The organism is Methylobacterium sp. WL19 (genome assembly GCF_008040005.1).
Classification (GTDB): Bacteria; Pseudomonadota; Alphaproteobacteria; order Rhizobiales; family Beijerinckiaceae; genus Methylobacterium; species Methylobacterium bullatum.
Genome location: NZ_VRVC01000032.1, coordinates 1 through 40,754, shown reverse-complemented (window position 1 = coordinate 40,754; position 40,754 = coordinate 1). Strand labels below are relative to the sequence as shown.

Sequence of the window (40,754 nt, the reverse complement as noted above, 5' to 3'; positions counted from 1 at the left end):
CGCCGGGGCCGGCATAGAGCCGGGCGGGCTGGCGCCCCTCCGGGTCGACGATGCGCAGGCGATCCCCGGCCTCGACCTCGAAGAAGGCACAGGCCCCTCCCCTCGCCGAGAACGAGAGCGTGCGCGGCGACCTTGCCCCCCACGCGCCCTCGGGCTGCATCCAGATCTGGTTCATTCGTCTATCCAGGGTGAACGGGTCGCAACGGATGCGGGCCGACGCGCCCCGCTCGGGGCCGTCATCGCCATCGGAGGCCGCTCCCCGGTGAGGCCGGGGAACGGCGTGATTCCAACACGGTTACGCGCGAAGAGCCTGCTTGATCGGATTTTGCAGCGGATGCTCATGCCAAAGTAAATCGGCTGCCAAAGTCGATCATCCAGGCCGACCTCCTCATCCTGAGGTGCCCGCGTCAGCGGGCCTCGAAGGAGGCCTCCAGTTGTCGCGCGATCCCTGGAACCCTCCTTCGAGGCCGCTACGCGGCACCTCAGGATGAGGTCAAGTCTTGGATAAACACCTCAAACAGGCTCCAATACAGCTCCGCGCTCATTCCGCGGCTTGGGGCAGACCCATGAAGGCCTGGAGCGAATCGTCCATCGCCTTCATCCATGTGGTGTGATGGGCCGGCGACAGAGTTCCGGTGATGGTCGAGCGGTAGGACCGGTCGCGATAGGTGAGGATGCCTTCCATCTTGTGGTGCTCCCACTCCTTGAACAGTTCGGCGACCTTGTCCACGTCGAGATGCGGATAGTCGGTCGCCGCCAGGAGTTCGCGGACGTATTCCGTCTGGAAGTCGATCGCCTCGAACGGGTTGGTGAGCGTGTCCTGATAGGCCAGCCATTTGGCGATGTCGGCTTCCTGCTCCTCCGGACCCGGCAGCGCCAGCTTGCCCATCATGTAGTCGCGGGCATACCAGGCCTGGGCGTCGAACATGTTGAAGGTATAATACTGGTCCTGCATCCCGAGATAGATCAGGTTCGGGTTGGACTGCCAGAAGATGCCCTTGTAGATCCCCGCCGGGTAGAGGCAGTTGTGGGATTTCAGCCGCAGGTCGTCCGGCAGGAACGGATAGGTGTGCTTGTAGCCCGTACAGAAGATGATCGCGTCGACCTCGGTGTCGCTGCCGTCCTTGAAATAGGCCGTGTTGCCGACGAGCTTCTCCAGAAGCGGCCTCTCCTCGAACCCCGCCGGCCAGTCGAAGCCCATGGGCTTGGTGCGGTAGCTGAAGGTGATCGACGTGGCGCCGTACTTGATGCACTGCGTGCCGATATCCTCCGCCGAGTAGCTCGCACCGATCATCAGCAGGCGCTTGCCGGCGAACTCGTCGGCGACGCGGAAATCGTGCGCGTGCATCACGCGGCCGGGGAAGAATTCGAGCCCCTCGAAGCTCGGAACGTTGGGCACCGAGAAGTGGCCGTTGGCCACCACGACGTAGTCGAAGTCCTCGACCTGATGCTCGTCCTTGATCAGGTCCTTCGCCGTCACGGTGAACCGGCCGGTCTCCTCCGAATAGCTCACCCAGCGGACGGGGGTGCAGAAACGGATGTACTTGCGTACGTCGCTGCGCGCGACGCGGCCGGCGATGTAATCATGCAGCACGGCGCGCGGCGGATAGGACGGGATCGGCCGGCCGAAATGCTCCTCGAAGGAGTAATCCGCGAATTCGAGGCACTCCTTCGGGCCGTTCGACCAGAGGTAGCGATACATGCTGCTGTGGACCGGCTCGCCGTTCTCGTCGAGGCCGGTGCGCCAGGAGTAGTTCCACTGACCGCCCCAATCGGATTGCTTCTCGAAACAGACGAGCTCGGGGATCTCCTCGCCCGCGCGCCGCGCCGCCTCGAAGGCGCGCAGCTGGGCGAGGCCGCTCGGACCCGCGCCGATGATCGCAACCCGCTTCTTCATGATCAGATCCCCGTTCTATGTCTCGTGAGCCGGGCGGTCCGGGTCTCCCGATGGCGGGTTCCCGATCGGTGCCGGACGCCCGCCAAAGACCATTCTCCCCCGAGGATAGATCCGGCGAGGGCGAAACCTCGGCGGAGCATTCCTGCTGAGAAAATTTATACGCCGCTGAGAAATGACGGTGCAATAGTGACTGTTGGCACTACTGTCGTCGCTCAGTTGTGCATTGCAAACGAAAAGGGGGGTTACTGTTAAGCGAGAACCATGCCAGGTATCCCGGTCGAACCGGGCGGCACGTCCCGGGCGTCCGGCGCGGGCCTATCCCTTTCCCGGCGGGGCTACGGTATTCACACATCTCGCGGGCCGCTCGGGTCCGAGGCCGGGCGCCGCGACGACGCGCCTGCTTCATGGGGAATGGCACCGTTTCAGGATGAAGGACGAACCGACCCGGAGCGGACCCGATCCGCTGGCCACCGCCGAATGGTACAGCCGGTTGGGCGACGTCGCCGCATCCATCGGGACCGAGCACTTTCACCGGAACCTGCTGTCCCTGTTCGCCCTCTGCGTGAAAAGCGATTCGGGATGGATCATCCGGTACTCGCGGGTGGCCCCGCCCGACGTGCTCTACACGACCGGGGTTCCGAGCGAGATCGTGGAGTTCTACAACAAGAAGTGCCTTCGCATCGATCCGTTCTCCCTCTACTGGAAGAACGGCGGTAAGCCGGGCATCCTGACCCTGTCGGAGATCGGGAACAGCAGCCCGGAATCGATCCTCTACGGCAAGATATTCAGGCCGGCCGCGAACATTTCCGACGAGCTCGGCATGTTCTTCTCGACGGTGGGGCATTGCTGCTTCGGGTTGTTCCTCGAACGCGAGCGAGGCGTGTTCTCGCAGGAGGACATCCGGCGGGCCAAGCTGGTCTTTCCCGCCCTGGAGGGATGCCACCGGAGCCATCTCGGCCATCTGTTCAGCAACCTGCGCTACACCGACGGGACGCAGGCGGAGGGGCTCCTCAACCGGCCGACCCTGATCCGCGACCGGCACGACGTGGAGGTGTTCGCCAACGAATCCTGGAAGCGGGCCGTCCAGTCGGATGCCTCGATCCTGCCGATGCTCGAGACCCTGGCGCCGTCGGACGCCATCCGCACGGTCCATGCGCGCGATCACGTGATCACATCGGAGGTCTTCGACCGGGACTTCGCCCTGGCGCCGGGCGGCCGGATCTTCATGCTCGGGCCGAAGCCCGCGCCGCAGGACGAATCGGTGGGCTACCCGGCGGCGGCGGAGGTGCTGGTGGCGTTGACCCCGCGTGAGCGGGACATCCTGACCTTGACGATGAAAGGCCAGGCCACGGGCCAGATCGCGCAGAGCCTGGGGATCGGCAAGGGCACCGTCAAGAACTGCAAGATCCGCATCTACCGGAAGGCGGAGGTCACCTCCGAGCGCGATCTCATCAAGAAGTTCAGCCCGTTCTTCCCCTCGGCCTGAGGGGGAACGACGTTCACATGGTTCGCCGGCTGCGCCGCCCTGCCCTCCTTCCCCTCGTGGCTGCGCCCTTCACGGAAACGATTCGGGTGTCTTGAGTTTTGCAGCCTTTGGCGGTGTGCCGGCGGCGGGGTCGACGGTGAGGACGTCGCCGCCATCGGCATCGGCGTCCTCCTCGTCGCCGTTGCGTGATGCGCGATGGAGGATGTCGTCCCTCGGCATCCGGCTGGCGAGCGCGTCGATGGCGAGGCGCGACCGCAGCGGCAGATACCGTGCCGCGGGCCAGACGGCGTAGCAATCCATGGTCGCGTAGGGGCGGTTCGCCCAGAGCTGGACGAGTTCGCCCGCCTGCAGGCTGTCGCGGATCAGCCAATGCTGGAGCCAGCAGAGGCCGAGCCCGGCCTTGGCGGCGGCCAGGATGACTTCGACGTCGTCGAACCGAAGCCTGGCATGGGGGGAAACGGGGACGAGGACCCCGCCGGCATCCGGCAGGCGCCAGACATAGCCGCGGTCGCCGCGCGCATAGACCAGCGTGTCGTGCCCGGCCAGATCGGCAATGTCGTCCGGCCGTCCGCGCGCGGCGAGGTAGGACGGGGCAGCGCACAGCACCATGCGTTCCGTCACCAGCCGCCGGGCACGCAGGGAGCTGTTGTTGCCGAGCGCGCCGAAGCGCAATCCGAGATCGAAGCCTCCGGCGATCAGATCGACGACCCGGTCGCTGAAGTTCAACTCGAGTTCCAGCTTCGGATGCGCCTTGGCGTAGTCGAGCAGGATCGGCGCCGCGCAGCGCCGACCGAGGAGAACGGGCATCGAAATCCTCAAGCACCCCGCGACTTCCCGGCGGCCCGATTCGAGGAGCGCCTCGCCGGTGCGCATTTCTTCGACGGCCCGCAGGCAATGTTCGTAGAATTGCTGCCCGGCTTCCGTCAGGCTCTGCGTTCGCGTGGTCCGTTGGAACAGCCGCACGCCGAGCCGCTCTTCGAGGCGCGCCACGGCCTTGCCGACGGCGGAGCGTGACAGGGCCAGCCGGTCGGCCGCCCGCGCGAACCCTCCGGCCTCCACCGCCTCCACGAAGATCTGCACGCCATCGAACTTGTCTCGCATCGGTCGCCCGGTCCCGCACGGCCTGCTACGTGGATTGTAGCGCTACAGGCAACAAAGAAGCGAATAACTGGGTCTAAAGCCGAATGGCAATCTACGCTAGAGGAGTGGCGGGCGTACAGCGCGGCCCGGACAGGAACGGCTCCGCCCCATGGGCAGCCGACGCGGTTCCTGACCGAAGGCACGGCTGGGACGACAATCGGAAGGGTTGAGTGATGAGCGGTAAAGTCGTTGTCGTGACCGGCGCGAGCAGTGGTTTCGGGAAGCTCACGGTCCTAGAGCTCGCGAGGCGGGGTCATACCGTCATCGCGACCATGCGTGACGTCGAGGGCCGGAATAGCGCGGTCCGGAGCGAATTGATCGACGCCGCGAAGGCGGACGGGAATCCGCTGCAGGTTCTCGAAATGGATGTGGCCAGCGACGAGTCGGTCGAGGCCGCCATCGGTCACGTCATTGCCCAGCACGGCAGGATCGACGTTCTGGTCAACAACGCCGGCCTGATGCCGATCGGTGTGACGGAAGCCTATACGATCGCCGATGTCGAACGGCTGTTCGCGGTCAATGTCTTCGGGGCCATTCGCACCAATCGGGCCGTCCTGCCGCATATGCGCGCTGCCGGCAGCGGACTTCTCGTGCAGATCACGTCGTTGATGGGGCGATTCGTCATTCCCTTCTTCGGTGTCTATGCGGCGAGCAAGTTCGCGCTCGAGGCACTGGCGGAGACCTATCGCTACGAGCTCGGCGGCTTCGGGATCGATTCGGTCATCGTCGAGCCGGGCCAGTTCCCGAGCAACCTCATCTCGTCGAGCCCCGAACCGTCCGATGCGGGGGTCCTGGCCTCTTATGGCGAGGTCGCGGCGATCCCGGGTCAGATCAAGGCCCATGCCGAACAGCCCTACGATCCCGCCCATCCGCCGCGCCCGCAACGGGTCGCCGATGCGATCGCAGGGCTGGTCGAGGCAACGGAGCGGCGTCCCCTGCGCACGGTCGTGATGCCCGAGGGCATGGATTTCGGCGTCGCGCGCATCAACGAGGCGGTCGCTCCCATTCAGAACGACGTGCTCAGGGCCATGGGCATGGCGCACATGATCTAAAAGCCTGTTTAAGTCGTCTTTCCAAGGATTCACCTCATCCTGAGGTGCCGCGTAGCGGCCTCGAAGGAGCCCGTTAGAGCGCTCTCCGCCGAAGTGGATGCCGGTTCGGCGAAAAAGAGCGCGGCAGTCAAAGGCCCAGAGCTGTGTCCCGACCCAACGTGGTCGGGCACAGCTCTAGGGATCGCGCGATCACTGGAGGGCTCCATCGAGACCATTTGCTCGAGCAAAGGGTCCCTCAGGATGAGGGGGTCTTATTCGAGGCGGGCCTGGTCCGGCTGGATGCCGAGGGACAGGGGCGCCCCGTCGTCCAGGGCGGCCAGGCGCGACACCGCCATGCCGTGGAACCGGGTCAGGCCCTTGTACTCGACGAGTTCGGGCGGGAGGCTCGCCAGGACGCGGTGGAGGCGCTTGCGCCACTTCTCCACCCGCTCGATGTCCTGCAGGCTGATCAGGTAGCAGCGGATGCCGAACAGGATCGCGTTGGAGCGCGGCAGGCGGAACAGGGTCTGCAGTTCCACGCGCAGGTGGAGCTTGCCCGCGATGTTCTCCGGGGTCACGGTGGTGCGGTCCGGCCCCCAATCGGGATAGTTCTCGGGCGACGTGTCGAGGCGCGGGTTGATCGTCATCGTCCAGTTCAGCCGGCGGACGGGATGCCCGTACTGCAGCCGCAGCAGATATTGCAGCGCCCGGTCGAACACCCCGATCTCGTGCGCCAGCGGCACCGGCCCGTGCCACTCGTGGAAGCTCATGCCGATATCGAATTCCAGCGACCAATCCGCCTGCGTGGTGACCATGCCGCCATCGACGTAGAGGTTGTCGTCCCGCTGATCCTGCAGGGTGAAGTCCCCCTGAGCCTGCCGGGTGATGTACTCGAACGGCTCGCAGGGCAGGGTGGACGCGTCGCCGAAGACGAAGCGCTGGTCGAGGCCCAGGGGGCGGTTGATCCAGTGCCAGGCGGTGCCGTCCCGCGTCAGGCTGAAATGCTCGGGGTAATCCGCCGACAGGCTCTCCATCAGGAGTTCGAGCGTGTCCCATTGCGCCGGCATCATGTGCGCCAGCACCTGGCATCGCTTCGGGTCGTGATCGAGGACGATCGCGCGCTCGCGGCATTCGGCGACGTAATGTTCGTCCACGTCGAACGCGTGTTCGAAGGCCGGCGACGTGCCCGCCTTCACATGCGGCTCGATGTTGACCGAGTACATATATTTGTCTTCGCCGAACGGAAACGGGAAGCGGAGCACTGCCGCGTCGCTGTTCCGGTAGGAGAAGTCGTCCCGGAACGTCTCGTCGGTCTTGAACTGAATACCCATCTCAGCTTCCCTTTACCAAGCGGCGCCGATCCCGGCCGACGGCCGGCATCGATGCGTTCGGCGGATGCCCGCCGCCGCGCGGTCGTCCGGTCTTAAAAATCGAGCACCAGGGTCTCGGATCTGGCCCGCGAGACGCAGGTCGCGATGAGGCGGCCCTCCGCTTTCTCGGCATCGGACAGGACGTGATCCCGGTGATCGGGGATGCCCTCCACGAGGGGCAGGAGGCAGACGCCGCAGGCGCCCCCCCGGCAGAGGCACGGAGCCTCGATGCCTTCGCCCTCCAGCGCTTCGAGCAGGGTCTGCGAGGCCCCGACCGCGATCGACCGGCCGGACCGCGCCAGGGTGACGGTGAACGGCTCGCCGCCCTTGTCCCCGCCGAAACTCTCGCGGTGGATCGCGTGCGGCGTCCAGCCGAGGCCGCGCGCCGTCTCCTCGACCGCGTCCATCAGGCCCTGAGGCCCACAGGTATAGACATGGGTTCCCAGCGGCTGATCGGCGAGGAGGGCGGCGAGATCCGGCCGCTCTCCCCGTCCGACGCCATGGACGTGGATGCCGGCCGCGTCCGAGCCGAGCAGGCCCCGGAAGGTCTCGACCTCGTCGGGGGCGCAGAACTGATGCAGTTCGTAGGCGGCGCCGCGCGACGCCAGGACCGGCCGGTAGGACAGGAACGGCGTCAGCCCGATGCCGCCGGCGATCAGGATGTGCTTGCGGGCGAGCGACGCGATCGGGAACAGGCTGGCCGGCGCGCTCAGCTCGACGGCGTCACCGATCTCGAGCCTGTCGTGCAGGAAGTGGGAGCCGCCGCGCGAGTCCGGAACCCGGCGGACGACGATCGCGTAGTGATCGCGCTGATCGGGCGGCGTCACCAGCGAATAGGCGTTCTGCCAGACCCGGTCCGGCCCCCGCAGGGTGACGAGGACATGCGCCCCCGGCGGCGATGTGGGAAACGCCCCGCCCTTCTCGGGAACGAAGCGGAACCGCTTCAGCGTCGGGCTCAGGCGTTCGATCTCGGCGACGCGCGCCGACAGCTTGCCGTCGAGGATCATGAATAGGCCTGCTCTGCCGGAGGGACTTCGCCGGCGACCTCGGCATCGATCTTGACCCCCATGAAGGCCGACAGGCGCCGCGAGAAATGATCCCGCACGAACAGGTTGGCGCCGCAGCCGTCGCATCGGACGATGGTGGTCGTCACGCCGTGATTGAAGGTCCGGCAATGGACGCAGGCCACGCGCCGCGCTCGTGTGCCGGAATGGCACTGGAAGATCTCCTGCTTGGTCATCCCCGCGCGCTGCGCCGTGTTGAAGACGTCCCACAGGAAATCCTCGGTCCCGCTCACGTAGAGCCGCAGACCCATGCGCTCCTGCGCGAGGCGATGGTCGAGGCGATCAATGAGGTGCCTCGGCGAACGGAACCCTCGTTCGTGAACGGTCTCGGAGGGTGGGATCCGGCCCTCCTGGTCGGGGCCTGCGACGAACCAGACCTCCACCTCCCTGTCGGGCGGGGCCTCGAAGCGGTAGGCGGGCGAATCCGACACCAACAGGTGGCGCAACCCGGACAGATCCATCGCCAGCGATTGATAGACCGGTCGGCTCTTGATGGACTGATCTGACATCGACCTCGACTCGACAATGGGCGGGGCGGCGGCCGGAGCGGACCGCGCCGAACCAGAGGACGAATTCAGTCCCGTCGACAAAGCCGGCTCCGTCTTGCTTGCGCGGCGATCTGGTTCTTTAAGAGAATTTCATTTTCTCCAAGAGAACAACAATGTCAATCGCCGTTTTCGACCGAAGTCCCGGCCAAGGAGTTTCGGCCAATGGGTCGGATGCCGGTTCGATGGGCGGCGGACACGTGTTTCGGCACCCGCTGCCGTCATGGTCCGCACTCCCGTGCGGGATGCGCAGGGTCGCAGGGCGCGCGCGCGAAAGCGAGAGGCCATGTCGACCATCCGCTCGAATCGAGAAGGCCCATCGCGGTCCGATCTCTCGTCATGCCCGTGATCGGCAAACATCCATGCCCATTTACTGGTCACATCTGCCCGAAAATCAATTCTCATGGAAAATTTCGATGCAATTCCACTGTTCGCTCGAGGGGGAGCCGCAATAGCGCTTGACAGCGGCTCAACCGAAGAGAAATGATTATTCCTGTAGAGAATTTCAGGAGTTCGACCGGCAGTCTTCCACTGACGTGATGTGTCGGGCTCTCATGAAACGTGCGCACCGACGGTCGCGGCGCCCCGGCTATTTGGAAAGACTTCGTGTGACCCTCTCCGCAAGGACGGGAAATATCCATGTCGCTGACGATACATCGACACGCACATCCCTAGCTTAGAATTCCTCACGAAACGTCCGGTCGGTATCGATCCTCGCTCCGGGCACGCCGGTGCGGCGGAAGTTTCGTGAGGGACACTCGAAACGTCCTTCGGAACACCCTTCTGCGGCGCCGATCCATTTGGCGGAGCGGCGCCCCGAGCCAGACGACACTCCGGATGCGCCTCGACCCCGCCGAGACCGTGCGGACACGCATCGCCCCGGGATCACACCTTCGGCGAGGGCACGGGTCGATCCGGACCGAACCCTCGATACGACCAATGGAGAGCTGAATCATGAGCACCGGACTGGCATCCTCGGCAAAGCCCGTGGCGGGCTTCACGTCCCCCGCCACCGGGACGGCCGAAGACGGGAAGCTGCATCGCAGCATCAACTGGACGGGCGCGTTCTGGGTCGCGAGCGGTGTGCCCGCCCTCGTCCTGTTCTCGGTGGGCGGCATTGCCGGCAATACGGGCAAGCTCGCCTTCCTGATCTGGACGCTCTCCATGATCATGGGCTTCATCCAGTCCTTCACCTATGCGGAGATCGCCGGCCTGTTCCCGAACAAGTCGGGGGGCGCGTCGGTCTACGGGGCCGCGGCCTGGGTCCGCTACACCAAGCTGGTGGCGCCCCTCTCGGTCTGGTGCAACTGGTTCGCCTGGTCGCCGGTCCTGTCGCTGGGCTGTTCCATCGCGGCCTCCTACATCATCAACGCGGTGGCGCCGCAGCCCACGGCCACGTCGCCGGCCGTGGTGCAATGGCTCGCCACCAACGGTGCCGCCCTGCAGATGGCCGATGCCGACAAGGTGACGGCGGCCATCGCGGCCGTGGCGCCCGGCATCCGCACCTGGACCCTGTTCACCACCACCCTCGGCCCGGTCTCGCTCTCCCTCAACCTGGCCTTCTTCATCGGCGCCGCCCTCATGCTCGCGGTCTTCGCCGTGCAGCACCGCGGTATTCTCGGAACGGCGAACGTCCAGAAGTATATCGGTCTCCTCGTCATCATCCCGATGTTCATCGTCGGCGTGGTTCCGCTGCTGATCCACGGCGTGAACTGGGAGAACTTCTCTCCCCTCGTCCCCCTCGCGGCGCCGGCCGCTCCCGCGCCGGGTGCCTGGAACATCACGGGCTGGACGCTGGTCCTCGGCAGCATGTTCATCGCGGCCTGGTCGACCTACGGGTTCGAGACGGCGATCTGCTACACCAGCGAGTTCCGTGATCCCGCCAAGGATACGTTCAAGGCGATCTTCTATTCGGGCCTGCTCTGCCTCCTGCTGTTCACCCTCGTGCCCTTCACCTTCCAGAGCATGCTCGGCGTCGAGGGAATGCTGGAGGCCTCCATCGTCGACGGGTCGGGTGTGGCGGCCGCACTGGCGCACATGGTCGGCGGCGGTCCCATCGTCGAGAATTTCCTCGTCATGCTGATGATCCTGGCCCTCGTGCTCTGCATCATGACGGCGATGGCGGGGTCCTCGCGCACCCTCTACCAGGGCTCGGCCGACGGCTGGCTGCCGCGCTACCTCAGCCATGTGAACGAGCATGGCGCACCGACACGGGCGATGTGGACCGATCTCGTCTTCAATCTCGCGATCCTGGCGATCGCCTGTGCCGATGCGACGAGCTTCTTCTTCATCCTGGCCGTGTCGAATTGCGGCTACATCATCTTCAACTTCCTCAACCTCAACTCGGCCTGGATCCACCGCATCGACTCGGCGCATATCCCGCGCCCCTACCGCGCACCGACCTTCGTCCTGGTGCTCGGCGGCGTCTTCGCCTTCGTGAACGTGATCTTCATGGGCGCGGGCGCGAAGGTCTGGAACCCGATCGCCCTCTGGGCCGGCCTGATCACCGCCGCCCTGATCATCCCGGTCTTCTGCTACCGCCACTATGTCCAGGACGGCGGCAAGTTCCCGGCCGAGATGTACGAGGACCTGCATGTCGGCCCCGACGGTGCGGTGAGCCGCCGCCGGGCGGGAATCCTGCCCTACCTGACGCTGGCCGCCGGCGTCGTGGTGCTCCTCCTCTCGAACTGGTTCTTCCAGCTGTGATCGAACCGGGCTGCCGGGCCCCTGGGCTCCGGCAGCCCGCGCGTGGGACGAGACAGGGTCCGCCCAATCAAAAAACGGAACGCTAGAGCTGCGCCCGACCACGTTGGGTCGGGGCACATCTCTAGGCCTTTGTTTTGCCGCGCTCTTTTTCGCCGAACCGGCATCCGCTTCGGCGGAGAGCGCTCTAAGGGACAGCCGCCATGAGCTACACAGACCTTCCCCGCCAGTCGGCCCTCAACGAACGCCACCTGGCCCTGGGCTCGACACTCGACGCCGAGTGGAACGGGATGCCCATCCCCCAATCCTACAGCACCGACCGCTACGAGGAGACCACCATCGTCCGCTCGCGGGCGGGCCTGTTCGACGTCTCCGGCCTTCGCATCGTCAACGTCTCCGGTCCGGACGCGGAGGCGATGCTGAACGCGATGCTCACCAGCGACGTCGGCAAGATCGCGCAGGGCCGATCGGCCATCAGCAACATCGTCGACGAGAACGGCTCCCTGATCGACGACGTGCTGGTCTACCGCGACGGGCCGCAGGCCTTCCGCGTCTCGCATGGCGGCGGCAGCCTCGAAGACGTTCTTCCTGAATTCACCGAAGGCCGCGCCGTGGAGGCGGCCCGCGACGACGACGTCCACATCCTGTCGCTGCAGGGACCGCTGGCGCTCGCTATCCTCGCGCCGCACACGCCCTTCGACCTGCCGACGCTGAAGTATTTCGAGCATGTGCGCACGACGCTGTTCGGCCGCGACGTATCCCTGGCGCGGGGCGGCTACTCGGCCGAGCGCGGCTACGAGGTGTTCTGCGCCGCCAAGGACGCCGTCGCCATCTGGGACGCGATCATGCAGGCCGGCGAGCCCTTCGGCATCGTGGCGGCCTCCTGGGACTGCCTCGACATCGTGCGCGTGGAGGGCGGCCTGCTGTTCTTCCCCTTCGACATGCCCAAACCCGACACCACGCCGTGGGAAATGGGCCTGGCCTGGACCGTCGACCTCGACAAGCCGGATTTCCGCGGCAAGGCCGCCCTGCTGGCGCGGAGGGGCACCGAGCGTTTCAGCCAGGTCGGCCTCGAGATCCTGCACCATGAGGCGGTGACGCCCGGCGCCAAGATCTTCAAGGACGGACTCGAGGTCGGCACCGTCAACAGCACCACCTACAGCCGGCACCTGATGAAGTCGCTGGGCCTCGCCCACCTGCCGCCGGAGCTCGCCGCCCTCGGCACGGAGGTCGAGGTCCGGACCGAGACCGGCCCGCTGGTCGCCAACGTGGTGCGGACGCCGTTCTACGACCCGATGCGCCTGCGCACCCATCCGGCCGACGAACGGACCGCCTGATACCGGGCGGCGTCCCCCTCCCCCCTGTGGCTACGGCCTGGACGGACGGGGAACCCGCGGTACCGGCGAAATCGGCGGTCCCGCTTCCAGAGGCTCGCGCTCACGCGGCACCCTTCCGCGGACGGAGACCGGCGCCGGTCACGCACGGGCTTCGGTGAGGTCGTCCCAGAGCCGGTCGGCCGCATCGTTGCGGCAGTCGAGGGAGCGGAACAGCCTGATGTCGATGGGGATGTCGAACCGGTCCGGACCGGCGCGCACGAGCCTGCCGCGCGCCTGATCTTCGGCCGCCAGCGTCTGCGGCAGCCAGGCGATGCCGTGTCCGTTCCGCGCCATCGTCATGAGCGCCGCCGCGAGGTGAGAGGTGAGCGCCGTCGCCGAATGGGCCGGCTCGCGATCCGGGAAGGCCGCGATGATGCGCCCGAGCCCCGAGGCCTGGCTGTATCTGAGATAGGGCAGAGGCGCCTCCGGCGTTCCCGGCAGCGACCATGTCGGCCCGCCGTCCGAGGTGGGGGCGCAGAGGGGAACCAGCAGGTCGTCGCCCAGGGACAGGCTCGGAAACCGCTCCGCTTCGAACCGCGTCCGTGCATCCGGGTGATGGTGGCACAGGAGGAAGTGGACCTCGCCGGCGAGCATGATGGCTTCGCAGGCCTCCATGCTGTCGGAGATCAGGTTGAGGGTGCCCAGCGTCTGATGGTGCATCAGGCCGCGGATCCAGTTCGGAAAGAACGTGAACGACAGGGCGTGGGTCGCCGCGATGGAGAGCGTCGCCGTGTCCCGGGCGCCCACCTCCCGCGCGTCGCGTCGTGCCCGCTCCAGGCTGCGCATCATGTCCTGGGCCGCCGGCTGGAAGGCGAGCCCGGCCGGCGTGAGCACCGCCCCCTGCGGACCACGGGCGAACAGGGGCGTGCCGACCCAATCCTCGAGGGCACGGATGCGCCGGCTGAAGGCCGGCTGCGTCACGCTCCGCGCCTCGGCCGCGCGCGAGAACGTCTTCTGCTCCGCCAGGGCGAGGAAGTCCTTCAGCCAGTCCAGATCCATCGATCAGCCAGTGTCCGTCAGCCCGTCCAGCCCGATGCCGACCGCGCATAGCGCGCACCGAACATGGCATTGGCCGAGCGACGGTGTCCAGGCGTAAGGACGGCATCAAGCCCCGCAAGAGGGATCACTAATCAAGCTGCCCGCTAAGTGGCAGATCAGGAGGAAACAGATCATGAAGTCATGGCTAAGCCGACTCTATGTTCAAGTCTTCATAGCAATCGTCATCGGCGGGCTCGTCGGGTATTTCCTGCCCGACGTCGCCGTCACGCTGCAGCCCCTGGCGGACGGCTTCATCAAGCTGATCAAGATGCTGCTCGCGCCGGTCATCTTCGGCACCATCGTGGTCGGCATCGCCAAGATGGGCAACTTGAAGGAGGTCGGCCGCATCGGTGTGCGCGCGCTGATCTACTTCGAGGTCGTCTCCACGCTGGCCCTCGTCATCGGCCTCGTCGTGGTCAACGTGATGCAGCCGGGCGTCGGCATGAACATCGACGCCACGCAGATCGACGGCAGCGCCATCGCCTCCTACGCCAAGCGGGCGGAAGCGCAGCCCGGCATCGTCGGCTTCTTCATGGACATCATCCCCTCGACGATGGTGGATGCCTTCGCCAAGGGCGCGATGCTGCAGATCATCCTGATCTCGCTGCTCTTCGGCGTCGCCCTGGTTCAGGCGGGCGAACGCGGCAAGCCGGTGGTCGTCGTCATCGACAGCCTGCTGGACGCGCTGTTCCGCATCGTCGCCATGGTGATGCGCCTGGCCCCCATCGGTGCGGGTGCCGGTGTCGCCTTCACCATCGGCAAGTACGGCTTCGGCACCGTCTGGTCCCTCGCCTACCTCATGCTCGGTGTCTACGTCACGTCGATCCTGTTCGTCGTGGTCGTGCTCGGCTCCGTCTGCGCCTGGACCGGGTTCTCCCTGGTCAAGGTCCTCGGCTTCTTCAAGGACGAGATCCTCATCACCTTCGGCACCTGCTCCACCGAGGCGGTGATGCCCCGGATGATGGCCAAGCTGGAGCGGGTGGGCTGCGAGAAGTCGGTGGTCGGCCTCGTGCTGCCCACGGGCTACACCTTCAACGCCGACGGCACCTGCATCTACCTGACCATGGCGGCGATCTTCGTCGCCCAGGCCACCAACACGCCGCTGGGCATCGGCGACCAGCTCGTCGTCCTGGGCGTGCTGCTCCTGACCTCGAAAGGGTCGGCGGGTGTCGCCGGGGCCGGGTTCGTCACCCTCGCCGCCACCCTGTCGAGCATCCACACCGTCCCGGTCGCCGGCCTCGTCCTTCTGCTGGGCGTCGATCGCTTCATGAACGAGGCACGGGCGGTCACGAACCTGATCGGCAACGCGGTCGCCACCATCGCGGTCGCCAAGTGGGAAGGCGCCTTCGACCTGAACAAGGCGGAAGAAGCCTACCGCGACCGGGCCGCCGTCGCCTCCGAGAACGTCGTTCCCGACACGGAAGCCGGGCATGCCCTGCCCCGCCCCGTGGCGGCCGCCCACTAGACCTTCCGACCGACCCCCTTCCATCCCGTTCCCCTCACGCGAAATTCTTCGCATCTCAAGGAGAGCCACCATGCGTATCGTCGACGTCTGCGAGGTCACCAAGCCGATCTTCTCGCCCATCCGCAACGCCTATATCGACTTCTCGAAGATGACCGCCAGCCTCGTGGCCGTGGTCACGGACGTGGAGCGCGACGGCCGCCGGGTGGTGGGCTACGGCTTCAATTCCAACGGCCGCTACGGCCAGGGCGGCCTGATCCGCGAGCGCTTCAAGAACCGCATCCTCGAGGCCGACCCCAAGAGCGTCCTCAACGAGGCCGGCGACAACCTCGACCCGCACAAGCTCTGGGCGGCGATGATGACCAACGAGAAGCCCGGCGGCCACGGCGAGCGCTCGGTGGCGGTGGGCACCCTCGACATGGCGATCTGGGACGCCACCGCCAAGATCGCCGGCAAGCCGCTGTTCCGGATGCTCGCCGAGCAGAAGGGCGTCGAGGCCAATCCGCGCGTCTTCGTCTACGCGGCCGGCGGCTATTACTATCCCGGCAAGGACGACACCCAGCTGCGCGCCGAGATGCGCGGCTACCTCGACCGGGGCTACAACGTCGTGAAGATGAAGATCGGCGGCGTGCCGATCGAGGAGGACCAGCGCCGCATCGAGGCCGTGCTGAAGGAGATCGGCTCCCAGGCGCAGCTCGCCGTCGACGTGAACGGCCGCTTCAACCTCGAACAGGGCATCGCCTACGCCAAGATGCTGCGCCAGTACCCGCTGTTCTGGTACGAGGAGATCGGCGATCCCCTCGACTACGCCCTGCAGGCCGCGATCTCCGAGTTCTATCCCGGCCCGATGGCGACCGGCGAGAACCTGTTCTCGCACCAGGATGCCCGCAACCTCCTGCGCTACGGCGGCATGCGGCCCGACCGCGATTACCTGCAGTTCGACTGCGCCCTGTCCTACGGCCTCGTCGAGTACCTCCGCACCCTCGACGTGCTGGAGCAGTTCGGCTGGTCGCCCAAGCGCTGCATCCCGCATGGCGGTCACCAGATGTCGCTCAACATCGCGGCCGGCCTGGGGCTGGGCGGCAACGAGAGCTACCCGGACCTGTTCCAGCCCTATGGCGGCTTCCCGGACGGGGTGAAGGTCGAGGACGGCCACATCGTCATGCCCGAACTGCCGGGCATCGGCTTCGAGGGCAAGTCGGACCTCATCAAGGTCATGCGCGAGCTCGCGGAGTAAGCGCCGATCGATCGCCGTGCGGGGTTCATCGAGCCCGGCACGGCCCCTCCCCCTGCCGCCTGGCCTCGGGCGACAGCCGTTCCTGCGAGCCGGTCAGCCGAGACGGGCCGGCCCCGGGGACGGCAAACCGGAATCGACGTGACGAGGAAATCCGTACGATGCGTCCGCTCAGCGATGACGAGCGAGCCGTTCTATCCGCTCTGACCGAAGACTTCGTCAGCGCCACGGTGGTCAAGGTCAGGTCCGGCCTTCCGCGCGGCCAGAGGAACGAGACAGTCCTCGCGGCCTGTATGGGATTGGCGCAACGCGGTCTTGCCGAGCGGGCCGGCTCCGGGTTGCGGTCCACCCTCCGTTGGCGGAAAGCACGAGGTGGCTTCGCCCCGGAGCGGGAGCGCCACCTCCACGGAACACGCAACTGCGAAGAGGCCCCATGACAGCGCATGCGAAGGCGGAGATCCTGCTGCTGAAGGCGATCCTTCCCGATACGATCCGAGCCCTCGACGAGCGCTTCGTCCTCCACCGCCTGGATCGGGCCATGGACCGGGACGCGTTCCTGGCGGAGGTCGGCCCGGCCATCCGCGGCGTGGTGGTGGGAGGACAGGCGCCGGCGGGAGCCGACCTGTTCGCGCGCCTTCCCGCCCTGGAGATCGTCGCCAATTTCGGTGTCGGCTACGACACGATCGACGTCGCGGACGCCAAGGGCCGGGGCGCCGTCGTCACCAACACCCCGGACGTGCTCACCGAGGAGGTCGCCGACCTCGCCCTCGGCCTGCTCCTCGCCACCGTCCGCCGCCTCCCCCAGGCCGACCGCTATCTCCGCGCGGGCGCCTGGCCGAAAGCCCCGTTTCCCCTCTCGCCCTCCCTGCGCGGGCGCCGCATCGGCATCCTCGGCCTCGGGCGGATCGGGCACGCCATCGCCACGCGCCTCGACGGGTTCGGCTGCGCCATCGCCTATCACGGCCGCCGCCGGCAACCCGCGGTGGCCTACGACTACCACCCGAGCGCGGTCGAGCTGGCGCGGGCCTGCGACGTCCTCGTGGTCGTGGCTCCGGGTGGCGGAGCCGGGCCCCTCGTCACCGCGGAGGTGCTGGGCGCCCTCGGTCCGGAGGGCATCCTCATCAACGTGGCCCGCGGCAGCCTCGTCGACGAGGACGCCCTGATCGCGGCCCTGCAGCGGGGCGCGATCCACTCGGCCGGCCTCGACGTGTTCGCCGACGAACCCCGGGTTCCCGACGCCCTCATCGCCTTGGACAACGTCGTCCTGCTGCCGCATGTGGGCTCGGCCACCCACCACACCCGCCGTGCCATGGGAAACCTCCTCGTGGACAACCTCGTTTCCTGGTTCGAGGGTCGGGGGCCGGTGACCCCCGTCGCCGAGACGCCCTGGCCGCCGAGCGCCGCCTGAACTCCCGAATCCAGCCGTCCCATCCGCGGAGAGCCGATCCCATGACATCACGCAGCTATCGCATCGCCGTCATTCCGGGCGACGGGATCGGCAAGGAGGTCGTGCCGGAGGGCGTGCGCGTCCTCGAAAAGGCCGCCAAGCGCCACGGCTTCAGCCTCGAGTTCGACTGGTTCGACTTCGCCAGCTGCGATTATTACGAGCGGCACAACCGGATGATGCCGGAAGACTGGAAGGCGCAGATCGGGGGCCACGACGCGATCTTCTTCGGCGCGGTCGGCATGCCGGACCGGGTGCCCGATCACGTCTCGCTCTGGGGCTCGCTGATCCTGTTCCGGCGGGAATTCGACCAATACGCCAACCTGCGCCCGGTGCGCCTGATGCCGGGGGTGAAGAGCCCGCTCGCCGACCGCAAGCCCGGCGACATCGATTTCTGGGTGGTCCGCGAGAACACGGAGGGCGAATACTCGAATGCGGGTGGGCGCATGTTCGCCGGCACCGACCGCGAATTCGCCCTGCAGGAGACGATCATGACGCGCCACGGCGTCGACCGCATCCTGAAATTCGCCTTCGAACTGGCCCAGAGCCGGCCGAAGAAGCACCTGACCTCGGCCACCAAGTCCAACGGCATCTCGATCACGATGCCCTATTGGGACGAGCGGGTGAAGGAGATGGCCAAGGCCTACCCGGACGTGGCCTGGGACCAGTACCATATCGACATCCTGACCGCCCATTTCGTGCTGAACCCGGACCGGTTCGACGTGGTCGTCGCCTCGAACCTGTTCGGTGACATCCTCTCCGATCTCGGCCCCGCCTGCACGGGCACGATCGGCATCGCACCCTCCGGCAACATCAACCCGGAGCGGCTCTTCCCCTCGGTGTTCGAGCCGGTGCACGGCTCGGCCCCCGACATCGCCGGCCAGGGCATCGCCAATCCCATCGGCCAGATCTGGTCCGGCTCGATGATGCTGGAGCATCTCGGTGAGCACGAGGCCGCCCGGGAGATCGTCACCGGGATCGAGCGCGTCCTCTCCGAGCGGACCCTGCGCACGCGCGATCTCGGCGGCAACGCCGATACCGAAGCCTGCGGCAGGGCGGTGGAAGAAGCCCTCGGATAAGGGCGTCTTTCCGGGAATACCGGGACGCGGCCGACCTGGCACTGTCGACTTGGCACCGCGATCCCGAGCACATGGATCTGGAGAGGGACGAGCGCGGGCTTCGACGGTTGGCGCATCGGTGCATGTTCGGGAAACAGCGATGCGGCTTTATACTTAGATAGCACAAGAAGGGCTCCGCACGCCCGCGCCCCCCGAGCACGAAGACAAGCTAAAGGGAACTCTATCTTAACAGCGTTCAGGCTAGGTCCGGCCGGCACACAGTCTGGCCGAGACCAGTTCGCAGTTAGGATGAGCTAGAGCGCGCCATGAAGCGTCGGGATTTCCTCATTGGGGCATCCGCCCTTGGCTTGGCCTCCTCGTCTTTCGCGAAGGCCGCCGTCTCACCGCTCCAGGCGCCGGCGGCTGCGCCCGCGGGCGCCCGGATCGCGCGGGTCGCCATACACCCGGCGATCGGCTTTTCCCGGGTCGGCAATTCCGACGCATGGTTTCCCGCGCCCGAGGTGCCGGGCCTCCTCGACGAGCCGGCGGGCGGCTTCAAGGATTCCGAAGGGCGCATCAAGAAGCAGGTTCAGCGGTTCCGCCTCTACGGCTACGACGAGGAGGGCCGCGTGGTGCGCGAACTCGACGCGTCGAAGGGCGTCCGCTGGAGCGTCCACGTGGCCAACACCAAGGCGGCCTGGTACGGCTTCATCAACGCGCTCGACCAGGGGCCGGCGGCGCCCGGCATCCCCGGCACCCAGCGCAATCCCCTGGTCCAGGCCGACCGGCGCGACGATCTCCTGGTGATCGACCCAGGCGTCATCCAGATCGGCGGCGTCTCCGCCAATGCGGCGGGCAAGGATCCGGCCTGCCGCATGCAGGGCCGGTTCTGGAACACCCTCGATGTCGATCTCGGCCACCTGCGCACCGACGAGAACGGCCGCCTGCTGGTCTTTGCCGCAAACGGCATCTCGCGCACGGCCCTGCCGCAGAACCCGGTGCGCGACTTCACCAACAACGACGGCTGGCACGACGATTGGTGCGACGGCTGGGTGCAGGCCAGGGTCGAGATCGACGGAGCCTCCGTGCCGTGCGACCCGGCCTGGATCGTCTGTTGCGGTCCGAAATTCGCGCCCCAACTCGAACCCATCGTCACCCTCTACGACGCCGCCCGCGAGGCGATGGTCGAGCTCGGCCATCTGAAGGCCCCCTCCGACACCGTCTCGTTCCGGCGCGACGTGCTGCCGATCCTGCGCCGGGCCGGCACCATGCAATGGGTGGCCACCTCCTCGTTCCTCGGCGCGGCCTGGAACCAGATCGGCGACCTCTCCAGTCCGGCGCTCATCGCCACGCTGGCGCGCCCGCATGAAGAAAGCCGCGCGACGCGGCAGAACGTTCTCCAGGCCTTCCGCCGTCCGGGCGGAGAGGACCAGCGAGCCGCCGCCATGCCGATCATGCTCGGCGACGGGGTGAATTATCCCGAGAGCCAGCGCACCTGGCTCACCCTCACGCCGACCCAGTACCGTCAGCTCGAACTCTGGGCGGACGGGAAGTTCGCCGACGATTACGACGACGCGGCGGCCGATTCCGTCACGCGCCTCGACGACCTGCCCCTCGCCCTCCGGCCGGAGGCCCTCACCCGTGCCGCGCTCGATGCCTGCTCGGGGGGAGCCTTCCACCCCGGTGTCGAGATCACGTGGCCGATCCGTCATGCCGCCCTCTATCGCGGCCGTGACGAGACGAAGCTGCCCTTCCGCATCAAGATGTCGGATCGACCGGGCCTGATCCAGGATCTCGGCCTGCAGCTCAATGCCACGAACGTGTTCGCGGGCAACCCCGCCAAGCCGCGCGACGGGGCTCCCATCGGCCCGCAGGCTCCGGGCGACCTGACCCGCTGGATGGGCGTGCCCTGGCAGGGCGACGCCTTCAGCTGTCAGGCGGTCCTGACGGCCTCGGGCTTCCCCACCCCGGTCTGGTGGCCCGCGCTGCTGCCGGTGGATGTCCTGCCGGAGCCATTCTACGAGCAGGTCATGCGCACCGATCTCAGCGACGAGGAGCGCCTGCGCTTCTACCATGCGCGGGTGCCGTGGGCGCGGGGCGCGGCCGGTATCGGCCTTCACGTGGAGGCCGGCTACACCGATGGCCTGCGCCGCATGATCGAGCTGTGGACCCGCATGGGTGTCCTCGTCCGCCGCCCCGGCCCCAAGGGCCTGACCGGCGTGCCGGAGACGATCTACGTGGAGACCCAGCGCGGCTCCATGGACATCGCAGCACCGTTCCCCCGCCGCTGAGCGCGACGCGCGTGGACCGTATCGTGGTCGTCGGGGCGGGAGTCGCCGGCCTGTCCGCCGCCCGGCGCCTGACCCTCGCCGGACATTCTCCCGTCCTCGTCGCACCGGATCGCGTCGTGCCCACCCGGGGGGAAACGCTCTCCGCCACGGCAGCGTCGTTTCTGGACGGGCTCGGCTGGTCCGCCCTGATCGACGGCGACACCGCCATGGCCAGCCAAGGGCGCTTCTCGATCTGGGGCGACAGCGCCTTGCGCAGGGCGGCCGGGCACGAGAACGGCGCCCATATCGACCGCTCCCTGCTCGAAGCACGGATGGCGGCGTCTCTGGCCGACAGCGGGGGCGAGCGCCTCGCGGACGCCGTGGTCGGCCTGGAGCATCTTCCCCGCGGCGTCCGCATCGGCTTGGCCGACGGGCGATGGCTGGATGCGGCGGCGGTGATCGATGCGAGCGGCCGGGCCGCGCTCTCCGGCGGACCGACCGCCGACCGGCGGCGCCTCGACCGGCTCGTCTGCGCCTACCAGGTGCACGACGTGCCCAACGATGCCGAGCTTGCCGCCGCGACCCTGGTCGAGGCGGTGGAGCCGGGCTGGTGGTACATGGCGCCGATGCCGGACCGGCGCATGATGATCGGCCTGTTCACCGATTCCGATCTCCTGCCCGCAGGGGCGGCGAAGGATGGGAGGCTCTGGGCGGATGCGGCCGGGCAAACCCTCGCCATCGCCGCCCGCCTGGACAGCCTCGGCCTCGACACCGCCTGTGCCTCGCTGTCTCCCCAAGTCGCGCCGGCCGCCTCGGTCGTGCCGACATGCCTGGTCGAGGGGCGCATCCTGCGCTGCGGCGATGCCGCCGCCTCCCTCGATCCGCTCGGGGCGAACGGTCTCGCGACGGCGCTCTGGAGCGGCATCCGGGCCGCGGACGCCGCGCTGGCCCTCGCCGCCGACGATCCGGCCCCGGCACGCGCCTACGAGGGCGCCTTTCTCGAAGGTATCGCGCATCACCTCTCCGCGCAGCGGAGCCTCTACACCGCCGAACGGCGCTTTGCCGACGCCCCCTTCTGGACCCGGCGGCATGCTTTCCCCTGACTCCGAGGACGATCCCATGAGACCCGGTTTTCCCTCCCTGCTCGCCGCGCTTCTCGCGGTGCTCGTCCCCGCCGCGGCTTGCGCCGACGAGACGAGCCGTGTCGAGATTCTCGCTCCGAACGCAGAGACGATCACCCCCAGCGGCACTTGGAGCATCGGCGCACGGGCGGGAGATTTCGTGTTCATCGGCGGGATGCGCGGGGTCGACCGGGCCACCGGCCAGCTCATCGAGGGCGAGGAGGCCCGCATCCGCCGCATGTTCGACAACATGCTCGCCGCCGCCGCCGTGGCCGGGGCCACGAAGTCCGATGCCGTTCGCCTGACCGTGTTCGTCACGGACGTCGCCCGGCTGCGGCCGATCGTCAACACAGTGCAGAAGGACATCTGGGGCGACGGTCCGTATCCACCACGCACCGTGCTCGAGGTTCCCCGCCTCGATCAGAATGACATCGCCGAGATCGACGGCACCTTCTACAGGCCCACGGTCAAATGAAAGATTGCGGTGGTTGCCGTAAGACGCGGTCGTCCATCTCGATCAAGCCCATGAAAAAGATCGCCGACCGGGCACCAAGCGCCACCTCGTCGTGAGTCGAGGTACGCGATAGGGAATTGCAGATGTCGCGCGACGTCATCGGTGCAACGTAAGGATCAAGGCGGGTGAGGACTGACGGGTTCGCGCGGCCGGGGGCGACGTGATTCGCTTTGGCAAGCCGGAGGTCTGCCATGTCGAAGGCCTTGGAACCGCGCGGGGAATTTGATGCCGAGGCTCTACGACGGTTGGCGCGCGCGAGCCGGGATGCGGGCCTGAGCCGCTGGCACATCGCCGGCGACCTCGTGGTCCCCGACACCGTCACCGTATCGCCGCTGCGGTCTCATGCGCCCGAACTCAAGCCGGTCGAGACTGTCTGGCAGTTCATGCGCGACGACCGGCTCGGCGACATGATCTTCGCCTCCCACGAGGACATTCCCGATCGATGCTGCGCGGCCTGGAACAAGCTCGTTTCCCAGCCTCGGCGCATCATGTTCCCTCGGACTGCGCAACTGGGCCTATCGGTTATGATCCGTGCCGATTGGTATGAGTGAAAGATGCGTCGCCGATGGCCAGAACCCATCACCTGCGGGACCATACGCTGGGTGTGCTGCCAGGTTGCCGGCAGGATTTTAGACGATAGAGCGAGAGGGAAAAGGAAACGCAGCTCGAAGCGCTTTTGAGTCAATCTGTGATGGGGGCAGCACGCATTCGCGCCGTTCAAGCCATGCCAAATCAGTAAAATTTTGTGGGATACGCAAAGCTAGATCGGCAAGCCCAACAGATAGTTTGTAATCCTGCATCTTGAATGAGTCGTGTGCGTTGCCGACCTCATCCTCAATTGACGCCGATTGGCTCGGGATGCCATAGGCATGCGCCACTATAAGTCCATGAAGAGAGGTGGTAACTATTTCTTTGCAGCTTGATATTTCTCTAATTACGCATTCAATATCATCGAACGAAACTGATAGCAGCGATATAATCTTTATGTTCTTTGACTCCGTGCTATTAATCGCTGCTCTGAACATCGATTCATGGGAAACATGGGGGATAATGCCAATGCTATGGGACTTGGCGACATCCGGACGATACAGTTCCGGCAAGAGGATCGCGGGGTCGCCGTAGATCTCAGGGCAGGAACCGCCCGCCGCGATGATTGCATCGCGTGAAAGCGGACCGCGTACTGCAGAGTAGACAGCTGTAGGACAAAGCGCATCCGTGCTCCGCGGCATTCCAGTGCCCCAGAGGCGCATACTTGGTCGAGCAAACTTTGCAATGCTGCCAATACACAGGCCTTCAGCATGTTTGCTCAATACCCAACGCGGCATCACGCCGAAGGCATGCCACAGTACGTAGGGAGTCAGGATGTCTCCAAAGTTGCCCGGATAGGGGCTGCGCATCCACCACATTCTCGGCCGGTATGCTTCGGCTAAATCGGCTTCTGCTGCGATTTCTTCATGCATGCGGAGGGAACGGAATGCCGAAACTAGTGGGGTCCATACCTCGGGCGACTCCAAAATGAGATCGTTCTCTAAACGTTTGGATTCCGCCCAATCGCCATTGCTTACATGGGTTATAAAACCTTTCGTGACTATTTTCAGTCTTTCTTTGTTTATCTCAATCTTAGACATAATCTCACCTTGTGTTTTCGCAACAGCATGTCGTAATGTAAGGCTGTTGCATTTGTTCGGTGAACATTAGCGGAGTATATTTTGCTTTTTCATAAACTGCTTCCATTCATCTAAGTTGATTGACCAAGAGTCAAACCCGATCTTTTGATTCTCATACCAAACCACGTGCTGATGACCCTTTATATGAGAGAGACGAATAAAGTTCAGACGTGGCTGATAAGTACCATCCCTAATAGGTAGAAGCTCCACAATCTTCGATCCGGGTTTCGCGAATACTGAATGCGATAGTCCTGCTCCATAAGGGCCTATGATCGTATGAGCATGACGCGCAATAGCTATTTGATGCCACAATGGTATTGATGATAATTCTTGAACGATAAATCCAAACTCATTAGCTTCTTTCTCGATTTCTGATTCATTGATAAGTCGACGCCTTGTCGCATCTCGCCTAGTAACGTAAACTTTATCAGGAAGTGCTGCTTTATGTCCCTCGGACTGCGCGACTGGGCCTATCGGTGATGATCCGTGCCGATTGGTATGAGCCGGACATTGCATGGCCGTGAGGAATAGTCGGTACGGTGATCGAGGATCGGCTTACCGGCAGACAGTGGGGTGGAACAAAATGGAAAATTGAATCGACATCGGCCGGTCCATGCGTCGACTCAATCAAACCGATATGCCCCTGCGACGGCTGGAGAAAATGCATTTAAATACATGCCGGGGTCTCGATAAAATATATTTGGTGTAATATCACGAAGTCATCGCAAATAAAAATGCAATTTAATACAGATCGCTTCCTCTTCGATATGCCAAGGCAAGCATCAGCGATGCTCAATGTCCGAAGTCGCAGTCGTTCGCTTCACTGTTTGTATTTTAGTGTTATTGCTTGACTGGTATTTGTTGCTGATATTAAAAAATTCGTAGCGCGCATAAAAGTTGTTTCAGTTTTGTTTAACGAAAGGCTGCCAACCAGAAGGGAATGCGAACGAGGCATCGTGGGGACAGCGACGTGCCGTTTTTTGATACTGATCTGCGTGCGCTCATGGCCGCGGTCGACACGTCAACAGCTCGGATCGAGTTTGCTCCTGACGGCACCGTGCTCACTGCCAACACTCTCTTTCTCGAGCTGATGGGCTATACCCTTTCCGACCCGAAGGGGCAGAACCACGCTCGATTCGTCTCTGCCGCGGAGCAAGGCAGTGAGGCTTATCGAGCGTTCTGGGAAGCGCTGCGTCATGGCGAGCCGCAGACGCGCGAGTTCAAGCGTTTCGCGAGGGATGGTCGCGAGGTCTGGATCCAGGCCACATACAATCCCGTCCTCGACCGTGCCGGACGGGTGATCCGAGTGGTCAAGTTCGCGACAGATGTGACGAAGCAGGTCTTGCGCAACATCGACAATGACGGACAGCTCGGAGCTCTGCAGCGCTCACAGGCCGTCATCGCGTTCGCACTCGATGGCACGATCCTGGATGCCAACGCCAACTTCCTTTCAGCCGTGGGCTACGCGCTCGACGAGGTCCAAGGTCGTCATCACAGCATGTTCGTGGAACCGGCCGAGCGCGAGGGTGAGGCCTATCGTGAGTTCTGGTCCGCTCTGGGCAAAGGCGAGTTCAGCTCAGGGGAGTTCAAGCGGATTGCCAAGGGCGGTCGCGAAGTCTGGATCCAGGCAACCTACAATCCGATCCGTGATCGGGATGGTGTTCCGATCAAGGTCGTGAAGTTCGCCACCGACATTACCGGGCAGAAACTGCAGGTCGCGGATGCCATGGCTCAGCTGGCGGCGGTCAATCGCTCACAGGCCGTCATCGAGTTCGCTCCCGACACGACGGTCCTCGATGCCAATGCGAATTTCCTGAAGTCGCTCGGCTACGGGATCGAGGAGATCAGGGGGCGACCGCACGCCATCTTCGTGGAGCCAGGCTACGCACAGACGGCGGACTACGCCGCGTTCTGGGACCGCCTGAGAGGCGGCAGTTTCTCATCGGGCATGTTCCAGCGCTTCGGCAAGGGCGACCGTGCCGTCTGGATCCAGGCCAGCTACAACCCGATCTTCGACCCGAGCGGCCGATTGATCAAGATCGTCAAGTACGCTTCCGACGTCACCGCCAACATGGAGGCGCGGTCGGTCGCGGTGGAGGCCGCCGAGCGCACTCTCGATAACGTTCAGGCGGTCACGGATGCGGCGGACGCCATGAATGCGTCGGCGCTCTCGATCTCTCGCAGCATGATTCAGTCCAAGACCGTCGTGGACGACATCCATGGTCGAGCCGGCGAGGCGGATGCCGCAACCGAGCGGCTGCGTTCGGCAGCGCATTCGATGAGCGGCGTTGCCACCCTGATCACGGACATTGCGCAACAGATCAATCTGCTGGCGTTGAACGCGACGATCGAGGCGGCACGGGCCGGCGAGGCAGGGCGCGGCTTTGCTGTGGTCGCGACCGAAGTGAAGAACCTGGCTGGTCAGGCCGCAGCGGCCACGAACCGGATCAGCAGCGAAATCACGGGCATGCAGGCTGTCTCGAGCGAGGTCGCGGCCACCCTGGCCTCGATCACTGCGGCGATCGGTACGATCAGTCAGCATGTCGATGGCGTTGCTGCTTCGATGGATCAGCAGGCGCATGCCACGGGTGAGATCCTGGCCAGCATGCAGCAGGCTGCCGACGGTGTGTCGAGCATCAGCACGGGCTTGGACAATTGGACCGTTGGGATGGAGGAACGGCGCGCCGATCGCCGAACGCGTATCCTGCTGCCTGCTCACATTCATGTCTCGGACGGCGGCCGCATCGCCTGCTCGATCCGCGACCTGTCGGACGGCGGCGCACGGTTGCATGTGCGCCTGCATGCCTCGGTGCCGGAACGGTTCGTCCTCATCGCCGATGCGGACGGACGCCGGTTCGACTGCCTCGTACGGCATCGCTCCGGCGCGAGCATGAACGTGCAGTTCCTTCAATCTTCAGATGCGAAGCCAGTGCGTTCCGTCGCCGTTTAGAGCTTGCGTCCCCGGCGACCGAAAGTGCCTCACGAAACTCCCGCTGCGCCGTCATGCTCGGAGCGGGAACCGACCGTGATCGGAAGGTCGTGAGGCACCCCTACGGCAACGCGTGCTGCACCCATTCACCCGGTGTCGCGTCCCGGCCGCGCGTTCGGGAAGGCCGTTCGGCGCGATCGCCGATCCCTCCCGCCCGGTGGAGCCGCGGGCGCGCGCCGGGCGCAGAGGCCGACGGGCCTGTGGCCAAGGCCCGCTTTGGGGAAGATTCCTCGAACCCCGCGCCCGCTGCCCGTGTCAGACCACCAGCACGTCCGAGGCGGTGAGCGCCGGCTTGTCGAGGAGGGTCGCCAGCAGGATGGCATCCTGGGCGCCGCCGGAGCCGTCCGCGTCGTAGTAGAGATGGCCCTTGGCCGCGTCGTAGACGATGCGGTGGTCTTCCGTGGTCGCGGCGCCGAGGGCGAAGGCCTCGTCCGTCAGCTGGCCGGCGGTCAGGGCCGTGAAGACGCCCGCATTGAGGACGAGCCTGTCCTCGCCGTGGCTGAAATCGACGATCCGGTCCTTTTCGCCGGCCGGCGGCACGACATCGAACACGAAGGCGTCGGCCCCGGCATCGCCGCGCAGGACATCCGTCCCCGTGCCGCCGGTCAGGATATCGTCACCATCGCCGCCGAACAGGCGGTCGTCGCCCGCGCCGCCGAGGAACTGGTTGGCCCCGGCATCGCCCCTCATGGAATCGGCGAAGGCCGAGCCTTTCACGATCTCGAAGCCGGAGACGCCGCCGGTGCCCGTGGCCCGGCCGCTCTCGAACAGCGCGCGCGCCGACGCGCCGAACTCCGAATAGTCGAGGGTGTCGGTGCCGTCGCCGCCCAGGCTCAGGCCGCGGATGGCCGAGCCCGTCTCGATGGCCAGGGTGTTGTCGCCGGAGCCGAACTGGATCGCGGTGCCGCCCCCGCCGAGGATGCGGCCCGCATTGACGACCACGTCGTCGAGCGCGCTGACGATTCTGATCGCGATGCCCGAGCCGCCCTGGATGAGCCCCGCATTGTCGATGCTCGTCACGAAGGGCGCGTCCCCCTGCGACGAGTCGTCGATCAGGATGCCGAGGCCGGCGCCGTAGATCCGCGCGCCGGCCAGGTTGACGATGTCGCCGCCGCCCGCCGCGATGCCCTCCGCCGTGTTGGGCAGGCCGTCGGAGCCCGTGCCGCCGGCACCGAGGCCGCGAATGGTTCCGTGGTTCTCGATCGTCGCACGGAAATCGATGTCGATCCCGTCGCCGTCGCCATCGTTGATGCCGTCCGGGCCGCCGCCGTCCTCGGCACCGGGCGTCGCGCCGTTGACGTCGGAATTGGCCGCATCGGCAAAGGAGCCCGTGATGATCCCGTGATTGATCACGGTCGCGGTGCCGTCGGAGCCGATCCCGGAGCCGTTGCCGCCGATGATGCGGGCACCGGCCTCGTTGGTCACCGTGACGAGGCTGTCCTCGCCCATATTGATTCCGTGGCGGTCGCCGAGGATGGCGCCGCCGGCCGCGTTGCGGATCGCCCCGCTCGCCCCGCTCGCCCCGTCCTCGAACTGGACGCCGTCGACGCCCTGAACGTAGCCGGCGGCCGAGCCGCCCTGGATGGTGCCGCTATTGACGAGATCGACGGTCGCCCCGATCTTCACGCCGTCGGCTGCCAGCGCCAGCAGCGATCCCGCATTGTCGATCTCGGCGAGGAACGCGCCCGTGGTCGCGGCGAGGTCGAGGGCCTGGCCTTCGGCGGAGACGATGGTGGAGTCGGCTTCCGTGACGATCGTGAGCGTGCCGGCGGCGACGGTGCCGGACTGGATCTGCACGGCGTCGTCGTCGGAGCGGATGGTGCCGCCATTGTCGATCGTCGCGGTCAGGGTCGCGCCGATTCCGCTCTCGAAGCGGATCGCCCGGCCGCCGTCGGTGGTGTTCTCGATCAGGCCGTCATTGTGGATCTCGGCGCCGTCGGGGGCGGAGGTGAAGCGCACGGACTGAGCGTTTGCGGAGACAGAAAGGGTTCCGTCCACCTGCAGGGTGTCCGCGCCGGCCAGGGTGATACGGCCCGTCTGCGTGGTGCCGGTCGCGACGGAATGGGCGGTCATGCGGTCTCATCCTCGGCCGGACGCGTCCGCGGTCGGGCGGACGTCAAATCACCGGGCGTGGCGGACATTAGGGGGGTCGGATGACGCTCGAACGACGGTGCGCGTGGCGGTGGATTCCTGCCGGATTCCGGGGGGCTCGCCCCCTACACCACCGGCACGCCGCGTCCCTTGGCATGCTCGGCCGGCTCCACGTGGATGACGACGACGGCCCCCTCGATGGCGCTCTCGATGGCACTTTCCAGACGGTCGCAGATGTCGTGCGAGTCCTTCACGGTCATCTCGCCGGGCACCACGAGGTGGAAGTCGATGAAGGTCGCCTGCCCTGCATGGCGCGTGCGCACGTCGTGCGCCTCCAGGGCGCCCTCCCCGTGATCCGAGATCAACGTGCGGATCTGGGTCACCATCTCGGCGGGCGCCGCCTTGTCGAGGAGGCCGCTCACGGAATCGCGCACCATGGTCCAGCCCGACCACAGGATGTTCAGGGCGACGAGGCCGGCGATGAGCGGGTCGAGGATCAGGGTTCCGGTGACGGCCACCAGGGCGACGCCGATCAGGACCCCGCCCGAAGTGACCACGTCCGACATCACATGACGCGCATCGGCGACCAGGGCGGGCGACCGCCACGCCCTGCCGCGACTCAGAAGCGCGACGGCCCAGGCGCCGTTGATGGCCGTGCCAATCGCGCTGACGGCCAGGCCCAGAATCGGCGCATCGAGGGGCTTCGGGGCGAGGAGACCGTAATAGGATTCACGCAGGATGAGGATCGCCGCCACGATGATGAGGGCGCCCTCGATCACGGCCGAAAAGTACTCGGCCTTGTGGTGCCCGAACTGGTGGTCGTCGTCGGCGGGCGCAGCGGCCACACGCAAGGCAATGAAGGCGAAGGCCGCCGCCGCCACGTTGATGATGCTCTCCAGCGCGTCGGAATAGAGCGCGAGACTGCCGGTGAGCCAATAGGCGGCGAATTTGAGCGCCATCACGAAAGCGCCGATTCCGGCGCTCGCGAGGGCGGCTTTCTGGGTGCGGTCCATTTCCGGTGCCGATCCGTGACGGGCCCGCCGGGTAAAGGAGCAGGGCGTGGCGCTAGGCGGCCCCGCCCATACGATCATCCCCGCCGGGAAGGCCACGGCAAAGGTTGAACCCACCGGTGAAGGGTTTAGTCGTGGCTATGTCTGGGGCTCACCCTCCTGCGGACCGGGCGCCGCACCCGCCCGACGCTCCGCTTCGCGCGCGGCGCTGCGTGCGCCCTGGGCTCGTGCCCGCTCGGCCTTGCGCGCATAAGTCCGGGCCATCCACCCCCAGCGGGCATTGGCCGCCATCACGTCGAGACGCCGGGCTTCGCGCTCCCAATAGGACATCAACTGCGAGTCCAACGTGACCCGACGGCGCGGAACCTTGATGTTGGTCGCGCCATTCTTGAGGTTTTCAATCATCAAACGAACCGCATTGGAGCAAGATTGCTTGGAGACCACGCCGATTTGCCTCGGGGTGGTCAAGGTTGTTTTCAACGTAGATCTGTAACAATGCGGCGCGTGTGAAGGTTGTTGGCACGCAAAGAAGCACGAGCCATGCAGGCCACGCATTGTTGGCCCCTCTCCGTCCTGCGGCTTCCGCCTGCGCCACAACATTCCTTCGCACCGTCATCGGGCTGGAAGGCTGTCATCGGCCATTGATCCCGGGCCAGGAACCGTGCTGTTGGCGCGCGATGCGCGTCGACCTCTTCGATTTCGATCTGCCCGAAGCGAGCATCGCCCTCAGGCCGCCGCAGCCTCGCGATGCCGGGCGACTGCTCGTGGTCCGTCCCGGCGAGGCGCTGGAGGACCGCGCCGTGCGCGACCTCGCCGATCTGCTGAGACCGGGCGATGCCCTCGTCTTCAACGACACTCGCGTGATCCCGGCCCGGCTTCGCGGCATCCGCCATCGCCCCGGTTCGCCGGGCCTTCGCATGGAGGCGATGCTCCACCTACGCGAAGCACCCGAATGCTGGCGCGCCTTCGCCAGGCCGGGCAAGCGCCTCGCCGTCGGCGACAGGGTCCGCTTCGGACGGGATGGCGAAGGCGACGCCTGCACCCTCGGCCTCCTCGACGCCACCATCGCGGAGAAGGGGGCGGGGGGCGAGATCGTGCTGCGCTTCGAGCTCTCCGGCCCTGCCCTAGACGAGGCCATCGCGCTTGTCGGCGAGCTGCCGCTGCCGCCCTACATCGCGGGCAAGCGTAGCACCGACGCGCGGGACACGGTGGATTACCAGACGGTGTACGCCCGCGAGGCCGGAGCCGTGGCCGCCCCCACCGCGGGCCTGCACTTTACCGACGACCTCCTCGCCCGCATCGACGCCGCCGGGATCGCGCGTCACAGCGTGACCCTGCATGTGGGTGCGGGCACCTTCCTCCCCGTCAAGGCCGATGACACCGACGACCACCGCATGCATGCCGAGATCGGCCTCCTCGATCAGGCGACGGCCGAGGCGCTCAATGCCATGCGCGCCGCGGGCGGTCGCATCGTCGCGGTCGGGACCACGGCCCTGCGCCTTCTCGAAAGCGCGGCGGACGGAGACGGCCGGCTTCGCGCCTTTGCCGGCCCCACCGACATCTTCATCACGCCGGGCACCCGAATCCGTGCCGTGGACGCGCTGATGACCAACTTCCACCTGCCGCGCTCGACCCTGTTCATGCTGGTCTCTGCCTTCTCGGGCTTGGAGACGATGCGGGCGGCCTATGCGCATGCCGTCGAGGGCGGCTATCGGTTCTACTCGTATGGGGATTCGAGCCTGCTGTTTCCCGCACCATCCAAGTGAACGTCCCTGGCGGCGCCCCGCCTCCCCCATCGATCGGAGGGTCATTCCATATGGGTCGTCATCATGCTCTTGGCGCGCTCGAAGGCCGCGGGACCGAGGGCGAAAGGGCCGTCGAAGGGGCGCTCGTGGAGCGCGATGACCGACAGCGTCCCGACCATCGCCGTGGAGAAGATGACGAGCGTGATGACCTGAGCGCGCGGCTTGTCGACGTGGACGATGCCGATTGAGATCAGCGTCAGAGTGCAGAGAAACAGCAACGTCATCCACTTCGAATCGTCGCTCTCGCTCGCGCTCAGGGCCAGCCGCTCGCCGCGCGCCTCCCGCAGGTTCATGACCGTGGTCATCAGGGCGGTATGAGCGACGACACCGGATGCGCTGGTCTGAACCGGGTCGGCCACCATCTTCATGAGCCTGCTGAGCGCCGCCCCCGCCTCGCTGGAATAGGGCGTCTTCGTTCCCATCTTGGGGAACTCGTCGGCGATGACCGCATCCGCATAGGCGAGCAGCGCCTTCTGAATGTCGGACATGTCCGAGACCGTGGCCTCGCTGAGATCATAGGCGGCGATCAGGTTGGCCCGCTCCGTCTGAACGATGCGCGACGCCTTGCCCTGCCGCTCCCAGGCATCGTTCGCCACGAAACCGGTCAGCAGGGCGAGGAGAATTCCGATCGAGCTGAAGAACGACGCGACGATGCCGCCGACGTTGTTGAGCAGATGGGTCCGGGTGTAGGGGACGTTCGTCAGGACGACCAGGACAATCGAGACTGTCGCAAATAGTGAGGCGAGAATGACGATCATCAGCCAGATCGGCTGATCGAGCCAGAGTCCTAGGAGCATCGATAGACCTCGCGATCATATGGTGAGCCGGCCGCGCGGAAGAGCCCTCTTCTGGAGGAGTCCTCGTTTTGAGGAAACCTAGTCGGAATGTCCGGGTGGTTGGCGGATCTCCGATACTCCTTGAATGTGCTGTGGGCCAGTGCCCGGATCGACGACCACCGCCCCGGCACGGGGCGACCCGTCTGGCGCCGATACTTCCGGTCACGAGCGCACGTCCTCCCGCATCGGCTTTTGCGGAGAACCGGCATCCACTTTTCCGGCCGATGCTCTAAACACCATGCCCATGTCCGAGACTCCCTCCCTTCGCAGCAACGCTTCCGAGCATTTCACATTCCGCGTCGACGCCACCGACGGGCAGGCCCGCACCGGGGCGATCTCGATGCCGCGCGGGACGATCCGTACACCGGCCTTCATGCCGGTGGGGACGGCGGCCACCGTCAAGGCGATGTATCCGGGCCAGGTTCGCGACCTCGGCGCCGACGTGGTGCTCGGCAACACCTACCACCTGATGCTGCGTCCCGGCCCCGAGCGCATGGAGCGACTCGGCGGCCTCCACCATTTCATGAACTGGCCGCACCCGATCCTCACCGATTCCGGCGGTTTCCAGGTGATGTCTCTCTCCGCCTTGAGGAAACTCGACGAGCAGGGCGTCACTTTCCGCTCGCATGTGGACGGCTCGGCCCACCACATGAGCCCGGAGCGCAGCATCGAGATCCAGGGGCTCCTCGGCTCCGACATCCAGATGCAGCTCGATGAATGCGTGCGGCTCCCCGCCGAGCGGCCGGCCATCGAGAGCGCGATGCGATTGTCCCTGCGCTGGGCCGAGCGCTGCCGGCTTCAGTTCGGCGAGCAGCCGGGCAAGGCGATGTTCGGCATCGTCCAGGGCGGCGACTTGGCGGACCTGCGCGTCGAGAGCGCCAGGGGCCTCGTCGATCTCGACCTCAAGGGCTACGCCATCGGTGGCCTCGCCGTGGGCGAGCCACAGGCGGTGATGCTGGCGATGATCGAGACGGTGGAGCCGCATCTGCCCAGGGACAAGCCGCGCTATCTCATGGGCGTCGGCACGCCCGACGATCTCATGCGATCGGTGGCACGCGGCATCGACATGTTCGACTGCGTGATGCCGACCCGCGCCGGCCGCCACGGCCTCGCCTATACCCGCTTTGGACGGATCAACCTGCGCAATGCCCGGTTCGCCGAGGATACCCGCCCCCTCGACGAGACCTCCGCCTGCCCGGCGGCGCGCGACTATTCCCGCGCCTACCTCCACCATCTCGTGCGCACCGACGAGATCCTGGGCATGATGCTGCTCACTTGGAACAATCTGTCCTATTACCAGGATCTGATGTCCGGAATGCGGGGGGCGATCGCGGCGGGCCGCCTTGCGGATTTCGCCGGCGAGACTCGCGAGGCCTGGGCTCGCGCAGAGGCCGAGCGCGCCAGCGCGAATCTGGCCGGTTGACCCCTTCGACCCAACCCCCTATTGCGAGCCACGCTTCTCACGACAGCCGGCCCGATCGTCATCGAGCCAGGCCCTTCTGAGCAAGCGAGCGCGTAGCTCAGCTGGTAGAGCAACGGACTTTTAATCTGTAGGTCCTGGGTTCGAGTCCCAGCGCGCTCACCAACAATCACAACGATTTAGCTGCCGGTTGCTAGCCTTCGAAAAAAGGCTAGCAACCACATAGCTACCAGGGTGTTGCAGTCATTTCCCCGCTTGCGTTGTAGTGTAAGCGCTCGGTGGGAAGACTATTGGGTCAGGCGGCCTGATCGAGGGCCGTAAACGGGCCCCAATTCCACGGCAGCAGGTCGCCGAGGCGTCGGGCCGGATATTCGGCGATGCGGGTGAGGACGTCCCGCAGGTAGGCTTCGGTGTCGAGGCCGTTCAGCTTGGCCGTTTCGATCAGGGTGTAAAAGGCGGCCGCCCGCTCGGCGCCCCGATCCGTGCCAGCGAAGAGGTAGTTCTTGCGCCCGACCGCGACGCCGCTCAGCGCCCGCTCGGCCGGGTTGTTGTCGAGCCCGATACGCCCGTCGTCGAACACTCGGGGCAGCGCCCGCCAGCGGCTCAGCATGTAGTGGAACGCCTTGGCCAGGTCCGAGGGGCCGCAGAGCTGGGGCAGGATCGCCTCGGCCCAGGTTCTCAAGGCATCGGCGCGCGGCCGGGATCGGTCCTGGCGCTGTCGGTGTCGTCGATCGGGTGGCTGTCCGGCGATCTCGTATGCAGGTGTATCGGGTGATCAGAGAGGCCAGACCGACCGACTGTTTTCAGCGATGGCAATGTCCTGGTTGGGTGGTTTTGCAACGGTCTGCTTCCGGTAGATTATTTGAAGAAGCAGACGATGAAAAATTTGGTTTCGGCCGAATTTTCTATGTTGAACGAGCGGCAATTCCGTTGATCCCGATGCCGAGCCTCTCGGGACCACGTAGTGAGGCGCCTGGCCGGTAGGGCGGCGGATCGGACAGTAATCGCGGCGCGATCAGTCGGCGGCTGAGGGCCACCAGGGCGATCTCGGCCTCGATACGGGCGAGCGGCGCCCCCATACAATAGTGCAGACCGCCGCCGAAACCGAAATGCTGGACGTCCTCCCGATCCGGATCGAAGCGGTCCGGATCGGCGAAACGGGCGGGGTCGCGGTTCGCCGCGGCGAAGAGCAGGATGACCGGCGCGCCCTTGCGGATGGTGTGCCCCGCGATCTCGATGGTACCCAGCGCCTTGCGGGTCCTAAAGTGCACGGGCGGCTCGTAGCGGAGCAGCTCCTCGATGACACGCGGCGCGCGCTCGGGATCGGCGCGCAGCCGGTCCAGTTCATGGGGGTGGCGCAGCAAGGTGAGCATACCGTTGGTGATCAGGTTCACCGTCGTCTCATGGCCCGCCACCAGCAGCAGGATCGCCGTCGAGATGAGGTCGAAATCGCCCATCGCGGCCTTGCCGCCGGGGCCGGGCTTGGTGGTGATCGGATTGGCGAGAGCACTGAGCATGTCGGGCCCCGGCCGCCGGCGCTTCTCGCGGATCAAGGCGCGCATGTAGCCGGAGATCGCATCGAAAGCGGCGACCGTTTTGTGGCGGCTGGCCTCGTCATGGCGGGCATCGGGCTCCAGGGCGGTGGCGAGTTGCGTCGCCCAGCGCTGGAATTGCGGTTCGTCCACCTCGGGTACGCCCAGCATGTCGCAGATCACCGCGACGGGCAGCGGATAGGACAGGTCCTCCACGAGGCAGACTTCGTCGCGTCCCCGGCAGGCATCGATCAGCGCGTCCACGTCGCGGACGACGCGCTGCTTCAGCGCCAGCACCCGCGCCACCGTGAATTCCCGCATGACGACGCTGCGCAGGGTGTCGTGATCGGGCGGATCGCGGAAGATCAGCGGGCGGTGCGCGGTGGCGATGCGGTCCTTGATCGGATTGAGGAGCCAGTCCTTCAGGGGATTGCCGGTGCGGGGGCGGTGGGACGGAGGCAGATCCTCGGAGCTGAGGCGCGGATCGAAGATCAGGCTGCGGATCGCTGCATGCGTGCTCACCACGACGATGCCGTCGCGCTGAGGCGAGACCGGGTTCTCGCGCAGCCGCGCATAGATCGGATAGGGATCCGCGCGATTGGCCGGGTTCAGCACCTCGGAAAACAGCGTGTCTTCAGACATGACGGGCCTCGTCGGCGTGGGAAGCGGCGCGCGGTGGCGGGAAGCCGGGCTCCCTGGTGGCGAACCGGCCCTGGTCGCTGGCATCGCGGATCGGTGGGTAGGGGCTGCCGGCCATGATCGCCTCGGCATAGGCCGGGAGCCAGCGGGCCTGGTCGAACGACACGGCGGCGATGCTGCGGCCGGCACGGCCGTAGACGGCGAGGAAGCGTCGCGATGCGCGCGAACCCTGTACGATCGCCACCGAATCCGCGCCCTCGCTCAGGCCCACGGCCTTGATGTTGATCCCGAACTGGCTCGACCAGAACGCCGGGAGATGGTCGTAGCCATGCTGGTCTTCGGCCGGCGCCACCATGTTGCGCGCCGCATGCGCGCCCTGCGCGACGGCATTGCCCCAATGCTCCACCGAGACCAGCCGGCCGCCATAGAGCGGGTTCGGCCAGCGTGCCACGTCGCCGGCGGCGTAGATGTCGGGGCAGGTCGTGCCATCGGCGGCGAGGACGCGGCAGGCGCCGTCGCAGGTCACCCCGCCGGCATCCGCCATCAGGCCCGCATCACGCAGCCAGTCCGTGGCCCGGGTCGCGCCGAGCGCCACGATGACGAGGTCGGCCTCGATGGTACGCCCGTCCGCGAGATCGGCGCGAACCACGCGTCCTGACGCATCGCCCTCGAAGCGGAGCACCCGTGCGCTCGGATGAAACGCAACGCCGGAATCCTTCAGGCATTCTGCGATCACGCCGCCGATCCAGGTGCCGAGGGATCGGGCGAGCGGCGTCGGATTGGGATCGAGCAGGGTGACGGGCAGGCCGAGATCGCGGCAGCAGGAGGCCGCCTCGCAGCCGATCAGGCCGGCACCGACGATGAGGACACGGCGCGGGCCCCGGGCCAACGCTGCCCGCAAGTGCGCGGCATCGTCCCGGCCGCGCAGGGTGAAGATATTGGCGAGGGCGCCGCTCGACGCGGCCGGCCAGGGGCGCGCCTGGGCGCCCGTGGTGATGAGCAGCCTGTCGTAGGCGAGCACCGCCCCGTCCGCGAGGCGGATGGTCCGCGCGACGCGATCGAGACCGACTGCCGCGTGGCCCAATCGCCAATCTGCGTCGAGGGCGACGAGCAGTGGCAGTTCCGTCGCGTCTGGCGCCAATTCGCCGGACAGGACGTGCTTCGACAGCGGCGGCCGGTCGTAGGGGCGATGCGGCTCGTCGCCGATGAGGGTGAGCCGACCCGCATAGCCGTTTCGGCGCAGGGCCTCCGCCCCGCGAAGGCCGGCCAGCGACGCGCCGACGACGACGATGCCGGCATCTGCGGCGGCACTCACGGCGTCTCTCCGTCATCGGCCTGCAGGCTGATGGCGCGGACGGGGCAGGCCTGCACCGCCCGCTCGATCTCGCCTCGTCGGGCGCGGGGTGGCGCGGGGTCGTAGAACAGGATCTCGTGTCCCCGGACCTCGAAGGCGCCGGGCGCCGCGTAGCAGCATTGCGCGTAGCCCTGGCATCGGTTGAGATCGACCACGACGCGCAGTGGAGTCGTCGTGCTCGAAGCGGTCTCGGTGGGATGGGTCATGGCGATGCCTCGCTACTCGTCAGATGCCGAGGAACGGATCGTCGCGGTCGTCCGCCTGCGGCATCAGGTTGGCGACGGATCTCATGGGCAGGCCGGTCGTCGCGGCGAGCACGAGGGTGGCGGCGAACGCGATCATCCGGGGCGTTCGTGCCCTGGCATCGTGCGGGCGATCTTGGACCGATGCGGTCCGGGGGCGGCCGGAAATCGATATCGCGGTCATGCGGCGATCCCCCGGACGATCGGCCCGCCCCGAACTACGTCGTCGATCCCGGCGAGAACGGCCCGACCCGAATCCAGTCCCGCGAAGGCCCGCGCGAGGGACGCGGCCCGCGCCCGGAAGTGGGGTTGCCCGAGCACCGTATCGATCGCCTCGCGGAGTGCGCGGGCCGTCGGATTATTGGTCGCGAGGTTGAAGCCAGCGCCCGACCAGCCGATGCGCGCGCCGATCTCCGCCTTGTCCTCGGTCAGCCCCGCCGAGACGAGGGGCACCCCGGCCGCGAGCGCCTGCGAGACGCTGCCGTATCCTCCGTTCGTGACGAGGAGGCTGATGTCCGGAAGCATCGCGTCGAACGGAAGGAACGGCGCGACCCGGGCATTGCCGGGCAGAGGCCCGCTCAGGGCTTCGACCGGGCGACCGCCGGTGGTCGCGACCACGAGAAGGTCGTCGCGATCCGCCAGGGCCGCCAAGGTCGGCTCGATCAGTTCGCCGAAATCCGCGTTGGCCAGGGTCCCTTGGGTGACCAGGACGACACGCTTGGTCACGTCGCGGGCACGCCACCAATCCGGAAGCGGCGCATGTGTCGGGGGAACCGGCAGCAGGCCGGTGAAGCGAAGATTGGGCGGCAGCGTCCCGTAATCGTACTCGAACTCGGGGACGGTCGGCTGGAGGAACAGGTCCGGGAGAATGGCGATGGAATGCGGAAGCGATGCCGGCAGGGGCGGCAGGCCGAGCCGAGCCAGTTGCGCATCCGCATAGGCACGCACGGGATCGACGAAGGCGGCGTCCATGCCGGCCTTCAGCAATGCGTATCGGGCCCGCTCGTCCGCGTTCCGGGCCGGGGGCAGGCCGAGGCCGACCGGTGCGTCGTCGGGCCTGTCGAGGAACAGGAAGCTGACGTTCAGGACGACGATGGGCGGACGCGGCCGGGAGCCGAGCAGCAGGGGCAGCACGCCGAGGAACAGGCTTCCGGCGACGATCACGTCAGGCCGCTCCGCCTCGACGAGCCGGCTCAGGGCCTCGAACTGGACTGGGATCGGGTCGATGAAGCGCCGCGCGAACTCGCGCCGGTAGCGCTCGGGCCCTGCGGGCAGGCTGGTCTCGCGGTATTCCGCGGCATGGCCGTCGTCGATGGGCGCGAAGCGCAGGCCCGTGGCCTCGATCTTTGTCCGGAACTCCTCTGCGGTGGTCATGACGACGCTGTCCCCGCGTGCGGCGAGAAGCCGGCCGGCGGCGAGGAGCGGGGTAATGTGCCCTGTGAGGGCCGTGGCGGCGATCAGTACCTTCATGGCGGTACGTCCTCGATGCGTCGGTTGCGATGCAAGGCAATCGCTGCGGCGCACCCAAGGGTTACATGCCGAGCCTCCGGGCGCGTGCGCCTGCGCACCGTTCTTCCCAGCGGCGCTCATGTCCGCCGCAGGCCGTCGCCCTCCGTCCATCCCCGCAACCGGCCCTGTGCGAGTGCCTCATGTGTATGCCGGTAGCCGATCTCGGCGATCGCCTCGAAGCTCGACCACGCCCGCAGGTCGATGCCGGCGAGGGGCGGCTTGAGCAGGGCGGCGGCGTGGCCCACCGCCATCATCGATTGCGCGTCCCCCGAGACCGTCGCCGCCCGCAACAGCAGGGGCGCGATGCCCGGCATGGCATCGGGGACACCGAGCATCCGCCGGATCATGCGGCCGCGCCAGGAGCGCGCCGGCATGTCGCCGAAGGCGCGGTCGCTGCCGACATCGATGGCGAGCACCGGCCCCCGCTCCAGACCGGCCATCACGTCGGCCGGCAGGTTGTTCATCATCCCACCGTCCACCAGCACACCCTCCTCGGTGCAGACCGGCGGGAGCAGGCCCGGAATCGCGATGCTGGCGCGCAACGCCCCCGGCAGGTCGCCGGAGCGATGGACCATCGCCGAGCCCGTCGTCAGGTTCGAGGAGACGCACAGGAAAGGGAGCCAGAGCTCCTCGATCCGCGCGCCGCCGAACCACGCGGCCAAGCCCGCATCGACCTTCGCCCCGCGGGTCAGCGCGTGATAGGGCAGCGTGTAGTCGTTGAGGGGATTGTGCCCGACGAAGAAGTCGAGGGTCCGCGCGCGGATCCGCTCGATGCTCCACCCCATGGCGAGGCTCGCGGCGACGACGGCCCCCATGCTGGTGCCGCCGACGAAGTCGGGAGCGCAGCCGGCCTCGTCCAGGGCCTGCAGCACGCCGAGATGGGCGTGCCCGCGCGCACCGCCGCCGC

Annotated in this window: 30 protein-coding genes, 1 tRNA gene and 2 pseudogenes; 16 read left to right on the top strand and 17 right to left on the bottom strand. The window is 66.5% G+C overall.

All coding sequences use genetic code 11. The features are described from left to right. Nucleotides 1-541: 541 nt before the first annotated feature. Nucleotides 542-1,897 carry an NAD(P)/FAD-dependent oxidoreductase gene (locus FV220_RS08915; RefSeq protein ID WP_147830815.1) on the bottom strand — a complete coding sequence of 452 codons (1,356 nt, stop codon included), beginning with the start codon at nt 1,895-1,897 and terminating at the stop codon, nt 542-544. A gap of 427 nt (nt 1,898-2,324) precedes the next feature. Between FV220_RS08915 and FV220_RS08910 the strand changes: the two genes are divergently transcribed. After that, nucleotides 2,325-3,383: a LuxR C-terminal-related transcriptional regulator gene (locus FV220_RS08910; protein WP_147830813.1), complete on the top strand. Its 1,059-nt coding sequence runs from the start codon at nt 2,325-2,327 to the stop codon at nt 3,381-3,383. 69 nt (nt 3,384-3,452) lie between these two features. Here the strand turns inward: FV220_RS08910 and FV220_RS08905 are convergent, their stop codons facing one another. Continuing rightward, entirely contained in the window at nt 3,453-4,484 is a 1,032-nt protein-coding gene (locus tag FV220_RS08905; RefSeq protein WP_056142229.1) for a LysR family transcriptional regulator, read from the bottom strand. A 212-nt stretch (nt 4,485-4,696) separates the two neighbouring features. On the opposite strand from FV220_RS08905, the gene FV220_RS08900 reads away from it, so the two are divergent. After that, complete coding sequence (locus tag FV220_RS08900; RefSeq protein ID WP_026175962.1) at nt 4,697-5,575, top strand: SDR family oxidoreductase; 879 nt, start codon at nt 4,697-4,699, stop codon at nt 5,573-5,575. Nucleotides 5,576-5,826: 251 nt separating this feature from the next. Here FV220_RS08900 and FV220_RS08895 read toward each other — a convergent pair whose 3' ends face one another. The 3 genes from FV220_RS08895 to FV220_RS08885 form a co-directional block, all read right to left on the bottom strand. Then, nucleotides 5,827-6,885 carry a DUF3445 domain-containing protein gene (locus FV220_RS08895; protein ID WP_147830811.1) on the bottom strand — a complete coding sequence of 353 codons (1,059 nt, stop codon included), beginning with the start codon at nt 6,883-6,885 and terminating at the stop codon, nt 5,827-5,829. A 92-nt stretch (nt 6,886-6,977) separates the two neighbouring features. Then, nucleotides 6,978-7,931 carry a PDR/VanB family oxidoreductase gene (locus FV220_RS08890; RefSeq protein ID WP_147830809.1) on the bottom strand — a complete coding sequence of 318 codons (954 nt, stop codon included), beginning with the start codon at nt 7,929-7,931 and terminating at the stop codon, nt 6,978-6,980. Further along, nucleotides 7,928-8,497: a dimethylamine monooxygenase subunit DmmA family protein gene (locus FV220_RS08885; protein ID WP_147830807.1), complete on the bottom strand. Its 570-nt coding sequence runs from the start codon at nt 8,495-8,497 to the stop codon at nt 7,928-7,930. The genes FV220_RS08890 and FV220_RS08885 overlap by 4 nt, the downstream gene beginning before the upstream one ends. A 990-nt stretch (nt 8,498-9,487) precedes the next feature. Between FV220_RS08885 and FV220_RS08880 the strand changes: the two genes are divergently transcribed. Further along, nucleotides 9,488-11,239 (top strand): APC family permease, encoded by a 1,752-nt coding sequence (locus tag FV220_RS08880; protein ID WP_082473073.1) that lies wholly within the window; start codon nt 9,488-9,490, stop codon nt 11,237-11,239. A gap of 200 nt (nt 11,240-11,439) precedes the next feature. Continuing rightward, nucleotides 11,440-12,573 (top strand): aminomethyltransferase family protein, encoded by a 1,134-nt coding sequence (locus tag FV220_RS08875; protein WP_147830805.1) that lies wholly within the window; start codon nt 11,440-11,442, stop codon nt 12,571-12,573. 138 nt (nt 12,574-12,711) lie between these two features. Here FV220_RS08875 and FV220_RS08870 read toward each other — a convergent pair whose 3' ends face one another. Continuing rightward, nucleotides 12,712-13,611, bottom strand: a complete 900-nt coding sequence (locus FV220_RS08870; RefSeq protein WP_018043973.1) for a LysR family transcriptional regulator — start codon at nt 13,609-13,611, stop codon at nt 12,712-12,714. Nucleotides 13,612-13,783: 172 nt separating this feature from the next. Between FV220_RS08870 and dctA the strand changes: the two genes are divergently transcribed. The 8 genes and pseudogenes from dctA to FV220_RS08830 all read left to right on the top strand — a co-directional run. Continuing rightward, on the top strand, nt 13,784-15,115 hold the full coding sequence (dctA, locus tag FV220_RS08865; protein ID WP_056142250.1) for a C4-dicarboxylate transporter DctA: 1,332 nt from the start codon (nt 13,784-13,786) through the stop codon (nt 15,113-15,115). Between the two features lie 70 nt (nt 15,116-15,185). After that, nucleotides 15,186-16,349 (top strand): mandelate racemase/muconate lactonizing enzyme family protein, encoded by a 1,164-nt coding sequence (locus FV220_RS08860; protein ID WP_147830804.1) that lies wholly within the window; start codon nt 15,186-15,188, stop codon nt 16,347-16,349. Nucleotides 16,350-16,779: 430 nt separating this feature from the next. Next, nucleotides 16,780-17,754: a 2-hydroxyacid dehydrogenase gene (locus FV220_RS08855; protein WP_147830802.1), complete on the top strand. Its 975-nt coding sequence runs from the start codon at nt 16,780-16,782 to the stop codon at nt 17,752-17,754. A gap of 41 nt (nt 17,755-17,795) precedes the next feature. Further along, a complete protein-coding gene (locus tag FV220_RS08850; RefSeq protein WP_056142257.1) occupies nt 17,796-18,869 on the top strand; it encodes a tartrate dehydrogenase in 1,074 nt (357 codons plus the stop codon). A gap of 305 nt (nt 18,870-19,174) precedes the next feature. Next, nucleotides 19,175-21,139 (top strand): CTQ-dependent glycine oxidase GoxA, encoded by a 1,965-nt coding sequence (gene goxA / locus FV220_RS08845; RefSeq protein WP_147830800.1) that lies wholly within the window; start codon nt 19,175-19,177, stop codon nt 21,137-21,139. An 11-nt stretch (nt 21,140-21,150) separates the two neighbouring features. After that, nucleotides 21,151-22,221, top strand: coding sequence for a lycopene cyclase family protein (locus tag FV220_RS08840; RefSeq protein WP_147830798.1), 1,071 nt, complete (start codon nt 21,151-21,153; stop codon nt 22,219-22,221). Nucleotides 22,222-22,237: 16 nt separating this feature from the next. Further along, complete coding sequence (locus tag FV220_RS08835) at nt 22,238-22,714, top strand: RidA family protein (RefSeq protein ID WP_056142264.1); 477 nt, start codon at nt 22,238-22,240, stop codon at nt 22,712-22,714. Between the two features lie 320 nt (nt 22,715-23,034). Further along, nucleotides 23,035-23,281: pseudogene (locus FV220_RS08830) on the top strand (IS630 family transposase); the annotation flags it as partial. A gap of 101 nt (nt 23,282-23,382) precedes the next feature. Here FV220_RS08830 and FV220_RS08825 read toward each other — a convergent pair. Continuing rightward, nucleotides 23,383-24,381, bottom strand: a complete 999-nt coding sequence (locus FV220_RS08825; protein ID WP_147830794.1) for a polysaccharide pyruvyl transferase family protein — start codon at nt 24,379-24,381, stop codon at nt 23,383-23,385. A 1,009-nt stretch (nt 24,382-25,390) separates the two neighbouring features. Here FV220_RS08825 and FV220_RS08815 point away from each other — a divergent pair. Beyond that, nucleotides 25,391-27,370, top strand: coding sequence for a PAS domain-containing protein (locus FV220_RS08815; RefSeq protein WP_348642078.1), 1,980 nt, complete (start codon nt 25,391-25,393; stop codon nt 27,368-27,370). Between the two features lie 294 nt (nt 27,371-27,664). Here FV220_RS08815 and FV220_RS08810 read toward each other — a convergent pair whose 3' ends face one another. From FV220_RS08810 to FV220_RS08800, 3 genes are all read right to left on the bottom strand, one after another. Beyond that, nucleotides 27,665-29,482 (bottom strand): hypothetical protein, encoded by a 1,818-nt coding sequence (locus FV220_RS08810; RefSeq protein ID WP_147830790.1) that lies wholly within the window; start codon nt 29,480-29,482, stop codon nt 27,665-27,667. A gap of 143 nt (nt 29,483-29,625) precedes the next feature. Continuing rightward, complete coding sequence (locus FV220_RS08805) at nt 29,626-30,513, bottom strand: cation diffusion facilitator family transporter (protein ID WP_056142277.1); 888 nt, start codon at nt 30,511-30,513, stop codon at nt 29,626-29,628. A gap of 135 nt (nt 30,514-30,648) precedes the next feature. Beyond that, on the bottom strand, nt 30,649-30,915 hold the full coding sequence (locus tag FV220_RS08800; RefSeq protein WP_051074403.1) for a hypothetical protein: 267 nt from the start codon (nt 30,913-30,915) through the stop codon (nt 30,649-30,651). Nucleotides 30,916-31,187: 272 nt separating this feature from the next. On the opposite strand from FV220_RS08800, the gene queA reads away from it, so the two are divergent. Next, nucleotides 31,188-32,276 carry a tRNA preQ1(34) S-adenosylmethionine ribosyltransferase-isomerase QueA gene (queA, locus tag FV220_RS08795; protein ID WP_056142280.1) on the top strand — a complete coding sequence of 363 codons (1,089 nt, stop codon included), beginning with the start codon at nt 31,188-31,190 and terminating at the stop codon, nt 32,274-32,276. A gap of 41 nt (nt 32,277-32,317) precedes the next feature. Here the strand turns inward: queA and FV220_RS08790 are convergent, their stop codons facing one another. After that, nucleotides 32,318-33,112: a DUF4239 domain-containing protein gene (locus FV220_RS08790; RefSeq protein WP_056142283.1), complete on the bottom strand. Its 795-nt coding sequence runs from the start codon at nt 33,110-33,112 to the stop codon at nt 32,318-32,320. A 283-nt stretch (nt 33,113-33,395) separates the two neighbouring features. On the opposite strand from FV220_RS08790, the gene tgt reads away from it, so the two are divergent. Beyond that, on the top strand, nt 33,396-34,574 hold the full coding sequence (gene tgt, locus FV220_RS08785) for a tRNA guanosine(34) transglycosylase Tgt (RefSeq protein WP_018043987.1): 1,179 nt from the start codon (nt 33,396-33,398) through the stop codon (nt 34,572-34,574). 86 nt (nt 34,575-34,660) lie between these two features. After that, nucleotides 34,661-34,736: transfer RNA gene (locus FV220_RS08780), tRNA-Lys, on the top strand. Nucleotides 34,737-34,866: 130 nt separating this feature from the next. Here the strand turns inward: FV220_RS08780 and FV220_RS08775 are convergent. From FV220_RS08775 to FV220_RS08750, 6 genes and pseudogenes are all read right to left on the bottom strand, one after another. Further along, a pseudogene (locus FV220_RS08775) lies at nt 34,867-35,325 on the bottom strand (transposase); the annotation flags it as partial. A 151-nt stretch (nt 35,326-35,476) separates the two neighbouring features. Then, nucleotides 35,477-36,745: a cytochrome P450 gene (locus FV220_RS08770; protein ID WP_147830787.1), complete on the bottom strand. Its 1,269-nt coding sequence runs from the start codon at nt 36,743-36,745 to the stop codon at nt 35,477-35,479. Further along, entirely contained in the window at nt 36,738-38,057 is a 1,320-nt protein-coding gene (locus FV220_RS08765; protein ID WP_147830785.1) for an FAD-dependent oxidoreductase, read from the bottom strand. Before FV220_RS08765 ends, FV220_RS08770 begins: the two co-directional genes overlap by 8 nt. Then, nucleotides 38,054-38,260, bottom strand: a complete 207-nt coding sequence (locus tag FV220_RS08760; RefSeq protein WP_056453122.1) for a ferredoxin — start codon at nt 38,258-38,260, stop codon at nt 38,054-38,056. Before FV220_RS08760 ends, FV220_RS08765 begins: the two co-directional genes overlap by 4 nt. Nucleotides 38,261-38,518: 258 nt before the next feature. Then, complete coding sequence (locus tag FV220_RS08755; protein WP_147830783.1) at nt 38,519-39,808, bottom strand: nucleotide disphospho-sugar-binding domain-containing protein; 1,290 nt, start codon at nt 39,806-39,808, stop codon at nt 38,519-38,521. Between the two features lie 116 nt (nt 39,809-39,924). Next, nucleotides 39,925-40,754, bottom strand: an 830-nt coding sequence (locus FV220_RS08750; protein WP_147830781.1) for a patatin-like phospholipase family protein, incomplete at its 5' end; no start/stop codon positions are given.

Coding starts and splice junctions, on each gene's coding strand:
- FV220_RS08810 (WP_147830790.1), bottom strand. CDS start 29,482: ATGACCGCCCATTCCGTCGCGACCGGCACCACGCAGACGGGCCGTATC.
- FV220_RS08835 (WP_056142264.1), top strand. CDS start 22,238: ATGAGACCCGGTTTTCCCTCCCTGCTCGCCGCGCTTCTCGCGGTGCTC.
- FV220_RS08800 (WP_051074403.1), bottom strand. CDS start 30,915: ATGATTGAAAACCTCAAGAATGGCGCGACCAACATCAAGGTTCCGCGC.
- queA (WP_056142280.1), top strand. CDS start 31,188: ATGCGCGTCGACCTCTTCGATTTCGATCTGCCCGAAGCGAGCATCGCC.
- FV220_RS08875 (WP_147830805.1), top strand. CDS start 11,440: ATGAGCTACACAGACCTTCCCCGCCAGTCGGCCCTCAACGAACGCCAC.
- FV220_RS08790 (WP_056142283.1), bottom strand. CDS start 33,112: ATGCTCCTAGGACTCTGGCTCGATCAGCCGATCTGGCTGATGATCGTC.
- FV220_RS08770 (WP_147830787.1), bottom strand. CDS start 36,745: ATGTCTGAAGACACGCTGTTTTCCGAGGTGCTGAACCCGGCCAATCGC.
- FV220_RS08895 (WP_147830811.1), bottom strand. CDS start 6,885: ATGGGTATTCAGTTCAAGACCGACGAGACGTTCCGGGACGACTTCTCC.
- FV220_RS08870 (WP_018043973.1), bottom strand. CDS start 13,611: ATGGATCTGGACTGGCTGAAGGACTTCCTCGCCCTGGCGGAGCAGAAG.
- FV220_RS08860 (WP_147830804.1), top strand. CDS start 15,186: ATGCGTATCGTCGACGTCTGCGAGGTCACCAAGCCGATCTTCTCGCCC.
- FV220_RS08755 (WP_147830783.1), bottom strand. CDS start 39,808: ATGAAGGTACTGATCGCCGCCACGGCCCTCACAGGGCACATTACCCCG.
- FV220_RS08900 (WP_026175962.1), top strand. CDS start 4,697: ATGAGCGGTAAAGTCGTTGTCGTGACCGGCGCGAGCAGTGGTTTCGGG.
- FV220_RS08915 (WP_147830815.1), bottom strand. CDS start 1,897: ATGAAGAAGCGGGTTGCGATCATCGGCGCGGGTCCGAGCGGCCTCGCC.
- FV220_RS08910 (WP_147830813.1), top strand. CDS start 2,325: ATGAAGGACGAACCGACCCGGAGCGGACCCGATCCGCTGGCCACCGCC.
- tgt (WP_018043987.1), top strand. CDS start 33,396: ATGTCCGAGACTCCCTCCCTTCGCAGCAACGCTTCCGAGCATTTCACA.
- FV220_RS08880 (WP_082473073.1), top strand. CDS start 9,488: ATGAGCACCGGACTGGCATCCTCGGCAAAGCCCGTGGCGGGCTTCACG.
- FV220_RS08885 (WP_147830807.1), bottom strand. CDS start 8,497: ATGTCAGATCAGTCCATCAAGAGCCGACCGGTCTATCAATCGCTGGCG.
- FV220_RS08855 (WP_147830802.1), top strand. CDS start 16,780: ATGACAGCGCATGCGAAGGCGGAGATCCTGCTGCTGAAGGCGATCCTT.
- FV220_RS08890 (WP_147830809.1), bottom strand. CDS start 7,931: ATGATCCTCGACGGCAAGCTGTCGGCGCGCGTCGCCGAGATCGAACGC.
- goxA (WP_147830800.1), top strand. CDS start 19,175: ATGAAGCGTCGGGATTTCCTCATTGGGGCATCCGCCCTTGGCTTGGCC.
- FV220_RS08805 (WP_056142277.1), bottom strand. CDS start 30,513: ATGGACCGCACCCAGAAAGCCGCCCTCGCGAGCGCCGGAATCGGCGCT.
- dctA (WP_056142250.1), top strand. CDS start 13,784: ATGAAGTCATGGCTAAGCCGACTCTATGTTCAAGTCTTCATAGCAATC.
- FV220_RS08825 (WP_147830794.1), bottom strand. CDS start 24,381: ATGTCTAAGATTGAGATAAACAAAGAAAGACTGAAAATAGTCACGAAA.
- FV220_RS08905 (WP_056142229.1), bottom strand. CDS start 4,484: ATGCGAGACAAGTTCGATGGCGTGCAGATCTTCGTGGAGGCGGTGGAG.
- FV220_RS08850 (WP_056142257.1), top strand. CDS start 17,796: ATGACATCACGCAGCTATCGCATCGCCGTCATTCCGGGCGACGGGATC.